This is a genomic window from Vogesella oryzae, from assembly GCF_902829295.1.
GTDB lineage: Bacteria > Pseudomonadota > Gammaproteobacteria > Burkholderiales > Chromobacteriaceae > Vogesella > Vogesella oryzae.
The window spans coordinates 1-52042 of record NZ_CADEPL010000024.1 but is presented as its reverse complement, the minus strand read 5'-3'; the positions used below and the strand labels follow the sequence as shown (position 1 = coordinate 52042).

The 52042-nt window shown below is 57.0% G+C and carries 49 protein-coding genes, 4 tRNA genes and 2 pseudogenes; 18 read left to right on the top strand and 37 right to left on the bottom strand.

What is annotated here, in order from left to right:
* The 8 genes and pseudogenes from HU218_RS10635 to HU218_RS10600 form a co-directional block, all read right to left on the bottom strand.
* Window positions 1-108 (bottom strand): transposase (locus HU218_RS10635; protein ID WP_174874130.1); only part of this gene is annotated, 108 nt, incomplete at its 3' end.
* A gap of 41 nt (window positions 109-149) precedes the next feature.
* Window positions 150-710: a tyrosine-type recombinase/integrase gene (locus HU218_RS10630; protein WP_174874920.1), complete on the bottom strand. Its 561-nt coding sequence runs from the start codon at window positions 708-710 to the stop codon at window positions 150-152.
* Window positions 711-829: 119 nt separating this feature from the next.
* Window positions 830-1720 carry an integrase gene (locus HU218_RS10625; protein ID WP_174874919.1) on the bottom strand — a complete coding sequence of 297 codons (891 nt, stop codon included), beginning with the start codon at window positions 1718-1720 and terminating at the stop codon, window positions 830-832.
* Window positions 1721-1838: 118 nt separating this feature from the next.
* A tRNA-Met gene (locus HU218_RS10620) sits at window positions 1839-1915 on the bottom strand.
* Window positions 1916-1962: 47 nt separating this feature from the next.
* The gene (locus HU218_RS10615) at window positions 1963-2781 is read right to left on the bottom strand and encodes an undecaprenyl-diphosphate phosphatase (protein WP_174874918.1); all 819 of its coding nucleotides are present in this window, start codon (window positions 2779-2781) and stop codon (window positions 1963-1965) included.
* A 64-nt stretch (window positions 2782-2845) separates the two neighbouring features.
* Window positions 2846-3451 (bottom strand): thiol:disulfide interchange protein DsbA/DsbL, encoded by a 606-nt coding sequence (locus HU218_RS10610; RefSeq protein ID WP_174874917.1) that lies wholly within the window; start codon window positions 3449-3451, stop codon window positions 2846-2848.
* 13 nt (window positions 3452-3464) lie between these two features.
* Window positions 3465-4166 (bottom strand): SPOR domain-containing protein, encoded by a 702-nt coding sequence (locus HU218_RS10605; RefSeq protein WP_246210999.1) that lies wholly within the window; start codon window positions 4164-4166, stop codon window positions 3465-3467.
* Between the two features lie 32 nt (window positions 4167-4198).
* Window positions 4199-4894 (bottom strand): annotated as a pseudogene (locus tag HU218_RS10600) (ATP-binding protein); the annotation flags it as partial.
* A 22-nt stretch (window positions 4895-4916) separates the two neighbouring features.
* Here HU218_RS10600 and HU218_RS10595 point away from each other — a divergent pair.
* The 9 genes from HU218_RS10595 (at window position 4917) to HU218_RS10555 (ending at window position 14609) form a co-directional block, all read left to right on the top strand.
* Window positions 4917-5408: a hypothetical protein gene (locus HU218_RS10595; protein ID WP_174874916.1), complete on the top strand. Its 492-nt coding sequence runs from the start codon at window positions 4917-4919 to the stop codon at window positions 5406-5408.
* A 234-nt stretch (window positions 5409-5642) separates the two neighbouring features.
* Window positions 5643-6371 carry a TnsA endonuclease N-terminal domain-containing protein gene (locus HU218_RS10590; protein ID WP_174874915.1) on the top strand — a complete coding sequence of 243 codons (729 nt, stop codon included), beginning with the start codon at window positions 5643-5645 and terminating at the stop codon, window positions 6369-6371.
* A gap of 3 nt (window positions 6372-6374) precedes the next feature.
* Window positions 6375-8279: a Mu transposase C-terminal domain-containing protein gene (locus HU218_RS10585; RefSeq protein WP_174874914.1), complete on the top strand. Its 1905-nt coding sequence runs from the start codon at window positions 6375-6377 to the stop codon at window positions 8277-8279.
* Between the two features lie 5 nt (window positions 8280-8284).
* Window positions 8285-9178 carry a TniB family NTP-binding protein gene (locus tag HU218_RS10580; RefSeq protein ID WP_174874913.1) on the top strand — a complete coding sequence of 298 codons (894 nt, stop codon included), beginning with the start codon at window positions 8285-8287 and terminating at the stop codon, window positions 9176-9178.
* Complete coding sequence (locus tag HU218_RS10575) at window positions 9175-10704, top strand: TniQ family protein (RefSeq protein ID WP_174874912.1); 1530 nt, start codon at window positions 9175-9177, stop codon at window positions 10702-10704. The genes HU218_RS10580 and HU218_RS10575 overlap by 4 nt, the downstream gene beginning before the upstream one ends.
* A gap of 103 nt (window positions 10705-10807) precedes the next feature.
* Window positions 10808-11851 (top strand): hypothetical protein, encoded by a 1044-nt coding sequence (locus tag HU218_RS10570; protein WP_174874911.1) that lies wholly within the window; start codon window positions 10808-10810, stop codon window positions 11849-11851.
* Between the two features lie 460 nt (window positions 11852-12311).
* A complete protein-coding gene (locus HU218_RS10565) occupies window positions 12312-13157 on the top strand; it encodes a hypothetical protein (RefSeq protein WP_174874910.1) in 846 nt (281 codons plus the stop codon).
* Complete coding sequence (locus HU218_RS10560) at window positions 13150-13746, top strand: hypothetical protein (protein ID WP_174874909.1); 597 nt, start codon at window positions 13150-13152, stop codon at window positions 13744-13746. Before HU218_RS10565 ends, HU218_RS10560 begins: the two co-directional genes overlap by 8 nt.
* Window positions 13743-14609, top strand: coding sequence for a hypothetical protein (locus HU218_RS10555; RefSeq protein ID WP_174874908.1), 867 nt, complete (start codon window positions 13743-13745; stop codon window positions 14607-14609). The genes HU218_RS10560 and HU218_RS10555 overlap by 4 nt, the downstream gene beginning before the upstream one ends.
* Before the next feature lie 207 nt (window positions 14610-14816).
* On the opposite strand, the gene HU218_RS10550 is transcribed toward HU218_RS10555, so the two are convergent.
* The 11 genes from HU218_RS10550 to HU218_RS10500 form a co-directional block, all read right to left on the bottom strand.
* Window positions 14817-16610, bottom strand: coding sequence for a UvrD-helicase domain-containing protein (locus tag HU218_RS10550; protein ID WP_174874907.1), 1794 nt, complete (start codon window positions 16608-16610; stop codon window positions 14817-14819).
* A 2-nt stretch (window positions 16611-16612) separates the two neighbouring features.
* A complete protein-coding gene (locus tag HU218_RS10545) occupies window positions 16613-18748 on the bottom strand; it encodes an ATP-dependent nuclease (RefSeq protein ID WP_174874906.1) in 2136 nt (711 codons plus the stop codon).
* Between the two features lie 174 nt (window positions 18749-18922).
* A complete protein-coding gene (locus HU218_RS10540; RefSeq protein ID WP_174874905.1) occupies window positions 18923-20596 on the bottom strand; it encodes a GMC oxidoreductase in 1674 nt (557 codons plus the stop codon).
* A 10-nt stretch (window positions 20597-20606) separates the two neighbouring features.
* On the bottom strand, window positions 20607-22520 hold the full coding sequence (locus HU218_RS10535; RefSeq protein WP_217450792.1) for a metallophosphoesterase: 1914 nt from the start codon (window positions 22518-22520) through the stop codon (window positions 20607-20609).
* A complete protein-coding gene (locus HU218_RS10530; RefSeq protein WP_174874904.1) occupies window positions 22517-24058 on the bottom strand; it encodes a patatin-like phospholipase family protein in 1542 nt (513 codons plus the stop codon). Before HU218_RS10530 ends, HU218_RS10535 begins: the two co-directional genes overlap by 4 nt.
* Window positions 24055-24459, bottom strand: a complete 405-nt coding sequence (locus HU218_RS10525; protein WP_174874903.1) for a DUF4345 domain-containing protein — start codon at window positions 24457-24459, stop codon at window positions 24055-24057. Before HU218_RS10525 ends, HU218_RS10530 begins: the two co-directional genes overlap by 4 nt.
* A 3-nt stretch (window positions 24460-24462) precedes the next feature.
* Window positions 24463-24840 carry a hypothetical protein gene (locus tag HU218_RS10520; RefSeq protein ID WP_174874902.1) on the bottom strand — a complete coding sequence of 126 codons (378 nt, stop codon included), beginning with the start codon at window positions 24838-24840 and terminating at the stop codon, window positions 24463-24465.
* A gap of 1 nt (window position 24841) precedes the next feature.
* The gene (locus tag HU218_RS10515) at window positions 24842-25333 is read right to left on the bottom strand and encodes a hypothetical protein (RefSeq protein ID WP_174874901.1); all 492 of its coding nucleotides are present in this window, start codon (window positions 25331-25333) and stop codon (window positions 24842-24844) included.
* Complete coding sequence (locus tag HU218_RS10510) at window positions 25330-26145, bottom strand: acetoacetate decarboxylase family protein (protein WP_217450791.1); 816 nt, start codon at window positions 26143-26145, stop codon at window positions 25330-25332. The genes HU218_RS10515 and HU218_RS10510 overlap by 4 nt, the downstream gene beginning before the upstream one ends.
* Window positions 26146-26273: 128 nt before the next feature.
* Window positions 26274-26663 carry a hypothetical protein gene (locus tag HU218_RS10505; RefSeq protein ID WP_174874899.1) on the bottom strand — a complete coding sequence of 130 codons (390 nt, stop codon included), beginning with the start codon at window positions 26661-26663 and terminating at the stop codon, window positions 26274-26276.
* A gap of 19 nt (window positions 26664-26682) precedes the next feature.
* Window positions 26683-27699 carry a lipase family protein gene (locus HU218_RS10500; protein WP_174874898.1) on the bottom strand — a complete coding sequence of 339 codons (1017 nt, stop codon included), beginning with the start codon at window positions 27697-27699 and terminating at the stop codon, window positions 26683-26685.
* A 254-nt stretch (window positions 27700-27953) separates the two neighbouring features.
* Here HU218_RS10500 and HU218_RS17060 point away from each other — a divergent pair, with 254 nt between their 5' ends.
* Entirely contained in the window at window positions 27954-28334 is a 381-nt protein-coding gene (locus HU218_RS17060) for an endonuclease (protein WP_343033029.1), read from the top strand.
* Window positions 28335-28510: 176 nt separating this feature from the next.
* Here the strand turns inward: HU218_RS17060 and HU218_RS10490 are convergent, their stop codons facing one another.
* The 7 genes and pseudogenes from HU218_RS10490 to HU218_RS10460 form a co-directional block, all read right to left on the bottom strand.
* The gene (locus HU218_RS10490; RefSeq protein ID WP_174874897.1) at window positions 28511-29005 is read right to left on the bottom strand and encodes a hypothetical protein; all 495 of its coding nucleotides are present in this window, start codon (window positions 29003-29005) and stop codon (window positions 28511-28513) included.
* 9 nt (window positions 29006-29014) lie between these two features.
* Entirely contained in the window at window positions 29015-29605 is a 591-nt protein-coding gene (locus tag HU218_RS10485) for a hypothetical protein (protein ID WP_174874896.1), read from the bottom strand.
* On the bottom strand, window positions 29602-30411 hold the full coding sequence (locus tag HU218_RS10480) for a TIGR04255 family protein (RefSeq protein ID WP_174874895.1): 810 nt from the start codon (window positions 30409-30411) through the stop codon (window positions 29602-29604). Before HU218_RS10480 ends, HU218_RS10485 begins: the two co-directional genes overlap by 4 nt.
* Window positions 30412-30482: 71 nt before the next feature.
* Entirely contained in the window at window positions 30483-30983 is a 501-nt protein-coding gene (locus HU218_RS10475; RefSeq protein WP_174874894.1) for a 3'-5' exoribonuclease, read from the bottom strand.
* A gap of 137 nt (window positions 30984-31120) precedes the next feature.
* Entirely contained in the window at window positions 31121-32989 is a 1869-nt protein-coding gene (locus HU218_RS10470; protein WP_174874893.1) for a hypothetical protein, read from the bottom strand.
* Window positions 32990-33076: 87 nt separating this feature from the next.
* Window positions 33077-33925 (bottom strand): annotated as a pseudogene (locus tag HU218_RS10465) (YifB family Mg chelatase-like AAA ATPase); the annotation flags it as partial.
* 12 nt (window positions 33926-33937) lie between these two features.
* On the bottom strand, window positions 33938-34222 hold the full coding sequence (locus HU218_RS10460) for an accessory factor UbiK family protein (protein WP_174874892.1): 285 nt from the start codon (window positions 34220-34222) through the stop codon (window positions 33938-33940).
* Between the two features lie 258 nt (window positions 34223-34480).
* On the opposite strand from HU218_RS10460, the gene glnK reads away from it, so the two are divergent.
* Entirely contained in the window at window positions 34481-34819 is a 339-nt protein-coding gene (gene glnK, locus HU218_RS10455; RefSeq protein ID WP_174874891.1) for a P-II family nitrogen regulator, read from the top strand.
* A gap of 92 nt (window positions 34820-34911) precedes the next feature.
* Window positions 34912-36159 (top strand): ammonium transporter, encoded by a 1248-nt coding sequence (locus HU218_RS10450; RefSeq protein ID WP_281357157.1) that lies wholly within the window; start codon window positions 34912-34914, stop codon window positions 36157-36159.
* A gap of 187 nt (window positions 36160-36346) precedes the next feature.
* Here the strand turns inward: HU218_RS10450 and ychF are convergent, their stop codons facing one another.
* The 9 genes from ychF to HU218_RS10405 all read right to left on the bottom strand — a co-directional run bounded on the left by ychF (window position 36347) and on the right by HU218_RS10405 (window position 43005).
* Window positions 36347-37438, bottom strand: a complete 1092-nt coding sequence (gene ychF, locus HU218_RS10445) for a redox-regulated ATPase YchF (RefSeq protein ID WP_174874889.1) — start codon at window positions 37436-37438, stop codon at window positions 36347-36349.
* A gap of 117 nt (window positions 37439-37555) precedes the next feature.
* The gene (pth, locus tag HU218_RS10440) at window positions 37556-38134 is read right to left on the bottom strand and encodes an aminoacyl-tRNA hydrolase (RefSeq protein WP_174874888.1); all 579 of its coding nucleotides are present in this window, start codon (window positions 38132-38134) and stop codon (window positions 37556-37558) included.
* A gap of 86 nt (window positions 38135-38220) precedes the next feature.
* Entirely contained in the window at window positions 38221-38508 is a 288-nt protein-coding gene (gene rplY, locus HU218_RS10435) for a 50S ribosomal protein L25 (protein ID WP_174874887.1), read from the bottom strand.
* Window positions 38509-38569: 61 nt separating this feature from the next.
* A complete protein-coding gene (locus HU218_RS10430; RefSeq protein WP_174874886.1) occupies window positions 38570-39553 on the bottom strand; it encodes a ribose-phosphate pyrophosphokinase in 984 nt (327 codons plus the stop codon).
* A gap of 85 nt (window positions 39554-39638) precedes the next feature.
* Window positions 39639-39715, bottom strand: a tRNA-Gln gene (locus tag HU218_RS10425).
* Between the two features lie 25 nt (window positions 39716-39740).
* Window positions 39741-39817, bottom strand: a tRNA-Gln gene (locus HU218_RS10420).
* Between the two features lie 7 nt (window positions 39818-39824).
* Window positions 39825-40679, bottom strand: a complete 855-nt coding sequence (ispE, locus tag HU218_RS10415; RefSeq protein ID WP_174874885.1) for a 4-(cytidine 5'-diphospho)-2-C-methyl-D-erythritol kinase — start codon at window positions 40677-40679, stop codon at window positions 39825-39827.
* Entirely contained in the window at window positions 40676-41251 is a 576-nt protein-coding gene (gene lolB, locus HU218_RS10410; protein WP_174874884.1) for a lipoprotein insertase outer membrane protein LolB, read from the bottom strand. Before lolB ends, ispE begins: the two co-directional genes overlap by 4 nt.
* Window positions 41248-43005, bottom strand: coding sequence for a tetratricopeptide repeat protein (locus tag HU218_RS10405; RefSeq protein WP_174874883.1), 1758 nt, complete (start codon window positions 43003-43005; stop codon window positions 41248-41250). Before HU218_RS10405 ends, lolB begins: the two co-directional genes overlap by 4 nt.
* 71 nt (window positions 43006-43076) lie before the next feature.
* Here HU218_RS10405 and mutM point away from each other — a divergent pair, with 71 nt between their 5' ends.
* The 3 genes from mutM (at window position 43077) to HU218_RS10390 (ending at window position 46187) form a co-directional block, all read left to right on the top strand.
* The gene (gene mutM, locus HU218_RS10400) at window positions 43077-43892 is read left to right on the top strand and encodes a bifunctional DNA-formamidopyrimidine glycosylase/DNA-(apurinic or apyrimidinic site) lyase (protein WP_174874882.1); all 816 of its coding nucleotides are present in this window, start codon (window positions 43077-43079) and stop codon (window positions 43890-43892) included.
* 58 nt (window positions 43893-43950) lie between these two features.
* Window positions 43951-44718 (top strand): lysophospholipid acyltransferase family protein, encoded by a 768-nt coding sequence (locus HU218_RS10395; RefSeq protein ID WP_174874881.1) that lies wholly within the window; start codon window positions 43951-43953, stop codon window positions 44716-44718.
* Window positions 44719-44861: 143 nt separating this feature from the next.
* A complete protein-coding gene (locus HU218_RS10390; protein ID WP_174874880.1) occupies window positions 44862-46187 on the top strand; it encodes a dicarboxylate/amino acid:cation symporter in 1326 nt (441 codons plus the stop codon).
* A gap of 86 nt (window positions 46188-46273) precedes the next feature.
* Here the strand turns inward: HU218_RS10390 and HU218_RS10385 are convergent, their stop codons facing one another.
* Window positions 46274-47095 carry a symmetrical bis(5'-nucleosyl)-tetraphosphatase gene (locus HU218_RS10385; RefSeq protein ID WP_174874879.1) on the bottom strand — a complete coding sequence of 274 codons (822 nt, stop codon included), beginning with the start codon at window positions 47093-47095 and terminating at the stop codon, window positions 46274-46276.
* A 152-nt stretch (window positions 47096-47247) separates the two neighbouring features.
* Between HU218_RS10385 and rep the strand changes: the two genes are divergently transcribed.
* Entirely contained in the window at window positions 47248-49269 is a 2022-nt protein-coding gene (gene rep, locus HU218_RS10380) for a DNA helicase Rep (RefSeq protein WP_174874878.1), read from the top strand.
* 108 nt (window positions 49270-49377) lie between these two features.
* Here the strand turns inward: rep and HU218_RS10375 are convergent, their stop codons facing one another.
* Window positions 49378-50115, bottom strand: coding sequence for a c-type cytochrome (locus tag HU218_RS10375; RefSeq protein ID WP_174874877.1), 738 nt, complete (start codon window positions 50113-50115; stop codon window positions 49378-49380).
* Window positions 50116-50269: 154 nt separating this feature from the next.
* Between HU218_RS10375 and HU218_RS10370 the strand changes: the two genes are divergently transcribed.
* Window positions 50270-50346 (top strand) — tRNA-Arg (locus HU218_RS10370).
* Window positions 50347-50897: 551 nt separating this feature from the next.
* A complete protein-coding gene (locus HU218_RS10365) occupies window positions 50898-51779 on the top strand; it encodes an NUDIX hydrolase (protein ID WP_174874876.1) in 882 nt (293 codons plus the stop codon).
* Window positions 51780-52042: the final 263 nt, after the last annotated feature.

Below are 52042 nucleotides of genomic sequence, written 5' to 3'. Positions count from 1 at the left end.
CGCCGAAACACCGAGACGGCTGGCGACTTTGGCCACCGGATAGCCACGTTCGGTTACCTGTTTGACGGCTTCAATCTTGAATTCTTCGGGGAAAAGCTGCCTGCTCATGACACCTCCTTGTAGGGCCTAGTGTGAGGCTCACGAGGTATCTAGGAAAGGAGGGGCGATTCAGTGTGCGGTAAAAATACGGTACGTTTTTTCCAACTAACGTTCTCCCAGAGTAGAGCGAGTATTTCACCTTGGCGCATAGCGGTTTCCAATGCCAAAACAATGATGGCGTATAGCTCGTGATTTGGGTGGCGAATGGCCGCCCGTAAGATTTTCTTTTCCTCCTCAGGCGACAATCGACGAGAGCGGCCTGGCGGTGTTTTGGGCTTGCGTATCTTGAGGACTGGATTAACCAAATGGTCCATGCCCCATTCTGTGATCGCGGTAGAAAACACGTGCGACAGAAGCATCAGTTCCAGCTTGACGGTGGATGGCCCTACTGTTTTTTCTGGGGTGCGAGGATGAGGTGTGGACAGTCGTTTATCGCGGAAGGCGGCTACATGTGCTGGAGTAACGTCACTCAATGAGTGTTCGCCAAGAATGTCAGTTAGAGCCTTGATGCGGCACGCCTCAGTTTTATAGCTCCGCTTTTGAATCGAAATCGTTGCGACGTAGTGGGCGAGGACGTCTTTTAGGGGTGTCGTTGTGTTTGGATTGAACATCAAAATGGTAACAGTGAGGCAGCCCTGCTGAGGTAGCAGGGACAGATAACGGGCGAAAGGCAGTCTTTAAGCAACAGATAAATTGATGCGTACAGTCGCAAAGGCTTATCAGTAAAGAATTACTCAGGCCACGCAACACGATGAAGTTGGGAGAACTCGTGCCGCAGGTCGTGAAAGCAAAGCCCTGTGATGCCTGCGCGCTCACATGCCCGCCGGAAGGCCGCCCCCAAACCATTCGAATCATGGAAAGTCGTCAGCGGCCCGCCATGTAGCGGGCGTGGCAATGCACAAATGGCGGCCTCCGCTGCCGCCGAGAGGGGCACAACGCGGCTATCGCCGTTCTTGGTCAACTCGAGATGGACCACGCTATGTTGCAGGTCGACTTGCTCCCAAGTCAGGGATGCAATCTCGCCGCGTCGCATGCCAGTCTCGATGGCGAGAAGGATGCAGAGCGCCAGGCTGTCTGCGCGGGATTGTTCTGCCGCGGCCAGCAAGCGGGCTTCTTCATCGCCCACCAGACGACGAGAACGCCCCTTCGGCAGCTTCGGCTTACGGATGTGGGTAATCGGGTTATCTACGGGAATAGACCAGTCCCGAAAGGCGACGTTGAACACCGCAGACATGAGGGACAATTCCAGTTGCACCGTTTTGGGGGCAACTGTCTTCAACCGCTCATCACGGTAATCGGCAAAATCGGCGCTACGCAGACTGGCTAGTAGCCGTTGAGCCAATGGGTGACGTTGCAGCCGCTTGATTCGGCTGAGCTCAGCCCGCCAGCCGCGCTTGTCAGGCGTCACCTCACGCGCGTAGCGTGCCAGGATTTCACCAAAGGTTGTACGCTCGGCTTCCGAGCGGTCGACGAACAGACCACGCCGCATTTCCGACTCGACCGTTGCGGCCCAGTCCTCGGCATCACGTTTGGTCTCGAAGGTGCGGGTTTGGATTGGATAGCCCTTGCGGCGAACCTGGGCCTGATATTGATACGCGCCGCGTTTGGTAATACTTGCCATGCTCCTGCTCCATTGGGTAGAGACAGGGTATAGCGCCGAACTGCAGCAGAATTGCTGCAAATATTCGAAAACAAATGCACAAAGGCTTACCGCATCGCGATAAGCCTTTGATTTTATTTGGTTGCGGGGGCAGGATTCGAACCTACGACCTTCGGGTTATGAGCCCGACGAGCTACCAGACTGCTCCACCCCGCGTCAGAGAGAACGCATAATAGCCAATCAAAAGATGGCTGTCAAATCTTTTATGAGGCCCAGTCCACAAGCCCCCAGTGCCAGGTCGCCAAAATCAACAAACCGAAGCCGATTCGGTACCAGGCAAAAACCTCGTAACTGTGGTTGCCGACAAAACGCACCAGCGTACGTACCGCCAGCAAGGCGCTCAGAAAGGCGGCCACGAAGCCGATGGCGAACATTGGTAGTTCGGCGAAGGAAAGTAGATCGCGGTGCTTGTAGAGGTCATACACCGTGGCAGCAAACATGGTCGGTACGGCCAAGAAGAAGGAGAACTCAGCCGCTACTTTGCGATCCAGGCCGAAGAACATGCCACCGATGATGGTTGCACCGGAACGGGAGGTACCGGGAATCATCGCCAGCACTTGCGCAAAGCCAATCTTGAGTGCTTCGCGCCAGCTGATGTTATCGACATCATGTACCTTCACGACATGCTGGCGGCGCTCGGCATACAGGATCACCAGCCCGCCCAACACCAGCGCGCTGGCAACACTGATCGGATTAAACAGGTACAGCTTGATCTGCTTGATAAACAGCAGGCCGATAACCGCGGCAGGCAGAAACGCCACGATCAGGTTGGCCGCAAAGCGTTGCGCCTTGGGCTCGCTAGCCAAGCCCTTCACCACCGAGGTAAAGCGCTCGCGATACAGGAACAGCACGGCGAGGATGGCGCCGAACTGGATGGCGATCTCGAACACCTTGCCGGCATTGTGAAAGCCGATCAGATCACCAACGACGATCAAATGCCCGGTGCTGGAAACCGGTAGAAATTCGGTCAAACCCTCTACGATACCCAGTAACAGCGCCTGCGCCAGTAACAATGTGTCCACTTTTTCCCTTTCCGAAATGACTTCAGGCCGCACAGGGCGGCCTGAACATATTGCTAAAAATCGCTTACTTGCCGCGAGCCTTGATGATCAGCTCGTCAACCACCTTCAGCAGTTGCGCCGGCTCTGCGGCCAACGTTGCATATTTGCCTGCCACCACGATGGTGGGTGTGCCCTGGATCGCATAATCGAGAGTGGCCTGGGTTGCATGCGCGACTTGCGCATTGACGCCAAACGACTTGTACACCTGCATGAATGCCTTGCTGTCCACGCCCTGCTGGGTAGCCAGCCATTTCGTCATTTGCCCCTCGTCAGCCAGGTTGACATGCTGTTGCACCATGGCAGTCAGCGCCGGGCGATGCAGGCGGTCAAGTGTCTTGGTGAGGGTAAAAGTTGCGAACAGGCGTGCCAGCGGCTCCATCTGCTTGCCCCAGACAATTTGCTGGCGGCGGAAGCTTACATCCGCCGGCAACTTCTTCGACCAGGCCTCAAGCGACGGCTCCAGATTGAAGCAATGGATACAGTGGTAGGAGAAAAACTCGATGACCTCGACCTTGCCCGGTGTGGCAACCGGCTGCGGCTTGGCCAGCAGCACGTAATCCTTACCTTCCACAATGGCAGCCTGGGCTACACCGGCCATCATCAACAATGCGGCAAACAGCCATTTCTTCATGGTGATCTTTCGTTTATTTCGCGGGGAGTTTTACAACGGAAACTTCGATGCCATCCTGGCGCAATCTGGCACGCAGGGCATCCAGTTCGTCCTGGCGCTCGAACGGGCCGATGCGCACACGGTGCATCAGTCCTTTATCCGGCATCGACAGCGACTGAATCTTGGCTTCTACCCCCATCAGTGCCAGTCGCGCCTTCATGTTGTCGGCCTCGCTCTCGGACTGGAAAGCCCCGGCCTGCAAGAACAGGCGCTGAACCGCAACATTGGAATCGCCGGATGCATCGCTAGTTCCCTTGCCGGTACTCGGCAACGCCTCTTGCTTGCCCGGCAGGATTTTGTAGAAATCGAAGCGCTGCCCATCGCCATCCACCGGCGTCTTGGTAGCCGTGACCACGGTAGCCGGCTTTGCCGCTGCCCCAGCTGAGGCAGGCACAACGACGGGAGTCGCCTTGACCGGGTGCGAGGCAATGGTCGCCAACTTGGTACCGGGCTCCAGTAGCTCGGCCTCCGGCAACGAGGCCTGCTGTTTGCCCTGCATGCGCTCCAGGTTACTGAATGGCGTAGAAGAACGGCTGAGGTACATCGTCACACCGACAGCGATGCCGATGCCGACGATCAACCCGACCAGAACACCAGCCATCAGACCGCCGCCGCCCCCCTTGCGTGACGAGGTGCTGCGACTGCCACGCGAACTCTTGTGATCTTTATTACTCATGAAACCCACTGATTCGAGTCGATCCGACTCTGTCATTCATTACTGCCAAAACCGGCCAGGCCACGACGGAATTGTACCGCCTGTAGCAAGTGAGTCCGGGCTAGCGCCGTATCTTGCAGATCGGCGAGTGTTCTGGCCACGCGCAGTACCCGATGGTAAGCACGGGCAGACAATGCCAGTTTTTCCAGCAACTGGTTCAGATAGCTTCGTTCTGCCTCCGGCAGCGCACAGACCTCATCCAGTTCTGCGCCTTGCAGCTCGGCATTACTCCTGCCTTGTCGCTGCCACTGCCGCTCGCGGGCGGCAACTACCCTGGCCCGCACCGTGGCCGTAGCGTCACCACTCGGCAACTGCTGCAGCTCCTCAAGCGGCAAGCTGCCGACTTCTACCATCAAATCGAAACGATCCAACAGCGGGCCGGATATTTTAGCGCGATATCGCATCACTTGTTCAGGCGTACAGCGACAGGCACGCCGCCCATGCCCCAAATAACCACAGGGGCAGGGATTCATCGCGGCGAGCAATTGGAAGCGGGCCGGAAAAGTCACCTGCCGCGCGGCACGCGAGATATGGATTTCACCGGTCTCCAGAGGTTCCCGCAGCACTTCAAGTACTTTACGGTCGAACTCCGGCAGTTCATCAAGGAACAGCACGCCACGATGGGCAAGGGTAATCTCGCCTGGCCGCGGGTCGGAGCCGCCTGTTAAACCGCCCGCTATTTGCGAATAGCGGCAAAAACAGGTGAGTTAAATGCGACCATATACCCCCATAAGCAGCATCGTCTGCGCTATCCGTACCTCCTTTACTCAGTGGCTCCATCGCCAGCACCTAGGAAGACCTTACCACGTCATCGATGCGCATATTGTAGCGCTCGTTCAGCTAATGAATAGCCATCACGGTATTTGCACTGTCGCGTCATGCCAAGGCCACCACCTCGGCGCAAGGCCGCCTTACGTCTATTTCAAGGCCACAACACCCTTTGTTCAAGCTCTAGAAGCCGCGCTACGTGATGCACGATCGAAGCAAGAGCTGAACTTCTACTGGGTGTTGAAGGGCCTCCTCGACGAAAACTGCCAGCTGACCTTTCTCCTGTCCTCGTCAGAGCTGGATGAACGCGTTTACAGCATCTTTTGGGCACCCTACATGTTTTGGCGCGGCAGGAAAGCTATAGACCAAGACCTTCACACCATCGGCAGGCTCATCTCAGAAGGCCAGCCTGCAATGACGGCACGACCACTTTGAAGAAGAGGATGCCACCGATGATCAAAACAACCAGCGCAAACAGTTGGCTAGCACGCTTTGCTCGCCCTTTTTTTCCAGAGGGATCTGGTCGCCCACAACCAGGGCATGGGTCAGCTTTTATATCTACTTGGCGGGAACAAGACGGGCATTCAACGAGGCGCATTGATCAATCCTATGTGGGAGCAAATCAGCTGAAGATAATTTCGTTGTCATCTTACATGGAGCGAATTTAAGATGAAACATCCTATTTCTTGGCTGCTCAATGTGGGTACTCCTGAGGCGGTTCGCCGCGTTCCCATCAACACGATTAGCCTGACTGGTGAGCTGCTCGGCCAAGAGTTCGAGTCGTCACTGGAGCGAGACTTGATCATGCTCATGGCGTGGCGCAGCGAACTCGATTGGTTCCAAGTGCAGCCAGTTGAAATATTGTTCAATGGCGCGGCTGGCGCTCAGCGTTCCTACACCCCCGATTTGCTGGTGAGCTTTATCCCACGTACGACCTCCGGGAAACCAACCCGTAAGCCACTGCTGTGCGAGGTGAAGTACCAGGATGATTTACGGCGGAACTGGGCCGACTTGAAACCCAAATTCAAGGCTGCCCGCGCATACGCCCGCGAACGTGGCTGGGAGTTCCGGATTTTCACCGAGCGACGGATTCGTACCGGCCTACTACAAAACATCCAATTCCTTTGGTCGTATCGCTATGCCCCACAGCACCTCAACCATCGAGACCGCCTGATACGCATGCTGGACGATATGGAAGAAACCACGATCAATGGGCTGCTGGAAGCATGTTACCTAACAGAGAACCGCCTTGGGCGAGGTGAGGGACTCTGGACGCTGTGGTGCCTGATCGCTCAAAAAAGCGTGCTCTGCGACCTGAGCCTGCCACTTACGATGGAAACGCGGATTTGGCTCGACCCATTACTACAGGCCGAAGACTCTGGCGATGAGGACTTGTGACGAATGGCAATACATCCCCTCCTCCGCTTACTCCCTGGTGTTGTGGTCTACGATACCGAACGCCGTTATGTGGTCGTGGACCTACTCAACGTCACTACCGTGCTGGTCGAAGATGACCAAGGTCAACGCTCGGTGAAGTCTGCCGCCTGGCTACACCCCGATGTAAGCGCTCGCAATACCAGACAAACCCATCGCGATCTACTTAGCATTCCACGGGAAGAATGGGAGCGCGCTTGCCATATTGCCGAGGCGCTTCAGCCACTCGTGGAGAAAGGACGCGGCAAACGAACCCGCCAAGAAGTCCATGCACTAGCAGAGCATCTGGGCAAGCATCCCGCCACCGTCTATCGCTGGCTGTTGGATTATGAAAGTACGGGTCTAGTGTCATGTCTTCTTCGCAAAGCCCGCAGCGACAAGGGAGCACGACGTCTAGACCCAAAAGTCGAAGCCATCATTCAAGCCTGCATCGATGAGTTCTATCTCACCAGCCAACGGCGCACCCCGGCGCGCACCGCATTGGAAGTGCGTAAACGCTGCTTGGACGCCGGCCTTACGCCGCCCGACCCAAACACGGTCCGCACCCGTATCCTCGCCATTGACGAATACCAACGCGTTCGCAGACGAGAAGGCTATAAAGCGGCCAACGAGAAATTCCAACCCATTCTCGGCAGTTTCCCTGGTGCAGATTATCCTCTGGCCGTAGTTCAGATCGACCATACTCCGATGGATGTGATTGCGGTCGATGATGTGCACCGCCTGCCAATAGGCCGCCCCTATCTCACCATCGTCGTGGATGTGTTTAGCAAGATGGTGGTGGGCTTTTACATTTCGCTTGATCCCCCCGGAGCCCTGGCAACCGGCCTCAGCATTTCAAGAGCGATCCTCGGCAAAGAAGCCTACTTACAACGCTTAGGGATCGATGACCTCGAATGGCCATGCTGGGGCATGATGCGCACGATCCATACCGACAATGCCAAAGAATTTCGCGGCACCATGCTGGGTAGAGCAGCCAAGGAATACGGCATCATCGCCCAACGCCGTCCAAAAGGACGCCCCCAGTACGGCGGGCATGTTGAACGGGCTTTTCGCACTTACATGAGCGAAGTTCACAACGAATTGCCAGGCACCACGTTTTCTAACCCTCGGATGCGCCGCGACTATGACGCCGAAGGCAAAGCCGTCATGACGCTCGATGCCCTGGAAGTGTGGTTCACACTATTCCTGCTAGGGGTCTATCATCAACAGCCGCACGCGGGTAACGACGGTCGCCCTCCTCAAGCACAATGGGAGTTAGGGCTACTCGGTGACGGCGCCACCATCCTCGGACGCGGCATTCCGGCCCGCTATCCCGACGAAGACCGCCTCAGACTGGATTTCCTGCCGTACGTAGAGCGCACTGTGCAGGAGTACGGCATCGCCTTCGAAGGCGTGAACTACTGGTCGGATGCACTGCGCCGCTTCATACACGCCAAAGACCCGTCGACCCAGAAACTCAAGCGTCAATTCGTCTGCCGTTATGACCCGCGTGACCTCAGCCGAATCTGGTTCTTTGACGATGAGAGTCAGCAATATATTGAAGTCCCCTACCGTAACCTTGCCCGCCCCACCATTAGCTTGTGGGAGCTGCGCCAGGCTAAGAAACAACTACGGGACGAATCTACTTCCAGCACCAACGAAGAATTGATCTTTCGCACCATCGACCGCATGCGTGAAGTGGTCTCCAACGAAGCGCATAAAACAAAAGTGGCACGTCGCATCCAGCAACGCCAAAAAACGTGGAACAAGCAGCACAAAGTCGGTCAGGAAAAGCGCGCGCCTACCCCCGATGCACCCACCGCACCGCCGCCATCTACCGTCGACAATGACATTGACGATGTGCAGCCGTTCGACAATATTCGGGAAGCGTAACGGTTATGACGGAGCCCCAACGCAAGCTTTCCCCACGAGCAGCATCCCTACTCTCAGCCACTAATGCCGAACGTATCGCTCATATCGACCAGCCAATCTTCATTCCCTACCCAAGAGCGGTGGAAGTGCTGGCCGAGATGGAAGACCTACTCGTCCATCCCAAGACCAATCGGATGCCAAACATCTTGCTGGCCGGTCGCTCGAATAATGGCAAAACCGAAATCTTGCGCGAGTTTTTGAAACGCCATCCAGCTGACGAACAGCTTGATCAGGATGCGATCTATGCCCCGGTGGTTTACATCCAGTCGCCGCCCGGCCCCAGCGAACACATCTTCCTGAACAAGATGCTGGTAATGCTCGGGATGACGGTCCCGACCAATGAGGCCGCTGACCGTAAGCTGCTGCGCTTGATGGACATGCTGAGCCGGGTGCAAACCCGTGTGCTGATGATCGATGAACTGAACGCGCTCCTGGCCGGCAGTGTGACCAAGCAGCGATTTTTCCTGAATATGCTCAAGTACCTTAGCAATGAACTGCAGATTTGCATCGTTGCTGCTGGCACGCAAGACGCGATCCAAGCCGTGAAGAGTGATGCGCAGATTGAAAGCCGTTTTCCAATACGCCCTTTGCCACGCTGGCAAGAAAATGACGCCTTCCGGAGGTTGCTCTACAGCTTCGAATACACACTGCCGCTCAAGTACGCCTCGGATCTTCACAAGGGTGACCTCGCCCGTAAGCTGTTTGGTATGAGCGAAGGGGTAATCGGTGAATTATCTAAAATTGTACGCAGCGCTGCGCAGCATGCGATTCAAACTGCTACCGAACGTATTACGCCGGGAATTATCGATAGTTGCCCTTATGTTGCTCGCAAAGGCAGCCAAGGAGATGAACTCCTTTGACTTCGCTAGAAGGGTTATCGGGCAGCGTTTGGCCACTGCATGTCAAACCTCGTCCTGACGAGCTTCTCAGCTCTTGGCTGATACGCTTTGCTCATGCACATCAACTCAAGATCGAATCGATGTGTACCCTGCTCTTCGGTCGGCAGAGCCCAGTCTGGAACCGAGATATAGACCGGCTAGCCCCGGTGTGGCTGCTGCAGGGAATTTGCCAAGCTACTGGTACGCATCTCCAACAAGCAAAGCACACCACACTAGGTGATCTGGAAGGTTGGTTAACAGAGACAATTTCCCCGTTAGGTAAAAGCCATTGGATCGTGCCGCTTGGAATTTTCCATCGTACCCGCCAACACCCAGGTCTGATGTACTGCCCGGCATGTCTATCCGAAGAGAAAAGCAGGTACTACCGGCGTCTCTGGCGCATGGCTTGGGCCACTGCCTGCTTAACCCACCAGTGCTTACTGGTAGATACCTGTCCCGCGTGCGGCGCACCTATTGTTCCGCACCGCTCCGATATGGGCGCCCGGTGCTATCTCCCCACTCGGCTTACTCTGATCACCTGTCATGCCTGCCAAAAGCTGTTGACACAGCAAACACTGTTGCCCGTCAGCCCACCACTCGCAGCCCTTCAAGCCAAGTTGGAGGACACGCTAAAGAATGGCTACATTGCACTCGGCGACAATCCCAGTTTGCACTCTGTTTTATTTTTTGAGGGACTTCGCGCCTTATTAACTGGTGGCCTACGGGCACAGAAACAGCGTAGCACCAATGTCAAAAAACACGCCCCAGTCTTTGAGTCGCGCCCCTTGGAAGAACGACGGGTCATCTTGGAGCAGTTGGCACAATGGCTAAACAATTGGCCAGAGGACTTTTTAACAGATATCAAAGTACACAGTTTTCGCAGCGCAGAGTTGTGTTCACCTGCAGGCATACTGCCGTACTGGTACTACCAAGTAGTACACCCCTTAAACCAGCGTATTACTGCGACCACTGAGATGGAAGCCGAAGCCATCATGGATGCTGTAGCCAAACAGACTGGTGGGTATAACTTAACGGCTGCCCAGCGCCTTGCTGGCAAGAACATCACGCCTGCTTGGCGCCACTTGCATCCTCTGCACCGGGTGAACTTCGACAGCTATGAAATGGCGGTCGTAGAAATCGACCACCAAATTGCCGGAACGCTTGACCGGAGCCAGCGCCTTCTTCTGCTACGCACTAAATTTATCCTAGTCGCACGGTATGGTCTTCAGGTCTCCATCAAGTCACTATCCAAGTTGACCCTGGCTAGCTTGTACCAGCTCGCCAGCCCAATCCCTAATGCAACGTTCTACGAAGTGCCCAGATCACGTGTACAAGCGGCTGCATGGCTACTCTGGTATTGGCACCATCTCCGCCCACAGCTCTCACCGGCACCTGATGAAAATAGAGTTTTCACAAGTTCGCTAACACACAAAGGATTGTCGGCTAGTGCCTGCAGCCTTTACAGCGCTCTACCAATGCGCATGCTGAAAAGCGGCCAATTCACATGAAGAAAACATTCACACTTACCCAATCAATTCTTGCAACAATTAAACGACAAAACCACCCCACATGTAGCATTATTATTCACCTTAAAATCAGAGCATCACAGCGATGAAAAGCAAAAAATCCAGACAAACCGGGAACATATCTCTCAAATGGCTTAACACCGAACAGCGAGACAAACTCAAATTACTAGCCAAGCGAATACCATTCTGCATCTTAGGCTTTGGCATTACATCATTAGGAGTACAAGAACAATGGAGACTAACTTACATTTTTGCATTTACAAAGCTTCTATTTCTGTTTGCATTGCTCTACTCACTATATTTAATATTTCCATATCGCGAGCGAATAAACGATTTATTTAACAAAACTACAGACACGTATAAAAAACTTACAGCCGAGCAAAAGCTATATGTAAATGCTTGTTTGCTAACCACTTCCACCATTCCATTTTACCTGGTTGGCGGAAAGCCATTTTTGGGATTTTATTTCAGTGGCCTCCTATTATTTTATGGATATATTGCTTTACATGACGTGTTACGGTGGTACAAAGCTCTATCTGAAAATATTTTAGGCAAGGCGATAATCGGCATCACATTTGCGGCTGCCTCGAACTTCGCATACTCCTTGGCTGGGCAAGCAGTTTCTCAAATAGTGCATGTGGCGCCAACAAATTTTGTACGAACGGTTTTATTCATAGCAATCCTAATGATTCCTATCCTAATGATTTTTGCAGGAGGCATTGTCTTTGCCTCTGGCATTGCTATGTCTTCCCTGGTAATGTTCACTACCATAGTAGGTAATACTGTCCCCAATTTTACACAGTGGCTGTTCGCCGGAACCATTCCTGAATCAACAATCCGTTTCAAATCAGCGACAAGACTATTTCAGTTTATATTTTACTCATTTCTTGGATTCTACATCTTCACATCAGGGCAGAAATTTTCGAACTGGTACGAAAGTAAAATTTCATATCTAGCCCCACGGCTTATTTACCATTTCGACATGTATGAAGGGCGTGAATGCAAATTGGACTCACAATACAAATTATCACCACTAGGGGATGCAAAGTTTCTTCTGGCCAAAATATCTCCATCGGGAGATATTAATTTTGAGCCTCCCGTAAAATGCGACGATCTACCATCACACTGAGCTATTGCTCGTGAACATAGGCATGTGCTGATTTCGATATTCCACTTGGATTTCGGCTCTTCGTGGTTAACGAACTCGATGAAAGCATTGTAAGTCGACGACCAGATCGCTACGCGGCCACCGATTGATAGCCTCATGGGAAATAATGATCTGCGTATAGTTACGAAATTGCACTAAGACGACAGGGACTTGATCTTTACCAAGCAATACGATAGCGTCTCATTCATGACATCGGGCTTGTGATGAATATGTCCTGATCGACCTTAACGAACGACATGCAGAAGCTTTGCAACAGCTATAGGCTAGTCGCTCACGCGTAAAATCTGGCTTTCTGCAGCCACTATAAAATATTATCAGCTCTTCAGTGAGGCCCTCTAATTTTATACTTCCGACGAAAATATATTTCAAAAAAACAGCCCCTTGCCAAGTAGCATTTAGTCAGAGCCTATCAAGGATAAAAATGCCAAAAACTGTATTAAGAACACTTCTGTTCGTCGAAAACAAAAGCCAGCAATTATTGTATGGACATTCAATAGTCTGGATACTTTCAGATCTCGACTATTTTGTACACATCTGGAAGAGATTTGAATACAAAGGCATCTCAGCCTATTTTAAAGATATAGAAGACCGGTCAGAAATAGACAACGCTATTAGTCAGGGCACCTTTCACCTGAATTCCAAATTCGATCTTGATATTCACTTTAATCTTCCTGAGACAGAAAGTTTTTTCATTGAACAAAGCAATGAGGAAAAAAATTTCAACCCATTTATTAGTCTCTGCACCTTTGCAAAAGCCCACTTTGGAGATTCTTTTCCAGGTGCGACACACCCAGTAGATTACATAAGATCCCATAAAGAATCTTTCGATGCAATGAAAGATCGTTATTGCATTGACCTACAAGAAAATCCTCATCTCATCGGAACCTTCACAATATATGAACCAACGAGAATTGAAGAAACCTTCAAGGGTTGTCAGGCAGACAATCTAGTTGGATACAGAATAGCCCTTCAGGATTTTTTTAACCTATACCCCGGTGCACAAGTACACCTCGAGTCCTTTTCGGACTCTACCAGCTACATCTCTGACATTACACTCGACGGTGATTTACATGAAATCAACTGCGGCTTTGTTCCTGATCGACATACCACGACAATTGAGCACGAGGGGCGAATTATATATAAATCAAGCTTTAGCCTGCTAAAGCGAATTAGTATCACAACAAACATCAACCAGGAAAAGCGAATAATTGCAGGAGATAAAATAATTAAGCAAACCAGCTCTTCAACGAGGTCGTTCGATGTCTAACTGGAATCAACGCAGAACAAGCATTGCTGCAGAGTCTGATTATGACCCACTGACTTCCATTCCAATGCTCGAAGCAGGCTACATTGACGAAGCAAAAGCCAGGCAGCGCTTAACTCACGCTTTTGATATTAAAAACTGCAAAGACATTACGATCATTGATCCGTATCTCCTAGAGCGGGATATTGGGACTATTTTGGAGCTATTTTCGACCCAATCAGAAAGAAACATTACCGTAATAACCTTTTTGAATCGGGTAAAAAATGGTGAAGATAAATCCCCCGACAAAGTTACGACAGCAACAACCATCAAAAACATTGTTGATGATCTGACTCAAAAAGGTATATTTGCGTCGTTTGAGGTGGTTGTAACGGATTTCGAATTTCACGATCGATTCTTTTTTTGCACGGATGAAGATAAAGACGGGCTGTTGGTTTCTTCAGGCGGGTCGTTGAGCATGTTCCTCACAAAGTATTCGAGCCTAATACGTATCACCAATAGAACCTTCAGGAGGACACTCCTTCAGTTTATTGATCGCGCAAAACAAAACGGAAAAAATTTGACAGATTACATTGAGGAGTGGTCGCGATGACCTTTGAAGAGATGAAGGCAGGTGTTCAAGCTGGCCACCACATTAAAAACAATTCCGAGTTTTACGCACCACCAAATGAAAAAGACCGTGTAAGTGCTTTTATCGATTTAATCAAGTATCACGCGTCTAGTTCGGCAAGGCGCGCGCTAAATAATCAGTTTTTGGAAAATTTTGATTCATTATCGACAGAAGAAAAGGCGACTTTAGCCGAGTTAGATAATCTCCATTTAATATCAGCCATATTGATAGATGAGCTGCAAAGGACTAGTAGCAAAGAGTGGATTGGCAGTTCAATAACTATACTCAGCGAAATGGCCAACGCCATTGCAATAGTTAATGGAAATATCGATTTGATCGACAGTTCGGACAACTCTTCACTGTATCGTTTTTTTGTTCATTCAAAAATCGAATCGCAGCACCTGCCATCTTTTTCAAATGACACATTTTTTCAATATGCGTTAACACGCTTACTCAATGAAGAACGTGTCATTTTTACTTGGATTGTTAATAATCTAATATTATTGGTTGAGCAAGGACACCTAGACCCAAGCCGTCATACTGATTTTTTCCTAGGTCTGTTTAAAAAAAGCAATTATATTCAAGGGGAATTGAGCGCACTGTTTGCAACGGCAGTATCGAAGACACCAAACCTATTCGAAGCGCTCGCACGATCTCCTTTGTCTATAGACCCCTTCACTAGACAGGTCAATTTCTCTCTTTGGCTACAGGACAGTGCAAAATTTAAATATATCGCGACACTTCGTAATACTGAAGGAATAGTCGAAACTGGGTATACCCAGCAGTTCGATCAAAAATTCTCACTATTTAGAGAAATGAATAAATTTGACAGAGGAGCACTATAAATTCATTAGGCGAGCATCGTGCCGGTGCTCGTCATTTTTTACTTATCCGAGCAGTCCATGAGCATAATTAAATTCCAAGCTAGAAGGCATTACACAAAAAAAGCCAAGCACATCTGCCGTACATGATAGGAATAGTCATGGGAACACAGTGAGGATGCAATTTAGAGTGTCGTTGGAGTGCAATTTTGCACGGTACAAGCGAAAGCGTCAGAGAGGGTCGTATGCAAATAGACAATCGGCAAGCTGCTGAGTAGGTTGGTACTCCCTGCCGATTCCATTAAACCGCTGCTGCTCTGAAATCAGGTGCAGATTTTTTCGGGCACGGGAGCCAAGTACATAGAGCATCTTCTTAGCATTCTCTTGTCCGTTAACGTCACTGAAGTGCGGTACCATGCCTTCCAGGAGTGCATATGCAATCACTGTGTCGAACTCAGCCCCTTTCACACCATGGATGGTCGAAACGGTGATTCCCGTGCGGGAATGAAAGACCTTACGGAACGTTGCAATGTCACCGATAAACTCAGCCCCTTCCTTTTTAAGGCGATCGATTCTGGCTTGTGAACTGCTAAAAAATGCAGTGTGATGCTCCTCTAGCACAGCATGCTGACGAAAATCGATTCCCAAGTGCACAAAGAGGCTATCAAAGAATGCGTATAGATAAGCCAGCCCATCTTGCTCAGTAATTTCGAGAGCATTACATTGCCGCAGCAAAGACTTCTTGGTTATCGAAGATGTATCGATGCCAGCTGCGGCGAGATCTTTTAGCAGTTCGCCAGCCCACCTCAAACGTCTCACGTACATACCTGGAGACGCTTGTGTAAGTGCGATCTTCGAAAGTTTGTACCAGAAATTGTCCATATCCCGCGCGAACGGCACCATCCCCGGCCCATCAAAGGAGTACTCCGGCATGCGCTCCACGAGTCGTCTCGTCATCCCCGCCAAGTGGACCCACTGTGGCGCTAAGACGCAGACCTCATGAGGCAAGACACCCAACGTTTCGACGTTAAGGCGAATTAGCCGGACCAACTCGTCCAATAAGCCATCCTTCGTGACACTATCATCAAATGAAATCAGACTGGGATAGGCCTTGCCGTCAGATGCGGGCTTAATAGTAGTTGCGTGGACCTTGTAGTTGGCAAAGTAGGCAATGATCTTCTCAGATGACCTATAGTTCTTCGTCAACTCAAGTTGCTCCAGCGGCATCCCGGCCATCGTCTCGAAATCCGCATGAGGAATGGGATAGCCACCTAAGGATTGATAGATTGCTTGGTTTGGGTCACCTACGATGAATGTTTTTGTAGCAGCGGCGCCAGCCTTGAGTATGGTGGCAATAATGTTGTACTGAATTTCCTTGGTATCTTGGTATTCATCCACAAGGATGAAGGCAAAAATCTGAGACAAAATTCGGGCAATGGACGGATATGTCGCGATGAGCTGAAAAGCGTAGAACAGTATTAACTCGAAGTCGATCTGACGGTTCTCAACTAGGATCGTGAAATATTGCTTCAGGATTTTATGCAGGCCCTCATGCTTCCGTTGGTCGGAACAAGAAAGTACGTAGCCGTCAAGTTTGAAATAGAAATCACAGTCCCATACCGAGATTCTCTGGGCCTTGTATGGCTCACACAGTCGTTCCAGTAGTTTCTCGCGCTCATGACTATCAATGACACGAAATCCCCGATGCAGTGCTTGGTGATAGATACCATACGGTTTCAGAATCCACTCCAGGCAAAACGAGTGAATGGTTCCGATCCAAAGTTGTGAGCTGTCTACTCCTAAGCTTTCAATGCGTTCATGTATCTCGTCAGCCGCACGATTGGTGTATGTGATGGCTACGACAAACTGCTTGTCTGACTCTAGCTGAGAAAGTTCATAGGCGATCTTGTAGGTCAACGCGCGTGTCTTACCACTGCCAGGACATGCGATGAGAAATACGTTACCCGGATGTTTTATAGCCGTTTCTTGCTCTAAATTCAGGTCGCCCTCTTTCCAAGTAAACATGGCTAGAAGACCTGGAGTACGTCGTTAATCCGATCCTCGGGAAATACCTTAAACATCTCGTCGCGAATGTCGGCGAAGCTGATCTCGCCAGATCTGTAAATTTTCATCTGAGCGAAGAATGCCTCCATAACGCCCTTATCGGTAAATCCGTTTGCCCACATCTGGCGCAGGCGATAGAGCAATACGTTGTACCAAACCTCTCTAGTTAGAGTTGGGTTGACGAACGCGAGGGCATCAAGGATGTACTTCGGAATGACTGTTTGATGGTCAACGGTTTTTCCAATCAGTATGGCGAACCACCCTTTTCCCTCTTGGGTGGCCATGGTCAATACACGTCGGCCGTATTGCGCCAAGTACGTCGACATAAGCTGCTCTTTTGCCAACTCGATCGTTTTGGCATCGGTGTAGACATCGGGCAATACGCTGACTACTTTGTCCACATTCCCGCAGGCAACGAAATCGACTTCGAAAGTGTGGGGTGCAAAGAAGCTAGACACCCACGGATTCCCATTAGTGAAGGCGTCGAGTATTATTTTTCGAGCTATTCCAGAGGCCTGCGAACCGGCGCACTTCTTCTTAAACTTGGCGAGTGTTTCATCGTCATCTGGCTCAGGGGTTACATTGATGATTGACGTGTCGAGATCCGTGACTATCGCGCACTTCTTACGGATACGGTCGTCGTGAAACAGCCTCGCAACGTTCTGAAAGCCTGTGCTTCGAATATTGATAAGACTGACGCCAAGTTCATCCAGACTTACGCCGAGAACCTTCTTGATCAAAATGGGGATCAGAAGCTCCTCTGCATCACCTTCAACCAACATCACGCTCTTGGCAAAGAGAAGATTGCTACGAACAGCATCGAGGTAACGCTGGATGCTGCCAATCTGCACCGGGTCCATGCCCGTCGTTGGTTGGTAAGCTTCACACCGTCCTCTTTCTCGGCCAAGAATGTTCATATGCTGAACATTGCTAACCTCGGAGATATGTGCTGAGTGTGTCGAATAGATGATCTGTGTATCGTCGTAATTCAGTCGGTCAAAAAGCGTTTTTTGAATGTGCGTGTGAATGTGCGCTTCAGGTTCTTCAATCAAGAGGAAGTTGGCGAACGATTGCTTGGCCTTTTGGTACTTGAACTCGAGTAGCTTCAAAGTAAGAAAGATAAGGTTGGCGCCACCCAAGCTCAGCTCACCAATTCCCCCTTCATAAGACTCACCGGACTCCCCGACGAACAATTTAAGAGACTGGAACAGCTTATCTGCTTCATCCGATAAGTCTGATTTGATCGACAACGATGATGGTGAATAGGCTTCTCCAGCGGCATCCTTGATCGTTTTCGCGATGTCGGCGCGGACGGTCTGGACATCCTTTAATCCCTCAATGGAGTCGTTCAGGTCTTTAACCTTCTCGGTGATCGGGGCAAAGTATGCCGGATCAATCTCTCCACTCTTGCTCTTTAGGAGGGTTAGTAGCGGGTTTGTTCTGTTGTTATGGAACTCCGCCACAACGTCACGGAGTGCCTGTATGAACGTGAAACAAATCTCATTTGCAATCGAGAGCTGCCCAGGAATCCGTGCACCGATCTCTGGAAATTCAACTTCCTTGTTGAAGATGGCGTTCTCGAAATCACCTACCACGGCCTTGTAGAACGTCGGGTCATTAAAATCAGCGGTGCTTCTACCTGTGAAGACCGTCTCGTAATTCTCGATGGTAAGCGGATCCAGAATTTCTGCCAGCCCGGCGTGGTCACCGTTCGCCAGTTTTGACAGTCTGGTGCGGATATCTAGCTTGGGCCTGAAGATTAAGTTATAGGTAGCCCTATTGAACGGGATCTCGGCAAGATTCCCCGTACCATGCAGAAACAATGACTGTATCGCTTCATCATGCGAGACATCCTGGAACTCAAGACTGATGACGATCCAGTGTCCTTTCCATGAATTGAGTCCACGGTGAAAGTCTGTTTCGTCCAAGCGGTATGCTGACCGCAGCATATTGTCATCCAGCAGCAACCTCATCGCACGGAAAAGGTTAGTTTTGCCTGAACCGTTTTCACCGATGATCGTATTGATGCCCTTGTGAAAGAGCAACTTGGCATTCGCGAAGTTACGATAGTTGACCAAACTGAGCTTGGAAATGTGCATGGGCTCTCAATCTGCATGCGGGAACGCATGCGCTGTTCAATTTCCAGAATGAGAACATTCTACAAGATCACCATGTCATTTGGGATGTCGTTTGACGGTTACTGGATTTGCCCCTGTATCTCAGGACACGAAACCCCTATATCAACAAAAGGCTACGTTCATGGATGACTCGCATCAGCCATGCTGGAGGCCTTGAGCTGCAGCATGGTCAGGATCGCAGGGTAGTGCCCCGACGATGCCGGTGCCTCGGCCGTCTTCTGCGCGCAGCAGCAGGTCCACGTTCCGCTCCGCTAGCGCTGCGATCGTGCGCGAGGGATTGAGGCCAAGCGCGCGCGGCACGATGGCGCCATCCATCACGTACAAGCCCTCATAGCCGAACACGCGCCCCTGGGCGTCAACTACTCCGTCGGCAGGCGTTAGGCCCATGTTGCAGCCGCCCAGTGGGTGCGGTGTCACCAGATTGCGTAGCAGTGTCCAGGTTGGTGGGACCATGGGCTTGCCCCCTGTCTTTTGCGACAGCAGCTTGTGGGCGGCGATCATGGATTCCATGACGGGTTCCGAACGCCGATAAGACCACTCCATGCGCAGCGTACGCCGCCAGGGCGCGTACCACTTGCGGCCCAGCAGCAAGCGGCCGTCGGCCGGCTCCAGCGCCTGGCCAAACCAAGGCATCATGTTCTCCAGCGGGTCTCCGTCGTCCACCAGTCCCCTTAGTTCGCGCCAGAAGCTGCGCAGCTTGCCGCACGGCAGCTTGGCAAGGCGGCGCCGCACGAAGTTCCCGGCAAGGTTGGGCACGCCGCCGTCCTCGACGAACAGACCCAGGCCGTCAGGGCCGCTGTAGTCCAGCAGGTCGATGGCCGCCGAGATGGTCACGCCGTGCGAGGGCGATACTGTGCGCTTGTCGTAGAACGCGGGGGTCACGAAGTCGCCGTTGTGGGCCCAGCCGTGGCCCAGGCGCGCCGACAGGCCGGGCAGCGTGCCATGCTCGTCACGGCAGCGTAGCAGCAACTCGGTGCTACCGATCGAGCCGGCACCTAGCAGCACCTTGGCGGCGCTGAGCGAGCCTGGCACACGTCGGTGGCCATCGGGTTCGAGGATGTCGAAGTGCACCCTCCAGCCCTGCGCCAACGGCTCCAACTTGTGCACTAGGTGCAGCGGGCGAATCTCGGCGCCATGGGCTTCGGCCACCGCCAGGTAGTTGAGGTCCAGTGTGTTCTTGGCCGAGACCTGGCAGCCGATGTCGCAGTTGCCGCATTGCACGCAGGTGCCCTGCCGCCTGCCGTGCGCGTTGACGAATGATTGCGAATGACGGTCATCGCGCGGCTCGGGCCGCTCCGGATCCCACTTGGTATCGAAGCTCACGGCCAGCGGCAGCTTGCGGAAGCGTTCGCCCCAGCCGCAGGCCTGGGCGGCCTCCCGCATGAGCAGTGTGCGCGTAGTGAGCTGGTTGTCCGGCAACTCCCGCACCGCGAGCATACGACCCACTTCGTCGTAGTAGGGCTGCAGCGCCGCATGGGTGATCTCCGGCGGCCAGCCGCGCCGGAACACCTCGGGCTTGGCCTCCACCGACACGTTGGCGTAGATCAGCGAGCCTCCGCCGACGCCGGCCGCGGCCACTACCCACATGTCGGAGAAGGCGCGCAGGTCGGCCCAGCCGTTAAAGCGATGGGCGTTGTCCTGGTCCCACAACCAGGGATCGTCCACGGCGCGGGGATAGGTCTGGGGTGTCCAACGTCGCCCCCGTTCCAGCACCAGCACCTTGCGGCCCGCCTGCGCCAGCCTGCAGGCCGACACGGCGCCTCCGAACCCACTGCCGATGATGATCGCGTCGAAGTCAGGTTCGCTCATGGGGTGCTCCTCAACGTGGAATGACGATGGGTGGTTCGATCAGTTGCAGCGACTCGGGCGGCGAGGCCTGGCCCTCCGCCGACACGAAGCGCGGCCCGGCGGCGCCGGCAGCCACGCGCAGGCGCCAGGTACGCTTCACGCGCGCCAGCTGCTGCACATCGTGGCCCAGCGACCAGCGGCGGCAGATCTTATCCAGCTTCAGCGGATAGATGGTCAGGCCGGCGGGCGTGAAATGCATGCGCAGGAAGCACTTGTGGTCGGCGATACGCTGAGAGGACAGCACCTCTTCACTGTGCAGGCCCCACAGCGCATTGGTCAGCACCATCCAGATGCCGAACAGCAGCCCGCCGAAGCCGCCGCCCAGCAGCAAGGTTTCGAGGCCGAACAGCGCTACCTGATGCAGGTCGTCCGCGCCCAAGCCCAGATACGTGAGGTTCACCCGCCCCATCAGCCACAGGAGGCCGACGGCCAGGCCAAGGTGCATCAGGCCGTGCATGGCGCCGACCATGAAGGCCAGCCGCGTGCCGCGCTTGACGCCGCTGGCCGACAGGGCCGCGCAACCCGCGACGATGGCCAGCGCGAACACCACCGAGGATGGGCTGTGCGCCATCGCCCAGAACAGCTGGTGCCAGGCTTCGCCGACATGACCCCAGGTTGCCTCCAGTTGCGCGAGTTTTTCCATCAGGCTAAGGGAGCCCCGCGCGGGATGCGGCACCTTGCTTGCGCTTTGCACCATCCACACGAACAGCAGGTAGAGCACGGCCAGCACCCCGCAGAACGAGAAGTTTCGCGTGGGCAGCCGCCATGCGCGGTTGCGCAAGCGCTCGGAGGTTCGCTTGTCCGGATAGACCCCCTTCAGCGCGTAGTGCTGGCGCACCCCCGCCACCGCAATCGGTTTGGGCGGGTCCGGCAGTTGGTGTGTGCCATTCAAGAACGCGCCGCCGCCTCCGCAGGTGATACGCTGCGGTGCGACCGTGCCAGCCTGGGGCTCGTAGCGCGCGTAGTGGTGCGAATCGCCGGCCAACACGACGGCGAGTTTGTCTCCCAGCAACTGCTCGACGTCGCGCAGGCTGCGAAAACGTGGAGTCTGCGTTTCGATGGACGGCAGCGTCTTCTGCTTCTCGCGCGCCACGCGTTCGGCCTCGTCCACCCAACTGGGCTCGGGCGTGCAGATCACTACGCGGTCGCTGGGCTGAAGTAGCTTCTTCATCTGCTCGAAGTATTCGAGCTGCGGACGGTCAATCGCGGATTCCAGCTGCAGGTCCAGGCCCCACACCCACCAGCCGCCGGGCAGCCGCAAGGCGTAGTAGCTAGTATGCTGGCGCGTCTCCCAGTCGCCCACCGGCTTGCCGTTGCAAAACAGCTGGGTGAAGCCGCGCAAGCCGTCGTACCAGTCGTGGTTGCCGGGTATGGCCATGATCACGCGCGGATCGGGTACGGACACGGTCTCATCCGGGTCTTTGGGTAGGTTGGCCGGTACCGGCGCCGGCGACGCGGCGCGGAACGGGTCCAGGAAACGGGTACGGTAGCCGCCGTCCGCGGGTGTCGGGTAGACCTGGTCGCCGCCCAGTAGCAGCACACGGCCGCGCGGCAGCGTCAGGGCCGGCTCGCGTAGCCGCACATCCTGGCTCACGCACAGGGCCATCGAATACGTCGAATCCCAGCCGTCGCCCGTGTCGGCCAGATAGTCGACCCAGACGCCGCCCTCGGCGTCGGCGGGCACCTCGACCGGTGGATTGGTGGCTACGGGCTTAAGCGCGGCCTGCACCTCGCGTGGATCAGCGAAGGCGCCCAGCGTAACGGCCACGGCGCTGCGTAGCCCGGTCCGCAGCAGTTGCATCGGGCCGAGCCAATTGACCATGCGCTCGTGCGTGTAGAGCTCGATGCGCGAGTTGGGCGAGTTGGGCGAGGGGTTGGGGTTCATGGCGTGAGGCGCTCCGCGCGCAGCAGGTAGGTGCGAACCAGTTCGGACATGAAGAAGCGGAAGAAGCGCCAGACGGCGGCGGCCCCCGCCCGTGCCGCCGGGGCGTTGGAGGAATGCACGGTGCGCAGTAGCCGCAGCAGATCGGCCGCGCCCAGGCTCAGGACCCCGGCGCCGACCACCTCCCCGCTGGCATCGCAGCCCTTGTGCAGCAGCGTGTAGAGCGTGGTGGTCTCGCCCCACAAGCGCCACGGCCCGCCCAGCCTCACATGCTTCTTGCCGGCCAAGTAGTAGTCCTGGCCCTGGTGGCGGAACCCCAGTTCGTAGACCATGTAGGTCAGCGTTGGGTCGCCGCTGGGGCTGAACAGTCCGAACACGCCGGACTGCGCGGGGATCGCGCGGCCCCAGGGCTCGAAGTCGATGTGCCCCGTCAAGCCGGCCATGTGCCTCGGATCGGCCACGAAGGTCGCGATGTCCTCAATGTGGATGGTGGCGTGCATGGCCATCCGCATGGCACCACGTGCTCCTACCTGTGGATCGGCCTGCCCCAGGCAGAACGGCCCGGCCATGGTTTCGCGGAAGCTCACGCCGATGCCTGGCTCGCGCATCGCCGTCGCCCCGGGGTTCAGTGCCGCTGGGTGCTCTTCGCGCAGGGTGCGCCGGGCGTCGCGGTAGCCCATGTCGATCAACGTGGCCGCGTCGATGCGCCCGAGGAAGAAATCAGGATCCAGCGGCAGCGGTACCTCGGGCTTGACCACGTGGACCACGATGGGCTCGCGGTGGCCGTGCACCGTCTCGCCCGCCGCGATGCGCCGGTTGATGTCGGCGATGGCTGCAAGCTCCCAGTTCAACGCACCCAGCGCGCTCATCTCGATCATGTGTACGTACTGGTTGAAAGCACCGGTGCGGTACCGCGGTGTGTTTCCAATGCACCAGACCAGCCACAGCTCTCGCGCGCCGCGCTCAACGCAGGACAGTAGGTTGGCGTCTTTGATCCAGACCGCGTCGGTCCATGTGCTGCCGCCAGCCTGAACCGCGGGCAGGAAGATCGGCAGTGAGGCCGCAGCCACTAGGCGCGGTAGGTCCAGCTCGCCGTGCGGCAGGGGCACCACGGTCTTATCGTCGAAGCGGCAGACATTGAAGCTGGCGTCGATGCCGGTCGCTGTGCGGATGCGGTCCAGGTCGACCCCCAGCGCCGGGTAGATCTTCTGCACCATGCCTTGCGCGCTGCCCAGGGCCGGCATATTGGCCATGTGCAGGTACTCCGGCGTGGGCCGCAAGGCGGCGAAGTCGGCCACGGGCAGGGCGCGCCAGCGGTCGCACAGCGCGTCCGGGCTCACGCCGGACAGCAGTGCAGCCAGGTTGAGCGTGCCGCCGGACGCGCCGTCGGCATGACTGAAACGCAGACCGTCGTCGAACAGCGCCTTGACGGCACCGGCCTGGTAGGCCACTCGCATGCCACCGCCGGCTAGCACGAGAGCACGGCGCAGCCCGGGGGCGCCCGCCGCGATGGGTGGCTGGTGACCGGCTTCGCGATTCATGCCGGGCTCCTTCGGCGCGCGGCCAGCCACACCAGTACGCCGGTGGCCAACTCCAGCGCCATGAAGACCAGGTAGATGGGACGGGGCATGCCGTCGGCCAGCCAGCTGCCGGCCCGCGCCGCCACGCCGGCCGACAGCCCGGCCAGGAACACGCACAGCGCGCGCGGCTGCCCGAAGATGTCGCGTCGGTAGGCCAGGCAAAACAGGCCGAAGGCGAGTTCCAGCGCCTTCAGAAAGCGGTACTGGTTCAGCAGTGTGGCACGTTGCGGCTCGCCCATGGCCGGCAGGTCGACGGCGAACACCGTGGGCAGTTCCCAGCCTGCCACCAGCATGCCGCTGGCGCCGATTCCCACCAGCATCAGCGCATAGCCCCAGAAGAAGATGCGTGCCAGCGATTGCATCGCTCACCCCCCCTTGCGCCGCAGGCTCCAGTACAGCAGCCCGCTGGCAAAATCGAATGCGGCCACCGCCAACGCCAGCGAGACGAAGGCACCGCGCGCTACTCCCCAAGCCACCAGGGCGGCAGCCAGCAGTTTCTGTAGGCCGCCCCACAACAGCACCACGGGTAGTGCCTCCCGTCGGCGCTGCGCGTGCAGCGTGGCCCCGCCAAACAGCACCATGAACATGCCGACGGTGGTAAACAGGTGGGCGCCCAGCGAGGTGGAGGCGTTTGAGATCAGCGTTAGCAACGGTTCGCCCGCGGCCATCTGGGCGACGCCGGTCAACACGGTGATGGCCGCAATGGCGGCGACGGCACGGCGTTGTAAGGTCAGCAGATCCATGTTATCGCCCCAGGGCCGAATAGCGACTGCGGTAAGCCCAGCGGGCGAAGAACCAAGCCAACGCCGCCCATTGCACGGACCACAGGCCCACCCTGACGCGGTTGAGCTGCATCCACTCGTCCAGCACGCGGTGCAGTTCGCCGGCGTCCTTGATATGGCCGGCCATGGCCGCGTTGAGGGGGAAGATCCACTTTAGCGTGAGCCCGGTGGCAACAAGCACGCCCAGCAGCACCACGATAGGCACCCAGCGCGTGGGCTGGCGCCACTCAGACCACAGCATGACCAGCGCGGCGGCCAGCATCAGCTTGGTCATGGTGGTGAAGAACTCGGTGGCTGCCTGCACCTGCGGCACGAACTGCAGATAGTAGTTGTCCGGCGTCAGCCGCGGCGCCAGCGGGAAGGAGAACAGCACCAGCGAACCGCCCGTACCCAAGTACATGGAGGCGCATAGCAGCAGGAACACGTGGTTGGCCATCAGTAGCCGGCTCTTCATGGTGCGCTCTCCCAGTCGGCCTGGCGGTTAGGAGGCGCCAGCCACTGCTGCGACTGGCCCAGCGGATAGGTCGTCTCCAGTCCCTGGATGGATTGCGTGGGCGCCTGCTGTTCGGTCAGGAACCAGCACTCGAAGTAATCGTCCAGCACGCCGGCCGTAGAGGGGAAGAAGCCCGCGGCGATTGGGTCGGGGTCGATATCCAGCATCTTCAGTGGCGCCATGCGCGGGTGGTCGCCGATCAGCAGACGCGCTGACCCCGGTTTGAACAGCGAAAAGCCCAGCTTGCCCTGGAAATAGATGTAGGACTTCATCAGCATGCCGCGGAAGGCGCAGTAGTTGGCCGCACCCATGTTCACCGGCAGCCACGCCGAAGCGGGCTTGCGCACATCCACGCGCATCATCATCTGGCCGTCCAAGTCGTACTGGCTGCTGACCCAGCGCTCACCGATCACGAAGTCCAGGCTGGCTTGGTGCTTGGGCATGCCCCAAATGCCCTTGCCGCCCTTGACGGAAACCTCGGTGGACACCGGCAGGTCCCAGACGTACTGGCCGGTGCCGAAGGTCTTCATCAGCAGCCCAGGCAGCAGCCGTGGTGCGGGTTTGCGGCCGTGGGTGCAGGCGATTGCGATCGAATACTCGATGTAGGTGCCGATGTCGGTGATCTTGTAGTGGATGACCGTCAGCACCAGCAGTGCGCGCTTCCACAGGCGCAGCGGGTGCACCTCGCCGCCAGGCAGTAGCCGTGCGGCCGCGTCGGCGTCGATCGAGAACACCGCCATCAGAGCCGGCGACTGTTCAGAATTGATCGGCATCGTGAAAGGTATCCCGTCGACCAGTGCGTGGCGCCCAGTCAGCCGGATCTGTCTCGTCGGAATCACCATGGAGATCTACCTTTGTGCTTGTAGTTGAGATCCAAGGCAGCGTTGGCTTTCCAGCCGTTTCAAACCGCTGGCCGGTACAAAAGGAAGACTAAGAAGCTTACAAAAGCAGCAGAGCAAGCGGTTGGGATGACCACCCCATAGTCACCGTCACTAATCGCATAGCTCCATAAGGGCCAGCCGCCCAAGTTTCCGACTACAAACGTCAGCAGAGCCGCATCGACCGGGCGCATCACAAGGCCGAACCTTGGCACGATGCCAAGAACTATCGCAGCGAGCGAGCCAAGGAAAAGTGTAGGAGAGCCGAGTAATAAGGGGACATAGACAAGCGTGTCCACCCAGGAATTGCTAATCGCAACTGGATTCAATTCCCATGCTATCCATGGCAGCGCCAGCGCGACAGCAAGTATGCCGAACACGAGAAAGTATTTGCGATCACACGCTGCTTTCATATCGCTCTCTCCACCCGTCTTATGGTGCGTCCAGTTCAGCAATCAAGACTGGAAATGTGTCGCGCTCTGCGTTCTTGCCAATGAACACATCTAAGTGGCCGTAGCCACCAAGCACATGCAGGGAGTGGTAGTTAGGTCGGTAGTGCTCGAACCAATCAAAGCTGGCCTGCTGGCTTTGCCACTTGAAGCAAGCGTTCAGCTCGCCGGCGATGAATGCAATGCGCGCCTCAGTTCGCGGTGGGGCTGCGGTTGGGTCGGCAGGTAAGCCGTGCAGATGCGACACCAGGTGGCCAGCATCCAGACAGCGCGCCATCTGGCGGAAGAAGGTCATGGGCACGTTGGCGAATTCCTGGCGAATCCACTCGTGCGTTCGTTCACTCAGGTTCTCGTGGCGCCACAACACTGGGAAACCGGTGCCATAGGTGAAGCTGGAGAAGCGACACACACCGTTGGCACACTCGTGGTGGGTCAGCTTGACCAAGCCCTGCAGCAAACGAGGCACCAGGCCCTGGGCTTTGTCGCCCCACTGAGGATTGAGGTAGGAAGTCATGCGTCCTACAAGGGGCACTGCGTAACGACTCTTTTGGTGCGAGATCCACGAAACCTGCGGATGCAGCGATACCGCATTGGTGACGATGGTGGTGACTTGCGGCACGAGTCCGGCCACCGCCGAGAGCATGAAGCTGGTGGACCCTTGGCAATGCACCACGGCCTTAAGTGTGCGCGCGCCAGTTAGCTCCAGCACCTTTTGTACCGCTGCGGGATGGTCGAATAGCGCAGCGTCGTCTAGCGTCCATTCGCAAGGGGGCAAGTCGATGCTGGCACGCCAGTTTTCCAACCAGACGTCGTATCCATGGTCGAGCAGGGCGTCAACGAAATTCGTGGTATTGGGGGGGCGGAAGATGTTGGCACGCACGCCAGCTCCGTGCACCAGCAGAACCGGACCACGGTCTGGCTCGCGAGACCCGCTTACGTGGATTAGATTGCACGCGTGGCCGTCGCCGGCACGGAACTCTATGATGTGTTCGTCTGCCATTCCACCTCCTACTAATTGTGAGCGTTACCGACATCACCTCAAGAAGGTTATGGTTTGTCGAACTTGACGCCAAGATAACGGCATAGGCGCTATGGTTCATGCTAGCTCACATCTGCGATATTACAATTGGATGGTGTCGCTCATCGTCAGGATGACATGTTCGGTCACCAGCGCCAGCGTTGGCAGGCCGCCGGAAGGACTGTACCGAGACCGACCAGATATTCCAGCAAGCGGAAGGCGACTTGAATAACCTAGTGCCGTCGGTTGGTGAGGTGAACGGAGACCGGGGTAACTTCTCATATGGCGCTTGGACACGCAATCTTGGGCCAATGCATGGGCAATATATGGCCATAGTCGATTTTGCCAACAAACGCGTGCAGCCATGCGAAGAAGTGCGCGGCCGTGCAACGCGGATTAGCCTATACACGCATATCCGTTACAACCTAAACATCAGTAAGCAGGATCGTCAATTGTGGTGTGTTTGGGCCAAAACTTACCCTGTTACAAGGGGAAGGCAACCCACTTGTCGGCACTCCGAAGCTGTTGGCACAGTTTTATGGATAAGCCGAGAGTCTGATGAGATTCCATGCAAGAAATCAGTCCTGAACCGAGGAAACATGCAGAAACCAAAATGAATCTGGAGGTAATAGGCAAACATCCCTAGGAGTGGATTACGGCAATAGAACAAACAGGTCAATATGCCATACGGTGGCGCTTTGAGTGCGGACCCGAACGAAGATGGCACATGCAATAAAATGGGGAATGACAACAGGCATAGCAACCGCCGACTCAATAGCATAGCAGCTTCTGGCTATTGCCTACAGGCATGTGGGACTAAGTCGCTAAAAACATCTTGAAGCAACGCCTTTAATTCGGTTTTATCTGCTTTCTTTATTGGCTCATTTGCTTGAGGATTAGAAAAATACCGAATCTCCGCATGGTGAACCCCAGGAGATGGTTCATGTACAACTAAAAATCCATGCCCTCTCGCGTTACGTATTTCCGTGACCCGTTGAATAATAGCAGATATATATCCAGCATAGCGAAAATCTGGCTTCACTAAACACTTTTCCCTCTCTCGACCACAACCTACGTTGTGGACCCCGTCAGGAATAGGTGCATATTTACTCCAGACTACCGATTCGCCCTGCGATTGAGGAAACTCAAATATACACCCCCAAATCAAATGCTCCACATGTGTATACATGCGAGGCAAGTCAATCAACCTAGCCACAACATCACCACCCGGCATCTCTTCAACAAAAAACGCCTGCGCATCACCTTGATGTTCGATTTCGTCTGGCACGGGCAGCCTCTATCGTGTGGGAATAGCCATTAATACTGGATCAGGTACCTTTTCTCCATCGAATAAAATATCATCAAAATATTCTGCATCTTTCGTCTTAGCATTCCTAACCAAATGCAAGCGCCAATCATCGACGACCAGTATGGTTACGGTCTGCGGCCCTTCCCACGCGACAACAAGCCCACCCTCCCCATCTGGGGCAATTTTAGGAATTACCGTACCTTCAGGAAGAACCTTTAGGAACGCCATTGCTGATTTAGCCGTATCGACAGTAATCTTTCCCTCATTACCAACCGTTCTAGTGAAGCCTTCTTTTTCAAAGCGTTGAATCAGCCCAAGTAGCAACTCTTTCTCTTTATGCCTCAAAAAAGCATCACGATTTGCAGCTTTGCCTGGCATAACAGCCACATCGGGAAGAGACTGCTCGGTTAAGGTAATTCTTTCCCGCTTACCAATTTGGTAAGAATTAGACTTGTTTTCCTTCCACTGCCACTTTAGCTCCACCACCTGATTACCCATAAGACAATTACTGCTTGCATCTGCTGTCGTTGATACCGCATCAGGCAAGGGCGAAAACGCTGTTATGGGGCTATCGTTCATGACGTTCTCCGCCAGCCGTGATCATCATGCAAAATTGGATTTGTTATATCGGCAAAGCCGCGAGTAATCCAATCATGGGCCATATTAAACCAGCAGGACCTTCCCAATTCAGTTGTGTCAGAGGAGATACCTCGCGCAGTTAAATCCAATCTTATTATTTTTTCCATTGATGGCTGCTGACTTTGCGCGGACTGCATAGCAACATGCAATCTCCCTTGATCATTAGGGAATGAATAAACACTCGTCCAACCAATTGCATCTGGAGGCGGCAAAAACCGATCCACCTCTACCTTTCTTATATGATCAACAAAAAGAGCATCCAACCCGACCCTATCCAATCCATTTCCTTGACCGATATGATTTACGTATGTCAATTCATACTGACGATATGCGAGAGACCCAACCCCAACAGAAGAGCAAAATTCAACAAAGCGCGCTAAGCAATCTTCAAAGCGCTTAATTACAACTTGGTAACTTGGGTAAGCATCATCATCTGATATCCGTTTCCAGTTGAATAAGAACCGGTCTTGTTGAACCTGAATTAAGGTACGGCCATCCTCACTTGCCATCCAAGTTCGCCTCAAGGGTGGTAATTCGCTTAACTCGAAACTAGCAACAGTTACCGGCCCAGACTCCTCTAAGACAGGGAGCAGAGGAGGAGCATCCTCTGTAATAGGGAAATCATTTCGGACCGACTCCCAGAACGCACCAATATGAGCAGTCTGGATAGTCGATTGCGATGAAAACAAAACACCACAAACGACTTCCACTATTGGAGGATTCTCGAATTTGACAGGTTTGTCCATAGTTTCATCGACTAAGAATGTTAGAGGAATACTTAACCCTACTGACTGTTCAGCACACTCGTGTGCAAAGCCTAGTAGGCTTCCAATTTTCCACGTCGGCGTTGATCCATCCAGGCCAACCAGCCCGCCCGATGGGCATGCGCATCATGCAAGGCATGGTGCCAGGGATGTGTCTTCGTGTGGTACTGTGTCACAGCCCTGTCAAAGACCCCGGTGTCAATCAACGGTCGCAGATCGAACCATCCGCTCAGGTTATTCGGCCATTCCCCCTCCAGCGCATTTGCCAGCAGATCCCGATCATGCTGTGAATCACAGGCAATCGTCACGCTGCGCGGGAGCGTGGCAAACCAAGCACGCAACCTGGCTTGCACCTCTACCTTGCGCACGATGGCCTCCTCGATGCGGCCAAGCTGCGACCAAACGGCGGACTGGACGAAGGCGTTGCACTTCGAACGGTCAAAGTCCTGCACCTCCAGGTACAGTTCGTGCCTGCCGTCCTCGCCAACCATGCCGATGCTGATCAGCTCGCAATCGATGAAGTCCGTGAACTCGGTGTCTAAAAAGATCAGCATCGGTATTTCCAGGTTTGGTTCTCCTCCGATCAAACCGGCAGCTACTACAGAATGCCTTCCTATATGATAGATGGGAAACCTATGATTTGCTGCCTCCTGCATTAGGCCAATCAAGCAGACCTACATGAGTCACCGAGTCACAGCTCACAGTGCCGCAGCACCAACGCTACTATCCTCGCACTGATGTCTTCCACGCTGTTGGCACCATGGCCGTGCAGTGTGGCGTCGCGTACAACTCCCTCGACTTCACATGTAGTTGGCCATGTCTTTTTTACTACGGTTTGCACCAAGATCTTGTCAAACAAGTCTTCATCAATCCGGCTATAGTTTTCAGTCCTGATCAACGCGATGGGCAACTCTTCCATGTATGGAGACTGCTCTTTCGTCGGGTTTAGGCGCAGTCGCCGCTGGGCCTCCAACAAATATACAAACTGACCCTCCCCAACCGTAAGCTGGGCGCAAACTAGCCGTCTACGCACGTATTGGTCATCATCCATAAACGAGAACTGCCTCAGCTGCGTAGTACGCTTCTCACAAGGCACGCATGGAAACAGGGAAAACCGGGCATGTCCGCTATCCTCCCTGTGTACACCTGCAGATCCTACCTGCACAGTGCTCAGCCTCCACTCAGGTCTGGTCGTAGCCAGCACCGCAAGAGCACTGAGAAATGACTCTAAGTCTGCAGTGACCGGAGAAGGGCGGAGGCTCTTATCTTGGATCCCTAGGCGAGAAGAAGTAGTTTGTGCATAGGTGGGATCACCTGTGCTGTGGTTCGGCATAGTGTCTTGTGAGCGCCATCCGCCCGCGCCAGATTGATGCGTATTCGCTCGCAGTTTCTCACGAACAATCTCAACCCCTTGCAAACCTATGAAGGTTCGAGAAGCATCATTGAGCACAGCTTTCTCTGTCCCAGATACAGGAGCCTCTGTGCTTACACTGTGACCAATTTCGCTATTAGAGCTAGCATGTAGTCTGCCCCCCGGAAAAGCAGTTGGAGCATCCGGGCCAGCAGACTCGCCACCAGGACCGACCTCTTCGCAGTAACTGATGCCTCGGAAAGGAAATGGGCCGGAACAACTCAAAATTCGATGAACGAGAAACGCTCGCTGATATCCCGGCAGTTTCCAAAATGACCCTGCCACTTCTAATGTCGTCTGTCCCTTGAACGGGAACAGGGTGCGCGGATATGAAATGGAAGTGGCCCCTGCGGAGTTCAAATGCTCAACGGCAGCTAGCTTAGCAGGGCGCCGGATACCACTCATAGCGTCCCAGCCACCATCAAATAGGATACGGGCCAACACAGGCACATCCTCACGGGAAAAACCGAGCCGGTAAACAAAACGCACCACATCTGACTCTAGCTCATGGACAGGGCCTTCATGCACCATATTGAAGACTTTTTCAGACAGTCCATCGTAGCCAAAATCGCCCTCGAAGATCATCTTGGCCATCTTCTCTGATGTCGCATAGTAAAAGCGAATCAATTCGAGTTCAGGTATGAGCACTGCAGCCGGCTTGGAGCGGCCTTCCAGAACAATCTCCCCATACAGCCTCTTAAGGCCAGCAGACAACGGTGTAGGACCATCCCCTCCAGATTGTACAAACCTCCGGTTCACCGGTTCAAAACGCAACCAAGGCTCAATGCTCGTCAATGAAGTTTCGGAAACAGCACCTGAGGCGGCTGGATCAAACCTTAGACGCAGAACCTGATCTGGACGCGACAATGCACGGTTTGCCTCACCACCGAGAAAAGTTTGTCCAAGGTATAGCGTCGGCAAGAATCCGACTGCCAAGCCTGCCCTAAATTGGCTAGAAAAATCGCGCTTAATGCTTGGCTGCCCATTAGCATCGGGCAATCCGGGCTCAAATGGAGTGAAAAAGCATTCGATCAGCGGGTTTGAGGGGTCGCCAAAATTTGGGTAAACACCTCCAAACCATTCGAGACGGTAGTGCTTAGCAGGCTCAGCAATTTCCTTAAACGGCTTGAGAGAGGGAAGGTAGGGCATCTAGCCCCCACGAGATTTCACTGGTCGCAAATAGCGGCCATTGATCGCAGAAAGCAATCCCAAGTCGCAAATAGCACTGACTTTTACACCGCCGCCGACCAGCGCCACCGCCGAAGCGGTATGGTGAGGGTGCCGGTAGGGACGCTGCCCCCAGTTGGCCGCAACAAAACCACCACCGGCCAGCGAATGCACGGCGGCACTTTCCAGCGCCTCGCTATGCGCCATCGGTGGCAGCAAGCCGGGCAAGCGTGCGGCCAACATCGACTTGCCGGTGCCGGGAGGGCCTTGCAGCAACAGGCTATGCCCGCCGGCAGCTGCCACTTCCAGCGCCAGCTTGGCCGCCCCCTGCCCGCGCACATCCAGCAAATCCGGATACGAGGCTGCCGGCGCCGGCTCGACAACCGGCTGGCAACGAGGCAAGGTCGTCAAACCGGCCAGATGAGCACAAACCTCGGCCAGGGTATCGGCGGCCAGAATTTCAACGCCCTGCACCAGGGCCGCCTCTTGCGCACTAATGCGGGGCAGGATGAATTTACGGCCACTATTCCGCGCTGCCGCCACCATGGCCAGCGCGCCTCGAACCGGGCGTAGCGCGCCATTCAGCGCCAGTTCGCCAGCCAGTTCATAACCTGTCAGCACATCGGGCGGCAATTGGCCGGCAGCCGCCAGCAGCGCGACGGCGATCGGCAGATCGAAGCGGCCGGACTCCTTGGGCAAATCGGCGGGCGCCAGATTGACGGTGATACGCCGGGCAGGGAAATCGAATCCGGATTGCAATAAAGCCGCACGTACCCGCTCGCGGCTTTCCTTGACTTCAGTATCCGGCAGGCCAACCAGGGTGAATGCCGGCAACCCGTTTGCCAGATGTACCTCTACCGCCACTTCCGGAGCATGCACCCCGGCCAGCGCGCGGCTAAGGCAAATGGCAAGCGACATGATCGGCCTTGATCAGTCTTGCGCTGCTGCGGGCGCATCACCCGCAGCGTCAGCCTCGCCACCGTGCAGCGCGGCTTCCAGCTGCTGCAGGCGGGCTTCCATCGCGGTCAGCTGTGCGCGGGTCTGCGCCAATACCTCTTGCTGGATATCGAATTCTTCGCGCGTCACCAGATCCATGCGCGTAAAGGTAGCGGCCATCATGGCCTTGATATTCTTCTCCAGATCCTTGGCCGGGCTGGCGGCAATGGTTTCGCTGATCTTGTTGCTGATCTCATCAAACAGTTTCTGGCTGAGCATGGCGTGACCTTGACTTTGTCATGAAGGGTAAGGTTTGAGTTTAGCAAAAAGCCCCTGCTACTGCACAAAGCCGGCATGCACCAATGCAGCGCAGCCCCGGCTACGCAAATGGTGCAGACCACCCCTACAAGACCCAGCAATGCACCAAAACAAAGTAGCCAATTGAAATTAAAGGAAAATTAATTCTGGCACGGTTCGTGCATAGACGACTCCGTCTCTCCAACCAAGCAGCCATCCGGCATTTATCGAGGAGTCGCCATGAAACTGGTCAGTGCAATCATCAAGCCGTTCAAGCTTGACGAAGTGCGTGAAGCACTTTCTGCCATCGGTGTGCAGGGCATCACCGTTACCGAAGTCAAAGGGTTTGGCCGTCAGAAAGGCCACACCGAGCTCTACCGCGGCGCGGAGTATGTTGTGGACTTCCTGCCCAAGGTAAAACTGGAAATCGCCATCGCCAATGAACTGCTGGACCAGGTGGTCGAGGCAATCGAGAACGCCGCCCGTACCGGCAAGATCGGCGACGGCAAGGTTTTCGTATTCGATCTGGAACAGGTTGTCCGCATCCGTACCGGTGAAACCGGTGCCGATGCCGTCTAAACCAGTACAACACGAGCGATAGAGGGATCATGTATATGAACAAGAAACTGCTTGCTGCTGCCGGCGCCGGTGCGCTGGCCTCCCTGCCGGCCATGGCAGACGGCACTGCCAACCTGGTTGCCGCGTCCACCATCAGCGCCGGTGATACCGCCTGGATGATGACCTCCACTGCACTGGTGCTGTTCATGACCATTCCGGGTCTGGCACTGTTCTATGCCGGCATGGTGCGCAAGAAAAACGTACTGGCCACCCTGATGCAAAGCTTTGCCATCTGCGCGGCAATGACTGTGCTGTGGACCATTATCGGCTACAGCCTGGCCTTCAGCCCGGGCAACAGCGTAATCGGCGGCCTCGACCGTGTGCTGCTGGACGGCATGCTGTACCTGAAGGATGCCGGCAAGCTGACCGTACACCCGCTGGCGAGCACCATTCCGGAAGGCGTGTTCATGATGTTCCAGATGACCTTCGCCATCATTACTCCGGCTCTGATCACCGGCGCCTTTGCCGAACGCATGAAGTTCTCCTCCATGCTGGTCTTCATGGTGCTGTGGTCGCTGGTGGTCTACGCACCGGTTGCACACTGGGTGTGGGCGCCGGGCGGCTGGATGGCCGACAAGGGCGTGCTGGACTTTGCCGGTGGTACCGTAGTGCACATCAACGCCGGTGTTGCCGGTCTGGTAGCGGCACTGGTGCTGGGCAAGCGTGTCGGCTTCGGCAAGGAAGCCATGCCACCGCATAACCTGGTACTGACGCTGGTTGGCGCTTCCATGCTGTGGGTAGGCTGGTTCGGCTTCAACGCCGGCTCCGCCGTCGCCGCCGATGGCCGTGCCGCCATGGCCATGGTTGCCACCCAGGTAGCTACCGGCATCGCCGCACTGGGCTGGATGGCTGCAGAATGGATCGCCAAAGGCAAACCGTCGGTACTGGGCATCGTGTCCGGTGCGGTTGCTGGTCTGGTTGCCATTACCCCGGCCGCTGGTTTTGTTGATGCCAAGGGCGCACTGGTCATCGGCCTGGTAGCCGGGGTGGTGTGCTACTGGAGCGCCACCAGCCTGAAACACATGCTGAAATACGATGACTCGCTGGACGCCTTCGGCGTGCATGGTATCGGCGGTATCATCGGCGCCCTGCTGACCGGTGTATTTGCGGTAAAAGACATCGGCGGCGTGGAAGGCAGCCTGATGACCCAGGCCATCGGCGTTGGCGCCACCGCCATCTACTGCGGCATCGTCACCTTCGTGCTGCTGAAGATTGTCGATGCAGTAATGGGCCTGCGTGTCAGCGAAGAAGAAGAACGCGAAGGTCTGGACGTGGTCCTGCACGGCGAGCGCGTGGAATAACCCTTCCGCTCTCCAGCACAATGCGGCCAACCTGCGGGTTGGCCGTTTTTGTTTTGAGCGCGGCAGCTGCAAGCATCCGCGGCCCGCGCCGCCCTAGGGCGATCGACCCCCTATCGCGCGACAGACATGCAAACACCCCGCAGCAAGGCCTTGCGGCCCGGCGGCGGGGTGTTGTCGGTGGTGATGCTTAAACGTTGAACAGGAAGTTCAGTACGTCACCATCCTGCACCACGTAATCCTTGCCTTCGGCGCGCATCTTGCCGGCTTCCTTGGCCTTGGCTTCGCCACCCAGGGCAACGAAGTCATCAAAGGCGATGGTCTGGGCACGGATGAAACCGCGCTCGAAGTCGGTGTGGATCACACCGGCCGCCTTCGGTGCGGTATCGCCCTTGTGGATGGTCCAGGCGCGCACTTCCTTCACCCCGGCGGTGAAGTAGGTTTGCAGCCCCAGCAGGTCGTAACCGGCACGGATCAGACGGTTCAGGCCCGGCTCTTCCAGCCCCATGGAGGACAGGAACTCGGCCTTGTCGTCATCGTCCAGCTCGGCGATTTCGCTTTCGATGGCGGCACACAGCGCCACCACCGGCGCGCCTTCGGCAGCAGCCAGCGCCTTCAGACGGTCGAGGTGGGCGTTGTTTTCGAAGCCGTCTTCGGCCACGTTGGCCACATACATCGCCGGCTTGATGGTCAGCAGGCACAGCGGCTTGAGCGCGGCGATTTCTTCTTCGTCCAGCTTCAGCGCGCGTGCCGGCTTGCCTTCGTTCAGGTGCGGCAGCAGTTTTTCCAGCACCGGTACCAGCTTCTGCGCTTCCTTGTCGCCAGCCTTGGCTTTCTTGCCGTCACGGGCCAGAGCCTTTTCCACGGTGGTCAAGTCGGCCAGCGCCAGCTCGGTACCGATGGTTTCGATGTCGGCGATCGGATCGACCTTGCCGGCCACATGCACGATGTTGCCGTCTTCGAAGCAGCGCACCACGTTAACGATGGCGTCGGTCTCGCGGATATTGGCCAGGAACTGGTTGCCCAGGCCCTCGCCCTTGGAGGCGCCCGCCACCAGGCCAGCGATGTCGACGAACTCGACGATGGCCGGCTGGATTTTCTGCGGGTTGATGATCTTGGCCAGTTCGGCCAGGCGATGATCCGGCACTTCCACGATGCCGACGTTCGGCTCAATGGTGCAGAACGGGTAGTTGGCCGCTTCGATGCCAGCCTTGGTCAGCGCATTGAACAGGGTGGATTTGCCGACGTTGGGCAAGCCGACGATACCGCACTTCAGACTCATGATCATTCCTCGAAAATATTCGGCCCGCCCCGCGGGGCATGGCAGCAAGGCAGCGATTTTAACACTTCGGCTGCCTGAATTTTGTGCAATGTTGCGGCCAACGTTGGCCGCAGCCCATTACTTTGCGGCGGTGTGCAGCGTCTTCATCGCCGCGGCCATATTGCCGGCCAGCACTTCCGGCATCACCTGCAGCGACTTGGCCAGCGCATCGTCGATGGCCTGCTGCTCTTCGGCACGCGCCTTCTTCAACACGAAGTTGGCCACTTCGTTGCGATCGCCCGGGTGGCCGATGCCGAGCCGCAAGCGCCAGAAATTGGGGCTGCCCAGCCGGGCAATAATGTCTTTCAGGCCATTGTGGCCACCGTGGCCACCGCCCTGCTTCAGGCGGGCGGTACCCGGCTGCAGATCCAGCTCGTCATGCACCACCAGAATCTCTTCCGGCGCGATCTTGTAGAAGCGCGCCAGCGCGGCGACTGCCTGACCGGACAGGTTCATATAAGTCATCGGCTTGAGCAGCCAGACATCGCCAGCGGCCAACGTGGCACGCGCAGCCTCGCCGAAGAATTTGCCCTCGGCATGCAGCTTGGCCTTGTGTTGCCAGGCCAGCTCGTCCACCAGCCAGAAACCGGCGTTGTGCCGGGTCTTTTCGTATTCCGGACCGGGGTTGCCCAGCCCGACTACCAGACGGATCGTCATGGGTGTCGTTCCAATGAAAAACCCGCTGCCAGGTAACCGGTCAGCGGGTCTGTCACCACTCTGTCAGACAGAGCGGCACGCATGCATTACGCGCGAGCGAAGTCCAGATGCAGAACCAGCTGCTTGAACGGGTGCAGTTGGAAGTCGGCAACTTTTACCAGCTCCTTCTGACCGTCGATCACCAGCTCGATGGTTTCCTTGTGGAAAGCTTCGTTCTTCAGTGCGTAGTAAATGGTGTTGTGGTCCAGGGTGATGGATACGGCTTCTTTACCTGCACCGTAAACAACAGCCGGGGTTTGGCCAGCGCGACGCAGGCGGCGGCTCGCACCAGTACCTTCCAGTTCGCGCTTGGCAGCGATCAGTTCGATTGCCATTGAGTATTACTCCAGTTTCATTGAAAGTCGCCCGCCCCGCCGCGACCAGCGGGGCCGACGTTTACGGCAGGACAGCGCCTGCCGAAACCAGCTCTTCGTTGAAGAGATAGGACACCGACTCTTCGTTATTGATGCGACGAAGCGTCTCGGCGATCAGGCCGGCGATGGATACCACGCGGATGCGGCTGCTCTGTTTGGCGGCGGCCGACAGCGGGATGGTATCGGTGATCACCACCTGGTCGATGTCCGAATTATTGATGCGGTCTACCGCCTGGCCGGAGAACACGGCATGGGAGGCGTAGGCCAGTACACGCTCGGCACCACGCTCTTTCAGCGCAGAAGCAGCCTTGCACAGGGTGTTCGCAGTGTCGATCATGTCATCGATGATCAGACAGGTACGGCCTTCGATATCACCGATGATGTTCATCACCTCCGCCACGTTGGCCTTCGGGCGACGCTTGTCGATGATGGCGAGGTCGGTATTCAGCGCCTTGGCCACGGCACGGGCACGCACCACACCGCCAACGTCCGGGCTGACCACGATCAGATCGTCAATACGCTGCGAACGGATGTCTTTCAGCAGTACCGGGGTGGCGTAGACGTTGTCCACCGGCATGTCGAAGAAACCCTGGATCTGGTCGGCATGCAGGTCAACGGTCAGCACGCGGTCGATACCGGCGCTGGTCAACATGTTGGCCACCAGCTTGGCGGTAATCGGTACACGGGCGGAACGCGGACGACGATCCTGGCGGGCATAACCGAAGTACGGAATCGCCGCGGTGATACGACCGGCGGAAGCGCGCTTGAGCGCGTCGGCCATGGTCAGGATTTCCATCAGGTTATCGTTGGTCGGAGCACAGGTCGGCTGCAGGATGAACACGTCGCGACCGCGCACGTTCTCCAGCAATTCCACTGCCACTTCACCATCGCTGAACTTGCCCACATCGGCACGGCCGAGGGAAATATCGAGGTGCTTGACCACGTTTTGTGCAAGTTCCGGATTTGCGGTACCGGTGAAGACCATCAAACTGTCGTAAGCCGCCATAACTCTATGCCTTGGATCGGGAGATAAAGAAAAAGCGTGTAAGGGAAACTTACACGCTTTTTTTCTTACTTCACTGCTGGAAGTTTGGCTGAGGAGGAAGGATTCGAACCTTCGAATGCCGGAATCAAAATCCGGTGCCTTAACCAACTTGGCGACTCCCCAGTATTCTTTCAGTCATGCAGAGATTTGGCTGAGGAGGAAGGATTCGAACCTTCGAATGCCGGAATCAAAATCCGGTGCCTTAACCAACTTGGCGACTCCCCAGTATCCTTTATGCTTCCCCGTCGTACAGCGGATGCGTCGCTAACCCCTTGGCAACAAATCCGACCATATCTTTCGACAAGGACTGGAATACTGATTTTGCTTGATCTTCACTGGCCAGCTCCAGAAACACGCATGCTCCCGAACCTGTCATCAGCGGCGAACCGTACTCACTCAGTCGATTCAATGCTTCATTTACCGCTGGATACATTTCTGTCACGATCGACTGCAAATCGTTTTGTTTTTGCGTCGCATCGAACAGGCTTCGCATTATGGAGAACCGGATCTCGCCTGTCAACAGCTTTTGCGAAAAGCGCTGGAAAACAGGCCCGGTCGGCACCGACACTGGTGGTTTGCATACCACATACCAGGCTTCAGGCAGGTCGATCGCCTCCAGCTGTTCGCCGATGCCACGGGCACGGGCATTGCGGCCGAAGATGAATACCGGCACATCGGCGCCCAACTGCACACCCAGCGCCATCAAAGTCTGGCGCGACAAGCCGCAACCCCACAGCGTGTTGAGCGCCAGCAGCACGGTGGCGGCATCCGAGGAACCACCACCCAGTCCGCCGCCCATCGGGATACGCTTGGTTACCCGCAAGCTGGCACCCAGCCGGCAGCCGCTGGCCTGCTGCAGCAAACGCGCGGCACGTACCGTCAGGTCATGCTCCGGATCAACGCCGGCTAGCGGCGTCTCCAGCACGATACGGCCATCGTCGCGCACGGCGATGTCGATATCGTCACCGAAATCGATAAAACGGAAATCGCTGTCCAGCAGATGGTAACCATCGGCACGCTTGCCGGTAATCAACAGCGTCAGATTGAGCTTGGCGGGCGCGAAAAAACGGTGAAATTGCAGATTCATGGCAGTATCGGAGTTAAAGCATTACTGGCACGCCATTCGGAAAACACCAGCCGGATGGTCAGCCCCTCGCGTTCCAGTTCCAGCCGGCGGGGCTGGCTGGTGGTCGCGTCTTTCAGATTACGGATCAGCCACCCCTGCTGCTGCAAACGGCCATCGGCAGACTGTTCGCTCGGGATGCCGGGCGCAGCCAGACCGCGCGCCCACCAGGCCAGATTGGAAAGTGGCAGCGGCCAACCCAGCGTGGCCTCGGTGAGGGTCTCGACATCCGCCGCCCGCCGCTCCTGTCCATCCGCGACCAGCACCACACCACCGGCATCACGGGACAGACTGGCCACGGTGGTGCCGATGGGCGTTTTGACATTCAGCTGATCACTGCCGGGACTGTGTTGCCAGTCAAAGTTCGCGACATGGCCCTTGCCCTGGTAACTCACCGCCAGACGGCCACTGACGCTGAACGGGCTATCGACAACGTTGGCCGCCACCACCGGCATCGGCTCGGCAACTTCGCTGGTGGTGGCACAGGCGGCCAGCAACAGCACGCTGCCGGTTAGCAGCCAGCGAGACAGACTCATGGTTTCAGGCGATCCAGCGTTTCCTTCAACACCGGATTATCCGGCGCACCCTTGCCGGCCTCGCCCCACACCTGGCGCGCCTCGTCCTTGCGGCCAAGCGCCCACAGCACTTCGCCCAGATGCGCCCCCACCTCGGCATCCGGCATTTTGCCGTAGGATGCCTTCAGTTGTTGCAGCGCCTCGGCCAGATGCCCCTGCTTGAACAGCACCCAGCCCAGGCTGTCCTGGATCATGGCGTTGTCCGGCTCAGCCTTCAGCGCCTGTTCGATATAGCCCTGCGCTTCCTTGAGCTTTACGCCGCGGTTGGTCATCACGTAGCCCAGCGCATTCAGGCTCTGGGCATCGCCCGGCTTCTGTCGCACCACGTTACGCAAATCCTCTTCTGCCTCTGCCGAGCGGCCCAACTGGTCCAGCAGCAAGGCACGCTCGTACAGCAGATCGGCCTGGTCTGTTTCCTGCGCCAGCGCCCCATTGAGAATCTTCAAGGCGGCATCATACTGTCGGGCTTCGCGCGCCAGCATCGACTGCGCCTGGATTACGCGCAGCCAGTTTTCCGGATCGGCAGACAGCTCGTTGAGGCTGTCGATAGCCTGCTGCCACTGGCCATCCAGCAGCTGCAACTGGGCGGCACGAACGCGGGCCGGCAGCAGGTTGTCGCCATCATCCACCAGCAGATACCAGCGTCGCGCTTCAGCCGGCTGTTTCTGCTCGTCGGCCAGTTGGCCGAGGGTGTAGCGCAAGGTGTTCGGATCACTGTAACCGGCCGCCAGCGCCGCCTCCAGCTGCTTGCGCGCCAGCGCAAAGTTGCCGGTCTGGTAGGCCAGCAGGCCATGCAGGTGCAGCAGCTCGGCATTGCCTGCGAAACGTCCCTGTACGCTGCGCACATACGCCTCGGCCTCGGCAAAACGCTTCTCGCCGGCCAGCAGGCGAACGTAGCTGGTATTCATGTCGATACTGGATTGCGGCCGGCGCTCTAGCTCGCGCTTGAGGAAGCTGATGGCGCCGGCGGCAGACTGGTGACGCAGGCGATCGACCTGCCACATCACCGGCAAGTCCCATTGCGGCGCGATATGCGCCAGGCGAGCGAACTCGGCATCCACCGTCGGCTGGTCATTGGCCTCTGCCGCCACCGCGATCAGCGCAAAGCGCGCCTCCGGCAGTTCCGGATAACGTGCGGCCAACTCGCTGACTAGTTGTTCGGCGCCCTGTTTGTCGGTCTGCCGCGCCGACAGCCGTGCCAGTTGCACGAACATGGCGGCCGCGCGCTGCGGCTGGCGGCTAAGCAGCCCGTCGATCAGCGGACGGCTTTCAACCAGCTTGCCCGAGCGCAGCAACGAGATAATCAGCTGCTCGCGCGCCGTTTCCGCTTCCGGGTCCAGCTCCAGCCACAGGCTCAGTGCCGCACTGGCACTTTGCAGCTGGCCGGCGTACAGCGCGAATTCGGCGGCGCGGCGGGCGATGCGCGGGTCGCGGGTGTCGCGGGCCAGCGCGATATAGGTCTCTGCCGACTGGGCGGCGGCACCGCGCTGCGCCGCCAGCTCGCCGGCCAGCAGGCCATAGAACCACTCCGGTCGCAGTTGCTGGTGCGGGATGGCCGGATTGTCCTCGTCACGCGGCGGCGGCGCGCTCTCGGCGGCACTGGCCTCGACCGCCCCCGCCGCCGGCACCGCGGCCGCAGCAGACGGTTGCAAACTGGCGCAGGCAGACAGCGCCAGCGGCGTGATCACGGCAAACAGACGGAGCAGAGCGTTCATGCACAGAACCTGTATTCATCACAGGCGGGGAGAATACCACGCCCTTAACGTTAATCATGCCAACTCCCGCCATGCCCGAACTGCCAGAAGTCGAAACCACGCGCCGCGGTATCGCGCCACAACTGGAAGGCGCCACCGTGCGACAGGTGATCGTGCGTGACGCCCGCCTGCGCTGGCCGATTCCGCCGGAGCTGGCGGCCAACCTTGCCGGACGTCGGGTGCGCAGCGTCAGCCGCCGCGCCAAATACCTGCTGGTGGACTTCGAGCACGGCACGCTGCTGCTGCACCTGGGCATGTCCGGCAGCCTGCGCTTCGTCGCGCCGGGCACCCCACCGGAAAAGCATGACCATGTAGACATCGAGCTGGGGCAAACGGTTCTGCGCTATCGCGATCCGCGCAGATTTGGTGCCATGCTGTGGCAGCAGGGACCGGCCGAGGCGCATCCGCTGCTGGCCAGCCTGGGGCCGGAACCGCTGTCTGACGCCTTCGATGGCGGCGTACTGTTTGCCGCCAGCCGTCGCAAGGGCAGCGCCATCAAGCTGCTGATCATGGATAACCATGTGGTCGTGGGGGTGGGCAATATCTACGCCAACGAGTCACTGTTCTACGCCGGCATTCATCCGGCGCGCGCGGCCAACTCGCTCAGTCGCGAGGAGTGCGACCGGTTGGCCGCAGAGATCAAGGCGGTGCTGGCCCGCGCTATCGAGGCCGGCGGCAGCACGCTGCGCGACTTCATGGACGCCAGCGGCAAGCCCGGCTACTTCCAGCAAAGCTACAAGGTCTACGGTCGCCGCGAGCTGCCGTGCCACGATTGCGGCACGCTGATCCTGGAAATCCGCCAGGGGCAGCGCAGCACCTGCTTCTGCCCGCACTGCCAGCCGCTGTAAAACGGCTGCCACCTAATCACGTTACACTGCCATTAACTGTCCGCGAACCGTCATTACCGTGCACCAGACCACTTCCCTGCCTATCCGCCTGCTCCGCCTTGGCCGCCTTGCCCTGCACTTGTGCCACGGCGTCATCACCATTGCCCGGCTGTATCCGCGGCTGTCGCAGCCGGAGAAAGCCGTCATCACCCAGCGCTGGTCGCAACAGCTGCTGCACATCCTGGCCATCAAGGTGAAAGTGCATGGTGCCGCGCCGGCTGCCATCTACCCGCCGCATACGCTGGTGGTGGCCAACCATGTGTCGTGGCTGGATATCTTTGCGCTCAACAGCGTCACCGTGTCGCGCTTCGTGGCCAAGAAAGAACTGCGCGACTGGCCGGTGGCCGGCTTCCTGATCAAGAGCGCCGGCACGCTGTTCATCGACCGCAGCAATCGCCGCGATGCCAGCCGCGTCAACCAGCAGCTGGCCAGCGCACTGCATGACGGCGACTGCATGGCGGTGTTTCCGGAAGCCACCACCTCGGACGGCACCGGCCTGCTGCCTTTCAAGCCGTCACTGTTCGAGGCGGCGCGGCTGGCCGGCGCCAGCGTGCAGCCGGTGGCGATCCGCTACGTGTCACCCGGTGGACATTACTGCGCCACCGCCGCCTATGCCGGTGATACCAGCTTCGGCCAGAGCCTGTGGGCGATCCTGTCCACCCGCGCCATGGTGGTGGAGCTGAGCTACACCGCGCCGCTGCCCGCCGCCGACGCCAGCCGCTTCGCGCTGTCCGACGGCTCGCGCCAGGCCATCGCCGCCGCACTCGGCCTTTCCGCCGACGCCTGAGCCGGCACGCCGCATGCGGGTTTTCCGCAATGCGGCTTTCCCCAATCGGGAAATTCCCAATTTTGCGCTCTCCCCTCGCCGCGCATGATCGCGCCAAGCGAGCAAGACAAGGCAGCCCGACTGCCCAATACACGGAGAGCGCTATGTCAGCCAAAAAAATCCATCACAGCCTGTATTTCCAGGTGGTCGTTGCCATCATTCTCGGCATCGCCGTCGGCCATTTCATGCCGGAATTCGGCGCCAAACTCAAACCGCTGGGCGACGCCTTCATCCGTCTGGTGAAGATGATGATCGCCCCGATCATCTTCTGCACCATCGTGGTCGGCATTGCCGGTATGGAAGACATGAAGAAGGTTGGCCGCGTCGGCGGCAAGGCGCTGCTGTACTTTGAAATCGTCACCACGCTGGCACTGGCCATCGGCCTGGTAGTGGTCAACGTACTCAAGCCGGGTGCCGGCATGAACGTCGATCCGGCCACGCTGGATACCGGCGCCATCGCCAAGTTCACCGAGAAGGCGGCGGACCAGAGCACCGTCGACTTCCTGATGCACATCATCCCGAACAGCGTGGTCGGCGCCTTTGCCGATGGCGAGATCCTGCAGGTGCTGCTGTTCTCGGTTCTGTTCGGCGCCGGCCTGTCGCTGATGGGCCAGTCCGGCAAACCGGTACTGAACTTCTTCGAGAAGGTGTCGCACGTGCTGTTCGCGGTCATCGGCTTCATCATGAAGCTGGCCCCGATCGGCGCCTTCGGCGCCATGGCCTTCACCATCGGCAAATACGGCGTGGGCAGCCTGACCCAGCTGGCGGCACTGATGGGCAGCTTCTACCTGACCTGCGTGCTGTTCGTCGGTCTGGTACTGGGCTCCATCGCCCGCGCCAGCGGCTTCAGCGTGTGGAAGCTGATCAAGTACATCAAGGAAGAATTGCTGATCGTGCTCGGCACCTCGTCGTCCGAATCGGCACTGCCGCGCCTTATGACCAAGCTGGAACAACTGGGCTGTGCCAAGCCGGTGGTCGGCCTGGTGGTACCGACCGGTTACTCCTTCAACCTCGACGGCACTTCGATCTACCTGACCATGGCCGCGATCTTCATCGCCCAGGCCTGCAATATCGACCTGAGCCTGACCCAGGAGCTGACCATCATCGGCGTGCTGCTGCTGACCTCCAAGGGCGCCGCCGGCGTGACCGGTTCCGGCTTCGTCACCCTGGCCGCCACGTTGGCCGTGGTGCCGGATATTCCGGTAGCCGGCCTGGCGCTGATCCTGGGCATCGACCGTTTCATGTCCGAAGCCCGCGCGCTGACCAACCTGATCGGCAATGCTGTCGCCACCGTGGTCGTCGCCAAATGGGAGAAATCGCTGGATACCGCCCAGCTGCAGCGCGAGCTGGCCAACCCGACCCCGATCGCCAGCATCATCCCGGCCCAGGCACCGCACCTGGCCACCGAGGTAGCAGAAGAACTGCGCTAAACCGGTATGCCGGCAAGCCAAAGCCCCGCTCAGCGAGCGGGGCTTTTTCCTTGGCGACAAGGTTGGCCGCTTGCTGCGGCCAACCTTTATTTCATTACTTCACGGTAAGCCTGGCACGGCAGCGAGAACACTTCGCGATCTTCCAGCCGCACTGCGGTCAGGCTGCCGCCCCACAGGCAACCGCTGTCGATGGCCAGCACGTCCTCCGTCAGCATCAGCCCCAGCGCCGACCAGTGGCCACAGACGATGGGGGTATCCACACTGCGGCGGTTGGCCGCCTCAAACCACGGGATCAGGTTCTCCGGCGCGCCGTCCAGCTCGCCCTTGTAAGCCAGGTCCAGCTCGCCGTCGCGGGTGATGAAGCGCATGCGCGTCATCACGTTGACGATCATGCGCAACCGGTCCATGCCCTTGAGGTCATCCTGCCAGCGGGTGGGCTTGTTGCCGTACAGCTTGGAAAAGAAAGTGCGGTGGTGCTTGCCGGACAACTCGTCCTCGACTTCCTCTGCCAGCCGCAGCGCTTTCTTGACGCTCCACTCCGGCAGCAGGCCGGCATGCACCATGGCAAACCCCTGCTCGTAGATCATCAGCGGCTGGCAGCGCAGCCATTCCAGCAGCACCTTGGCATCGCCGGCATCCAGCACCGACTGGATGGTATCGTCGGCATGCACCTTGCCGTAGCCTTCGGCCACCGCCAGCAGGTGCAGATCATGATTGCCCAACACCGTCTGCACGCTGTCCTGGTGCTCGAATACCCAACGCAGGGTCTGCAGCGATTCCGGGCCGCGGTTGACGAGATCCCCGGTCAGCCACAAGGTGTCGCGGCCGGGGTTGAATTCGATCTGGCGCAACAGCGCCATGAAGGGGGTAAAACAGCCCTGCAAATCACCAATCGCATAGGTGGCCATATTGTTTTCCTGTCAGTCATTGCGGCCAACCTTGGCCTGAGCCGTGCCGCCAAAGAATGATACTGGATTGCCCGCCCCGCCGTCGCGCGCATGGCCTCCCCCGCCTGCTGGCACTACAATGCGCGCTAACCATGAAAGATTGACGACAGCCCATGTCCCTTGCCTTACTCAACCCGCAGCAACGCGCCGCCATCCAGTCGCTGGACGGCCCGCTGCTGGTGCTCGCCGGTGCCGGCTCCGGCAAGACGCGGGTGATCACGCAGAAGATCGCCTACATGATCCGCGAGGCGAACTTCGACGCCCGCAATATCGCCGCCATCACCTTTACCAACAAGGCGGCGCGCGAAATGCTGGAGCGCGTCGGCAAGCTGATGGACAGCCGCGAGCTGAAGGGCATCACCGTGTCCACCTTCCACTCGCTGGGCATGCAGTTTCTGCGCCAGGAAGCGCCGCACCTCGGCTACAAGACGCAGTTTTCCATTCTGGACAGCTATGATGCCGCCAAGATCATCGCCGACATCCTGAAGTCCACCCACAAGGACGAGGTACGCAAGGTGCAGAGCCGCATCTCGCTGTGGAAGAACGACCTGCTCGGCCCGGATGCCGCGCTGCTGGCGGCGGCGGACGAATTCGACCGCGTGGCCGCCACCACCTATATCGCCTACCAGACCACGCTGACCGCCTACCAGGCGCTGGACTTCGACGACCTGATCCGCCTGCCGGTGGAGCTGTTGCGCAGCAATGCCGAGGTGCTGCAGAAGTGGCAGCACAAGCTGCGCTATCTGCTGATCGACGAATACCAGGACACCAACACCTGCCAGTACCAGCTGGTGAAGCTGCTGACCGGCGAGCGCGGCATGTTTACCGCGGTGGGCGATGACGACCAGTCCATCTATGCCTGGCGCGGCGCCAATATGGAAAACCTGCGCCTGCTGCAGCACGACTTCCCGCGACTGAAGGTGATCAAGCTGGAGCAGAACTACCGCTCCACCGCGCGTATTCTGCGTGCGGCCAACTCGGTAATCGCCAACAACCCCAAGCTGTTCGAAAAGCAGCTGTGGAGCGAGCTGGGGCTGGGCGAGCAGATCCATGCCGTAATGTGCAAGGACGAGGAACACGAGGCCGAGGTGGTGGTGCAACGGCTGCTGGCGCACAAGTTCGAGCATCGCACCGAGTTCAAGGACTACGCCATCCTCTACCGCGGCAACTACCAGTCGCGGGTATTCGAGCAGGCCATGCGCAACCAGCGCATCCCCTACCAGATGGCCGGCGGGCAGAGTTTCTACGACAAGCCGGAAATCAAGGATGTGCTGGCCTACCTGCGCCTGTTGTGCAATCCGGACGATGATCCGGCCTTCATCCGCGCGCTGACCACGCCCAAGCGCGGAGTCGGCGCCGGTACGCTGGAAAAGCTGGGCAGCTGGGCCGGGCAGCGCAACTGCAGCCTGTTTGCCGCCGCGCACGAGGAAGGCTTCCAGCTGCAAGTCAACGCCGCCCAGCTGGCACCGCTTACCGACTTCTGCCGCTTCATCAACAGCCTGACCTACCGCGCCCTGCGCGAAGCGCCGGGCGAACTGGTGATGGAAATGCTCAAAGCCATCGGCTATGAGGCATGGCTATACGATAGCGAGGACAGTCCCAAGGCGGCGGAGAGCAAGTGGAAAAACGTGTTCGAGCTGGTGGCCTGGCTGCAGCGCAAGGGCGAGCAGGATGGCAAGAACCTGCTGGAGCTGACCCAGACCATCGCGCTGATCACCATGCTGGAAGGCCGCGACGAAGGCGAGGTGGACGCGGTACACATGTCCACCTTGCATGCCTCCAAGGGGCTGGAGTACCCGCACGTATTCCTGGTTGGCTGCGAGGAAGGCATCCTGCCGCACAGCGAATCGGTCGATAACGGCATGGTGGAAGAAGAACGTCGCCTGATGTATGTCGGCATCACCCGAGCCCAGCGCAGCCTGACACTGACCTACTGCGTGAAACGCCGTCGCGGGGGAGAATGGCTGTTTGTGGAGCCATCACGTTTCATCGCCGAAATCAGCGGCGACGACCTGCGCCATTTCGGCAAGAAAGGCGCCGAGCCCATTGTCAGCAAGAACGAGGGCAAGAGCCGGCTGGCAGGACTGATGGCCACCCTGGACAGCAAGGTACAGAAAGGTGGCGACGCCTCGTAGGCCCGGTCCTGCCCGGCGTTGCGGCCAACGTTGGCCGCAGATTTAAAATCCTGGGGACCAAAACAAAAACGCCGCGAAGATTCGCGGCGTTCTGGATTTGACTTCGGCTTACTTGGCGGCGTTGGTCAGGTATTCGACAGCGGCCTTGAATTCGGCATCGGAACCGGTGAACCCACCCTTAGGCGGCATGGCATTCAGACCCTTGGTAGCAATCTTCAGCACTTCGTCCAGACCCGGCTGCAAACGCGGAGCCCAGGCGGCCTTGTCGCCAAACTTCGGGGCACCAGCGGCACCGGAGCCATGACAGGCAACGCACACGCTTTCATAGATTTTCTTGCCGACCACAGCAGGATCCAAGGCAGCACCGGCTTCGGCACCACCGACCGGCGGTTCGGTGAACTTGCCGCCACCGGCATTGCCCATATAGGCAACCGCACGCTTAACTTCGTCATCGGTCAGGTCAGCTGCGCCCCCTTTGGCCGGCATGGCATTGAAGCCATGCAGGGCGTGATCGACCAGCATATCCCAGCCCTTGGCAACACGTGGCCCCCACGCGCCGGCATCACCAAACTTCGGCGAACCCGCCAGGCCAGCGCCGTGACAGGTAATACAGATCGCCTTGAATACCTGCTCGCCGGTTTTCATGCCCGGAGGGGCATCGCTGGCAACAGATTCGCCAGCCGGTTTCAGGCGGGCCGCAACAGCCTCCTTGGTCATCACTTCCGCATTGACGTCGAAGCCGCTGGTTGCCAACTTGGCCAGCAGATAGATCGCTACCACTACCAACACGACAACACCCAGCAGAATGCCGACTATCTGACTCGGGGCTTTGGTTTCGTTGCTCATTCCAGCCTCACCTGATGAATAATAATGACATTGCAAATAGGGAAATTATACGCAAAGGCTATTTGCGAGGCAAAACGCAGCTGATGCAAGTTTGCGCCAACGCAATGGATACTGGACGCAATGATGCGCATAAGCTATATTGCCGCCTCGGCTTGTACCCGTAGCTCAGTTGGATAGAGTGTCAGCCTCCGAAGCTGAAGGTCGCTGGTTCGATTCCAGTCGGGTACGCCACCATCTCACGCCTTGCGGTCTACACGCAAGGCGTTTGTCTTTTCCGCCTGACGATTCCGGACCCTGCATGTTTTTGCGGTACCGCAGTTGCGTAGTCAGCGTATTGCCGCGCCTCCTTGCACTCTGGATGGCAACGAACCGCGGCCTCAACTGGCCGGTTCCCGGTGCATGCTCTCGCGTGTGATGTAGCCCCACCCTCTCATCTTTGCCGAATTCCAGCGGCAGCAGTCTTAATTTTGGCCTCATATGCTTGCCGACATGGATATGTCGGCTAGTGCGACAGGATAAGCCCGATAAATATCGTTTCAGACAAGCGCTACGGGCTGGATTAACTAATGTCGGACAATCCGATCACAAATGGCCTAATTCACTTGCTACCGCATTACGTCACCATAAACCACAACGGCTATTTCGCTACACCTTTGCATGTCTTACACGCAACAGTGCCATCACAATAATTCACAAAATACCGTTAAACCTAGCCCGGTCATCCACCCAATGCCATTTTGTCCGTAAGATGTCGCCTTCGTTGAATACACGATGGGCAAATCATGCAAGTGCGAGCAGTCGCCGAAGCTTTAAAGCAGATGATCGAGTACGACAAAACCGGTTTTGTGCCACTCTATGTCGCAGGCGAGCAGCTGGGCTATGTCAACCAGCAGTGGCTACAGCGGCTGCATAGCGACTTCCCGACGCTTTTCCACTACGAGCAAGGAGCACTGCATGCCCTCCGCAGCGCGGATGATTTCGCCAGCCGCAGTCAATTGCTTGCCGCAGCCGCTAACGCATGGCGTGATGCCGGATGGCTCAATGGCTGGCGCAATGAAAAATTCATGGCCTACTTCCAGGATGGCACCCCCTGTTTCGAAATGGAACGTGCCGCCTTCCGTCCACTAGGCCTGACCAGCCGTGCTGTTCACCTTAACGGTCTGACTCGCATGCCTGATGGCGAAATCCACATGTGGATAGGCAAGCGCAGCCCGTTCAAGGATGTGGCACCCAATCGACTTGATAATCTCATGGGTGGCGGAATTGCCGCTGGTGAAACCTTGCAGATCGCACTGGAGCGTGAAGGCTGGGAAGAGGCCGGCATTCCGGCCTCCAAGCTGGAATTACTGCCGCCACAATCACTGCTATTTGCCGAGCGACCGGTTATCCGTGGTCTGCACCGCGAGTGGCTGCATGTTTTTGACGTGTGGCTTAACCAGAACGAGATTCCGGTAAATCAGGATGGCGAAGTTGAGGCGCACATCCTGATGCCCTTGGCGGAGGTCGAACAACACATTATCAATGGTCAATTCATGAGCGACGCCGCCCTGGTTTGCATTGACTGCCTGTCACGTCTGGGCTACTGGCAAGATGATGAACTTCAAGTAACAGAAGTGTTAAACCACATACGCTACCCTGCCGGAGCAGACGTAGCGATACGCTAGTGCCAACCCTATAAACACCAAAGCCCGCGTATGCGGGCTTTCTGTTTGGCGGTAAGGGTAGGTGGCGGCCAACGTTGGCCGCAGCGTTCGGGGAGGATGTCGTCAGCACAGGATGAGCGGCGTCTCGCGGGCGGCCGCTTTCCCCACTCCAAAGCACAAAGCCCAGCTTGATCTCTCAAGCTGGGCTTCTTGTGGGGGAGTCTGGCGGTGTCCTACTTTCACACAGGTATCTGCACTATCATCGGCGCTGAGGCGTTTCACGG

Excerpts from the sequence above, each read along its gene's own strand:
- HU218_RS10630 (WP_174874920.1), bottom strand. The coding sequence starts at position 710 with ATGTTCAATCCAAACACAACGACACCCCTAAAAGACGTCCTCGCCCAC.
- HU218_RS10625 (WP_174874919.1), bottom strand. The coding sequence starts at position 1,720 with ATGGCAAGTATTACCAAACGCGGCGCGTATCAATATCAGGCCCAGGTT.
- HU218_RS10610 (WP_174874917.1), bottom strand. The coding sequence starts at position 3,451 with ATGAAGAAATGGCTGTTTGCCGCATTGTTGATGATGGCCGGTGTAGCC.
- HU218_RS10605 (WP_246210999.1), bottom strand. The coding sequence starts at position 4,166 with ATGAGTAATAAAGATCACAAGAGTTCGCGTGGCAGTCGCAGCACCTCG.
- HU218_RS10595 (WP_174874916.1), top strand. The coding sequence starts at position 4,917 with ATGCGACCATATACCCCCATAAGCAGCATCGTCTGCGCTATCCGTACC.
- HU218_RS10590 (WP_174874915.1), top strand. The coding sequence starts at position 5,643 with ATGAAACATCCTATTTCTTGGCTGCTCAATGTGGGTACTCCTGAGGCG.
- HU218_RS10585 (WP_174874914.1), top strand. The coding sequence starts at position 6,375 with ATGGCAATACATCCCCTCCTCCGCTTACTCCCTGGTGTTGTGGTCTAC.
- HU218_RS10580 (WP_174874913.1), top strand. The coding sequence starts at position 8,285 with ATGACGGAGCCCCAACGCAAGCTTTCCCCACGAGCAGCATCCCTACTC.
- HU218_RS10570 (WP_174874911.1), top strand. The coding sequence starts at position 10,808 with ATGAAAAGCAAAAAATCCAGACAAACCGGGAACATATCTCTCAAATGG.
- HU218_RS10565 (WP_174874910.1), top strand. The coding sequence starts at position 12,312 with ATGCCAAAAACTGTATTAAGAACACTTCTGTTCGTCGAAAACAAAAGC.
- HU218_RS10560 (WP_174874909.1), top strand. The coding sequence starts at position 13,150 with ATGTCTAACTGGAATCAACGCAGAACAAGCATTGCTGCAGAGTCTGAT.
- HU218_RS10555 (WP_174874908.1), top strand. The coding sequence starts at position 13,743 with ATGACCTTTGAAGAGATGAAGGCAGGTGTTCAAGCTGGCCACCACATT.
- HU218_RS10550 (WP_174874907.1), bottom strand. The coding sequence starts at position 16,610 with ATGTTTACTTGGAAAGAGGGCGACCTGAATTTAGAGCAAGAAACGGCT.
- HU218_RS10545 (WP_174874906.1), bottom strand. The coding sequence starts at position 18,748 with ATGCACATTTCCAAGCTCAGTTTGGTCAACTATCGTAACTTCGCGAAT.
- HU218_RS10540 (WP_174874905.1), bottom strand. The coding sequence starts at position 20,596 with ATGAGCGAACCTGACTTCGACGCGATCATCATCGGCAGTGGGTTCGGA.
- HU218_RS10535 (WP_217450792.1), bottom strand. The coding sequence starts at position 22,520 with ATGAACCCCAACCCCTCGCCCAACTCGCCCAACTCGCGCATCGAGCTC.
- HU218_RS10530 (WP_174874904.1), bottom strand. The coding sequence starts at position 24,058 with ATGAATCGCGAAGCCGGTCACCAGCCACCCATCGCGGCGGGCGCCCCC.
- HU218_RS10525 (WP_174874903.1), bottom strand. The coding sequence starts at position 24,459 with ATGCAATCGCTGGCACGCATCTTCTTCTGGGGCTATGCGCTGATGCTG.
- HU218_RS10520 (WP_174874902.1), bottom strand. The coding sequence starts at position 24,840 with ATGGATCTGCTGACCTTACAACGCCGTGCCGTCGCCGCCATTGCGGCC.
- HU218_RS10515 (WP_174874901.1), bottom strand. The coding sequence starts at position 25,333 with ATGAAGAGCCGGCTACTGATGGCCAACCACGTGTTCCTGCTGCTATGC.
- HU218_RS10510 (WP_217450791.1), bottom strand. The coding sequence starts at position 26,145 with ATGCCGATCAATTCTGAACAGTCGCCGGCTCTGATGGCGGTGTTCTCG.
- HU218_RS10505 (WP_174874899.1), bottom strand. The coding sequence starts at position 26,663 with ATGAAAGCAGCGTGTGATCGCAAATACTTTCTCGTGTTCGGCATACTT.
- HU218_RS10500 (WP_174874898.1), bottom strand. The coding sequence starts at position 27,699 with ATGGCAGACGAACACATCATAGAGTTCCGTGCCGGCGACGGCCACGCG.
- HU218_RS10485 (WP_174874896.1), bottom strand. The coding sequence starts at position 29,605 with ATGAACGATAGCCCCATAACAGCGTTTTCGCCCTTGCCTGATGCGGTA.
- HU218_RS10480 (WP_174874895.1), bottom strand. The coding sequence starts at position 30,411 with ATGGACAAACCTGTCAAATTCGAGAATCCTCCAATAGTGGAAGTCGTT.
- HU218_RS10475 (WP_174874894.1), bottom strand. The coding sequence starts at position 30,983 with ATGCTGATCTTTTTAGACACCGAGTTCACGGACTTCATCGATTGCGAG.
- HU218_RS10470 (WP_174874893.1), bottom strand. The coding sequence starts at position 32,989 with ATGCCCTACCTTCCCTCTCTCAAGCCGTTTAAGGAAATTGCTGAGCCT.
- HU218_RS10460 (WP_174874892.1), bottom strand. The coding sequence starts at position 34,222 with ATGCTCAGCCAGAAACTGTTTGATGAGATCAGCAACAAGATCAGCGAA.
- glnK (WP_174874891.1), top strand. The coding sequence starts at position 34,481 with ATGAAACTGGTCAGTGCAATCATCAAGCCGTTCAAGCTTGACGAAGTG.
- HU218_RS10450 (WP_281357157.1), top strand. The coding sequence starts at position 34,912 with ATGGCAGACGGCACTGCCAACCTGGTTGCCGCGTCCACCATCAGCGCC.
- ychF (WP_174874889.1), bottom strand. The coding sequence starts at position 37,438 with ATGAGTCTGAAGTGCGGTATCGTCGGCTTGCCCAACGTCGGCAAATCC.
- pth (WP_174874888.1), bottom strand. The coding sequence starts at position 38,134 with ATGACGATCCGTCTGGTAGTCGGGCTGGGCAACCCCGGTCCGGAATAC.
- rplY (WP_174874887.1), bottom strand. The coding sequence starts at position 38,508 with ATGGCAATCGAACTGATCGCTGCCAAGCGCGAACTGGAAGGTACTGGT.
- HU218_RS10430 (WP_174874886.1), bottom strand. The coding sequence starts at position 39,553 with ATGGCGGCTTACGACAGTTTGATGGTCTTCACCGGTACCGCAAATCCG.
- ispE (WP_174874885.1), bottom strand. The coding sequence starts at position 40,679 with ATGAATCTGCAATTTCACCGTTTTTTCGCGCCCGCCAAGCTCAATCTG.
- lolB (WP_174874884.1), bottom strand. The coding sequence starts at position 41,251 with ATGAGTCTGTCTCGCTGGCTGCTAACCGGCAGCGTGCTGTTGCTGGCC.
- HU218_RS10405 (WP_174874883.1), bottom strand. The coding sequence starts at position 43,005 with ATGAACGCTCTGCTCCGTCTGTTTGCCGTGATCACGCCGCTGGCGCTG.
- mutM (WP_174874882.1), top strand. The coding sequence starts at position 43,077 with ATGCCCGAACTGCCAGAAGTCGAAACCACGCGCCGCGGTATCGCGCCA.
- HU218_RS10390 (WP_174874880.1), top strand. The coding sequence starts at position 44,862 with ATGTCAGCCAAAAAAATCCATCACAGCCTGTATTTCCAGGTGGTCGTT.
- HU218_RS10385 (WP_174874879.1), bottom strand. The coding sequence starts at position 47,095 with ATGGCCACCTATGCGATTGGTGATTTGCAGGGCTGTTTTACCCCCTTC.
- rep (WP_174874878.1), top strand. The coding sequence starts at position 47,248 with ATGTCCCTTGCCTTACTCAACCCGCAGCAACGCGCCGCCATCCAGTCG.
- HU218_RS10375 (WP_174874877.1), bottom strand. The coding sequence starts at position 50,115 with ATGAGCAACGAAACCAAAGCCCCGAGTCAGATAGTCGGCATTCTGCTG.
- HU218_RS10365 (WP_174874876.1), top strand. The coding sequence starts at position 50,898 with ATGCAAGTGCGAGCAGTCGCCGAAGCTTTAAAGCAGATGATCGAGTAC.